The sequence below is a fragment of the Lactobacillus taiwanensis genome (genome assembly GCF_017894345.1).
Taxonomy (GTDB): Bacteria; Bacillota; Bacilli; order Lactobacillales; family Lactobacillaceae; genus Lactobacillus; species Lactobacillus taiwanensis.
This window is the reverse complement of sequence record NZ_CP059276.1, coordinates 749,728-807,398: the sequence shown is the minus strand read 5'-3', so window position 1 is coordinate 807,398 and position 57,671 is coordinate 749,728. Positions and strand designations below refer to the sequence as shown.

Annotated in this window: 50 protein-coding genes and 2 pseudogenes (1 of these 52 running past the window's edge); 6 read left to right on the top strand and 46 right to left on the bottom strand. The window is 34.3% G+C overall.

Translation table 11 applies throughout. The features are described 5' to 3' along the window. Positions 1-1,993 carry the 3' portion of an HAD-IC family P-type ATPase gene (locus H1A07_RS03840; protein WP_210145396.1) on the top strand. The gene continues 275 nt to the left of window position 1, outside the view, so only the last 1,993 of its 2,268 coding nucleotides appear in the window; its start codon lies beyond the left edge, outside the window; the stop codon is at positions 1,991-1,993. Positions 1,994-2,129: 136 nt separating this feature from the next. Here the strand turns inward: H1A07_RS03840 and H1A07_RS03835 are convergent. From H1A07_RS03835 to H1A07_RS03805, 7 genes and pseudogenes are all read right to left on the bottom strand, one after another. Further along, a pseudogene (locus H1A07_RS03835) lies at positions 2,130-2,228 on the bottom strand (dihydroorotate dehydrogenase catalytic subunit); the annotation flags it as partial. Positions 2,229-2,483: 255 nt separating this feature from the next. Further along, on the bottom strand, positions 2,484-4,076 hold the full coding sequence (locus H1A07_RS03830; protein ID WP_210145395.1) for an ATP-binding cassette domain-containing protein: 1,593 nt from the start codon (positions 4,074-4,076) through the stop codon (positions 2,484-2,486). Between the two features lie 130 nt (positions 4,077-4,206). Then, on the bottom strand, positions 4,207-4,917 hold the full coding sequence (locus tag H1A07_RS03825) for a ThiF family adenylyltransferase (protein WP_210145394.1): 711 nt from the start codon (positions 4,915-4,917) through the stop codon (positions 4,207-4,209). A gap of 573 nt (positions 4,918-5,490) precedes the next feature. Then, positions 5,491-6,881, bottom strand: a pseudogene (locus H1A07_RS03820) (IS3 family transposase). Between the two features lie 97 nt (positions 6,882-6,978). Then, a complete protein-coding gene (locus tag H1A07_RS03815; protein ID WP_210145393.1) occupies positions 6,979-8,322 on the bottom strand; it encodes an SLC45 family MFS transporter in 1,344 nt (447 codons plus the stop codon). 163 nt (positions 8,323-8,485) lie between these two features. Next, a complete protein-coding gene (locus H1A07_RS03810; RefSeq protein WP_210145392.1) occupies positions 8,486-8,995 on the bottom strand; it encodes a dihydrofolate reductase in 510 nt (169 codons plus the stop codon). 16 nt (positions 8,996-9,011) lie between these two features. Continuing rightward, complete coding sequence (locus tag H1A07_RS03805) at positions 9,012-9,968, bottom strand: thymidylate synthase (protein ID WP_210145391.1); 957 nt, start codon at positions 9,966-9,968, stop codon at positions 9,012-9,014. Positions 9,969-10,103: 135 nt separating this feature from the next. On the opposite strand from H1A07_RS03805, the gene cls reads away from it, so the two are divergent. Further along, positions 10,104-11,591, top strand: coding sequence for a cardiolipin synthase (cls, locus tag H1A07_RS03800; RefSeq protein ID WP_094503195.1), 1,488 nt, complete (start codon positions 10,104-10,106; stop codon positions 11,589-11,591). 53 nt (positions 11,592-11,644) lie between these two features. Here the strand turns inward: cls and yjeM are convergent, their stop codons facing one another. The 29 genes from yjeM to H1A07_RS03655 all read right to left on the bottom strand — a co-directional run bounded on the left by yjeM (position 11,645) and on the right by H1A07_RS03655 (position 46,697). After that, positions 11,645-13,153 (bottom strand): glutamate/gamma-aminobutyrate family transporter YjeM, encoded by a 1,509-nt coding sequence (gene yjeM / locus H1A07_RS03795; RefSeq protein ID WP_210145390.1) that lies wholly within the window; start codon positions 13,151-13,153, stop codon positions 11,645-11,647. Between the two features lie 120 nt (positions 13,154-13,273). Then, positions 13,274-13,801 carry an adenine phosphoribosyltransferase gene (locus H1A07_RS03790; protein WP_210145389.1) on the bottom strand — a complete coding sequence of 176 codons (528 nt, stop codon included), beginning with the start codon at positions 13,799-13,801 and terminating at the stop codon, positions 13,274-13,276. Between the two features lie 134 nt (positions 13,802-13,935). Next, on the bottom strand, positions 13,936-16,206 hold the full coding sequence (gene recJ / locus H1A07_RS03785; protein ID WP_210145388.1) for a single-stranded-DNA-specific exonuclease RecJ: 2,271 nt from the start codon (positions 16,204-16,206) through the stop codon (positions 13,936-13,938). A gap of 98 nt (positions 16,207-16,304) precedes the next feature. Beyond that, entirely contained in the window at positions 16,305-16,994 is a 690-nt protein-coding gene (locus H1A07_RS03780; protein ID WP_094503198.1) for a class A sortase, read from the bottom strand. A gap of 147 nt (positions 16,995-17,141) precedes the next feature. Next, the gene (gene lepA, locus H1A07_RS03775; RefSeq protein WP_210145387.1) at positions 17,142-18,980 is read right to left on the bottom strand and encodes a translation elongation factor 4; all 1,839 of its coding nucleotides are present in this window, start codon (positions 18,978-18,980) and stop codon (positions 17,142-17,144) included. Between the two features lie 139 nt (positions 18,981-19,119). Further along, positions 19,120-20,286: a molecular chaperone DnaJ gene (gene dnaJ, locus H1A07_RS03770; protein WP_210145386.1), complete on the bottom strand. Its 1,167-nt coding sequence runs from the start codon at positions 20,284-20,286 to the stop codon at positions 19,120-19,122. A 79-nt stretch (positions 20,287-20,365) separates the two neighbouring features. Continuing rightward, positions 20,366-22,237, bottom strand: a complete 1,872-nt coding sequence (dnaK, locus tag H1A07_RS03765) for a molecular chaperone DnaK (RefSeq protein WP_210145385.1) — start codon at positions 22,235-22,237, stop codon at positions 20,366-20,368. Between the two features lie 17 nt (positions 22,238-22,254). Beyond that, the gene (gene grpE / locus H1A07_RS03760; RefSeq protein WP_210145384.1) at positions 22,255-22,833 is read right to left on the bottom strand and encodes a nucleotide exchange factor GrpE; all 579 of its coding nucleotides are present in this window, start codon (positions 22,831-22,833) and stop codon (positions 22,255-22,257) included. Between the two features lie 11 nt (positions 22,834-22,844). Next, positions 22,845-23,903 carry a heat-inducible transcriptional repressor HrcA gene (gene hrcA, locus H1A07_RS03755; RefSeq protein WP_210145383.1) on the bottom strand — a complete coding sequence of 353 codons (1,059 nt, stop codon included), beginning with the start codon at positions 23,901-23,903 and terminating at the stop codon, positions 22,845-22,847. Positions 23,904-24,045: 142 nt separating this feature from the next. After that, positions 24,046-24,186 carry a hypothetical protein gene (locus H1A07_RS10130; protein WP_179223417.1) on the bottom strand — a complete coding sequence of 47 codons (141 nt, stop codon included), beginning with the start codon at positions 24,184-24,186 and terminating at the stop codon, positions 24,046-24,048. Between the two features lie 101 nt (positions 24,187-24,287). Continuing rightward, entirely contained in the window at positions 24,288-25,799 is a 1,512-nt protein-coding gene (abc-f, locus tag H1A07_RS03745) for a ribosomal protection-like ABC-F family protein (RefSeq protein ID WP_210145382.1), read from the bottom strand. A 258-nt stretch (positions 25,800-26,057) separates the two neighbouring features. Beyond that, on the bottom strand, positions 26,058-26,996 hold the full coding sequence (gene ribF / locus H1A07_RS03740; protein ID WP_210145381.1) for a riboflavin biosynthesis protein RibF: 939 nt from the start codon (positions 26,994-26,996) through the stop codon (positions 26,058-26,060). A gap of 12 nt (positions 26,997-27,008) precedes the next feature. Next, positions 27,009-27,902, bottom strand: coding sequence for a tRNA pseudouridine(55) synthase TruB (truB, locus tag H1A07_RS03735; protein ID WP_094523440.1), 894 nt, complete (start codon positions 27,900-27,902; stop codon positions 27,009-27,011). A 41-nt stretch (positions 27,903-27,943) separates the two neighbouring features. After that, on the bottom strand, positions 27,944-28,315 hold the full coding sequence (locus H1A07_RS03730) for a ribosome-binding factor A (RefSeq protein WP_057718421.1): 372 nt from the start codon (positions 28,313-28,315) through the stop codon (positions 27,944-27,946). A 30-nt stretch (positions 28,316-28,345) separates the two neighbouring features. Then, entirely contained in the window at positions 28,346-30,991 is a 2,646-nt protein-coding gene (gene infB / locus H1A07_RS03725; RefSeq protein WP_210145380.1) for a translation initiation factor IF-2, read from the bottom strand. 4 nt (positions 30,992-30,995) lie between these two features. Beyond that, entirely contained in the window at positions 30,996-31,307 is a 312-nt protein-coding gene (locus H1A07_RS03720; protein ID WP_057718419.1) for a L7Ae/L30e/S12e/Gadd45 family ribosomal protein, read from the bottom strand. Between the two features lie 2 nt (positions 31,308-31,309). After that, positions 31,310-31,606: an RNase P modulator RnpM gene (gene rnpM / locus H1A07_RS03715; RefSeq protein ID WP_057718418.1), complete on the bottom strand. Its 297-nt coding sequence runs from the start codon at positions 31,604-31,606 to the stop codon at positions 31,310-31,312. A 10-nt stretch (positions 31,607-31,616) separates the two neighbouring features. After that, a complete protein-coding gene (gene nusA, locus H1A07_RS03710; RefSeq protein WP_210145379.1) occupies positions 31,617-32,837 on the bottom strand; it encodes a transcription termination factor NusA in 1,221 nt (406 codons plus the stop codon). A gap of 19 nt (positions 32,838-32,856) precedes the next feature. Then, the gene (gene rimP, locus H1A07_RS03705; protein ID WP_057718417.1) at positions 32,857-33,333 is read right to left on the bottom strand and encodes a ribosome maturation factor RimP; all 477 of its coding nucleotides are present in this window, start codon (positions 33,331-33,333) and stop codon (positions 32,857-32,859) included. Between the two features lie 107 nt (positions 33,334-33,440). Beyond that, positions 33,441-37,739 carry a PolC-type DNA polymerase III gene (locus H1A07_RS03700; RefSeq protein ID WP_210145378.1) on the bottom strand — a complete coding sequence of 1,433 codons (4,299 nt, stop codon included), beginning with the start codon at positions 37,737-37,739 and terminating at the stop codon, positions 33,441-33,443. 5 nt (positions 37,740-37,744) lie between these two features. After that, entirely contained in the window at positions 37,745-39,442 is a 1,698-nt protein-coding gene (locus H1A07_RS03695; protein WP_210145377.1) for a proline--tRNA ligase, read from the bottom strand. A gap of 15 nt (positions 39,443-39,457) precedes the next feature. After that, the gene (gene rseP, locus H1A07_RS03690; protein WP_210145376.1) at positions 39,458-40,714 is read right to left on the bottom strand and encodes an RIP metalloprotease RseP; all 1,257 of its coding nucleotides are present in this window, start codon (positions 40,712-40,714) and stop codon (positions 39,458-39,460) included. A 12-nt stretch (positions 40,715-40,726) separates the two neighbouring features. Further along, on the bottom strand, positions 40,727-41,518 hold the full coding sequence (locus H1A07_RS03685; protein WP_094497178.1) for a phosphatidate cytidylyltransferase: 792 nt from the start codon (positions 41,516-41,518) through the stop codon (positions 40,727-40,729). Positions 41,519-41,544: 26 nt separating this feature from the next. Next, on the bottom strand, positions 41,545-42,264 hold the full coding sequence (locus H1A07_RS03680; protein ID WP_094499040.1) for an isoprenyl transferase: 720 nt from the start codon (positions 42,262-42,264) through the stop codon (positions 41,545-41,547). 19 nt (positions 42,265-42,283) lie between these two features. Further along, positions 42,284-42,841, bottom strand: a complete 558-nt coding sequence (gene frr, locus H1A07_RS03675; RefSeq protein ID WP_094497180.1) for a ribosome recycling factor — start codon at positions 42,839-42,841, stop codon at positions 42,284-42,286. Continuing rightward, positions 42,841-43,566 carry a UMP kinase gene (pyrH, locus tag H1A07_RS03670; protein WP_094497182.1) on the bottom strand — a complete coding sequence of 242 codons (726 nt, stop codon included), beginning with the start codon at positions 43,564-43,566 and terminating at the stop codon, positions 42,841-42,843. Before pyrH ends, frr begins: the two co-directional genes overlap by 1 nt. 109 nt (positions 43,567-43,675) lie before the next feature. Continuing rightward, a complete protein-coding gene (gene tsf, locus H1A07_RS03665) occupies positions 43,676-44,701 on the bottom strand; it encodes a translation elongation factor Ts (protein ID WP_057718409.1) in 1,026 nt (341 codons plus the stop codon). A 37-nt stretch (positions 44,702-44,738) separates the two neighbouring features. Beyond that, positions 44,739-45,521 (bottom strand): 30S ribosomal protein S2, encoded by a 783-nt coding sequence (rpsB, locus tag H1A07_RS03660; RefSeq protein ID WP_057718408.1) that lies wholly within the window; start codon positions 45,519-45,521, stop codon positions 44,739-44,741. 153 nt (positions 45,522-45,674) lie between these two features. After that, positions 45,675-46,697 carry a GIY-YIG nuclease family protein gene (locus H1A07_RS03655; protein ID WP_094497192.1) on the bottom strand — a complete coding sequence of 341 codons (1,023 nt, stop codon included), beginning with the start codon at positions 46,695-46,697 and terminating at the stop codon, positions 45,675-45,677. 68 nt (positions 46,698-46,765) lie between these two features. Between H1A07_RS03655 and H1A07_RS03650 the strand changes: the two genes are divergently transcribed. Both H1A07_RS03650 and H1A07_RS03645 read left to right on the top strand, forming a co-directional pair. Further along, complete coding sequence (locus tag H1A07_RS03650; RefSeq protein WP_094497195.1) at positions 46,766-47,380, top strand: lysophospholipid acyltransferase family protein; 615 nt, start codon at positions 46,766-46,768, stop codon at positions 47,378-47,380. Positions 47,381-47,447: 67 nt separating this feature from the next. Continuing rightward, positions 47,448-48,629 (top strand): SAM-dependent methyltransferase, encoded by a 1,182-nt coding sequence (locus tag H1A07_RS03645; RefSeq protein ID WP_057718405.1) that lies wholly within the window; start codon positions 47,448-47,450, stop codon positions 48,627-48,629. Between the two features lie 54 nt (positions 48,630-48,683). On the opposite strand, the gene H1A07_RS03640 is transcribed toward H1A07_RS03645, so the two are convergent. The 4 genes from H1A07_RS03640 to H1A07_RS03625 all read right to left on the bottom strand — a co-directional run bounded on the left by H1A07_RS03640 (position 48,684) and on the right by H1A07_RS03625 (position 52,851). After that, a complete protein-coding gene (locus H1A07_RS03640; RefSeq protein ID WP_210145375.1) occupies positions 48,684-50,477 on the bottom strand; it encodes an ABC transporter ATP-binding protein in 1,794 nt (597 codons plus the stop codon). Next, positions 50,470-52,233: an ABC transporter ATP-binding protein gene (locus H1A07_RS03635; protein ID WP_210145374.1), complete on the bottom strand. Its 1,764-nt coding sequence runs from the start codon at positions 52,231-52,233 to the stop codon at positions 50,470-50,472. The genes H1A07_RS03640 and H1A07_RS03635 overlap by 8 nt, the downstream gene beginning before the upstream one ends. Positions 52,234-52,308: 75 nt before the next feature. After that, positions 52,309-52,530: a YneF family protein gene (locus tag H1A07_RS03630; protein WP_057718402.1), complete on the bottom strand. Its 222-nt coding sequence runs from the start codon at positions 52,528-52,530 to the stop codon at positions 52,309-52,311. 72 nt (positions 52,531-52,602) lie between these two features. Next, the gene (locus H1A07_RS03625) at positions 52,603-52,851 is read right to left on the bottom strand and encodes a DUF896 domain-containing protein (protein WP_004895283.1); all 249 of its coding nucleotides are present in this window, start codon (positions 52,849-52,851) and stop codon (positions 52,603-52,605) included. A gap of 137 nt (positions 52,852-52,988) precedes the next feature. On the opposite strand from H1A07_RS03625, the gene lexA reads away from it, so the two are divergent. Beyond that, positions 52,989-53,612 carry a transcriptional repressor LexA gene (gene lexA, locus H1A07_RS03620; protein WP_210145373.1) on the top strand — a complete coding sequence of 208 codons (624 nt, stop codon included), beginning with the start codon at positions 52,989-52,991 and terminating at the stop codon, positions 53,610-53,612. A 33-nt stretch (positions 53,613-53,645) separates the two neighbouring features. Here the strand turns inward: lexA and H1A07_RS03615 are convergent, their stop codons facing one another. After that, positions 53,646-54,293, bottom strand: coding sequence for a uracil-DNA glycosylase (locus H1A07_RS03615; protein ID WP_210145372.1), 648 nt, complete (start codon positions 54,291-54,293; stop codon positions 53,646-53,648). After that, positions 54,277-54,708, bottom strand: coding sequence for a bis(5'-nucleosyl)-tetraphosphatase (locus H1A07_RS03610; RefSeq protein WP_057718459.1), 432 nt, complete (start codon positions 54,706-54,708; stop codon positions 54,277-54,279). Before H1A07_RS03610 ends, H1A07_RS03615 begins: the two co-directional genes overlap by 17 nt. A 179-nt stretch (positions 54,709-54,887) precedes the next feature. Between H1A07_RS03610 and lepB the strand changes: the two genes are divergently transcribed. Continuing rightward, the gene (gene lepB / locus H1A07_RS03605; protein ID WP_094499047.1) at positions 54,888-55,529 is read left to right on the top strand and encodes a signal peptidase I; all 642 of its coding nucleotides are present in this window, start codon (positions 54,888-54,890) and stop codon (positions 55,527-55,529) included. A gap of 95 nt (positions 55,530-55,624) precedes the next feature. On the opposite strand, the gene rplS is transcribed toward lepB, so the two are convergent. From rplS to rpsP, 4 genes are all read right to left on the bottom strand, one after another. Further along, positions 55,625-55,975 carry a 50S ribosomal protein L19 gene (gene rplS / locus H1A07_RS03600; RefSeq protein WP_057718399.1) on the bottom strand — a complete coding sequence of 117 codons (351 nt, stop codon included), beginning with the start codon at positions 55,973-55,975 and terminating at the stop codon, positions 55,625-55,627. 113 nt (positions 55,976-56,088) lie between these two features. Further along, positions 56,089-56,811 (bottom strand): tRNA (guanosine(37)-N1)-methyltransferase TrmD, encoded by a 723-nt coding sequence (gene trmD, locus H1A07_RS03595; RefSeq protein WP_210145371.1) that lies wholly within the window; start codon positions 56,809-56,811, stop codon positions 56,089-56,091. Next, positions 56,801-57,322, bottom strand: a complete 522-nt coding sequence (gene rimM, locus H1A07_RS03590; RefSeq protein WP_094499049.1) for a ribosome maturation factor RimM — start codon at positions 57,320-57,322, stop codon at positions 56,801-56,803. The genes trmD and rimM overlap by 11 nt, the downstream gene beginning before the upstream one ends. 68 nt (positions 57,323-57,390) lie before the next feature. After that, positions 57,391-57,663 carry a 30S ribosomal protein S16 gene (gene rpsP / locus H1A07_RS03585; protein WP_003647505.1) on the bottom strand — a complete coding sequence of 91 codons (273 nt, stop codon included), beginning with the start codon at positions 57,661-57,663 and terminating at the stop codon, positions 57,391-57,393. Between the last annotated feature and the right edge of the window lie 8 nt (positions 57,664-57,671).

The window sequence follows — 57,671 nt, the reverse complement described above, 5'->3', positions numbered from 1 at the left end:
CATTTCGCATGAATTAACTCCTTCTGTTTCAGTAAAAAGAGATGGAAAATGGCAACAAATAAATTCAAAATTTCTGGCTGTTGGTGATCTAATAAGCTTAAAGCGTGGAGATGTTTTAGCAGCAGATGTAAAAATTGCTCAAGGTCAAATTACAGTTGATGAAAGTTCCATCACTGGTGAATCAAAAGCAATAAAAAAATCGGTTGGTGATACTGCTTATGCTGGAACTACTGTAGTTGATGGAGATGCCTTAGCCACAGTTGTAGCTACAGGAAGCAATTCACGATCCGGGAAAACAATTAACCTGATCAACAATTCAGCTGCTCCTGGTCACTTACAACAATTATTGACCAGAATTATCTATTATCTTTGCTTACTAGATGGTGTCTTAACCTTAATTCTAGTAATTGCTGCATTAATCCGTGGTCAAAATGTTATTGAAATGTTGCCATTCTTAGCAATGATGTTTATTGCTTCGATTCCTGTCGCAATGCCATCAACTTTTGCTCTATCTAACTCTTTTGAAGCTACCCGTCTAAGTAAGGAAGGAGTGTTAACGTCTGACCTAACCGGGATTCAAGATGCAGCCAATTTGAACTTACTATTGCTTGACAAGACTGGTACTATTACAGAAAATAAAACTTCCGTTTCCCACTGGGATAATTTAAGTAAGTTACCAAACCAAGAAGTTCTTGCGCTAGCTGGAGCAGCAACTGATAAACGTAGTCCCAGCATCATTGATAACGCTATTGATGATTATTTAAAAGAAAAAGGTGTTGCACCTGACACTCCTAAAAAATTTATTCCTTTTACTTCAGATACTGGTTACTCAATGGCTGAAGTTGGAGACTACAATATCAAGTTAGGTTCATTTAAACAATTATCTCTAATCGATAAAAATGCGGAAAAGGAAGCTAAAGGAATTGACTTTACCGCTGGACGATCAGTGGCAGTTTTAATTAATGATAGATTAGCTGGAGTATTCATTCTACGCGATAAAGTAAGATCGGATTCCAAAAAAGCTCTAGAGGAGCTTAAAAGACGTGGCATTAAGCCAATTATGCTTACTGGAGACAACCGCAGAACTGCAGAAGCTGTTGCTAAAGAAGTTGGCTTAACTGGTAAAGTTATCTCAATTCATGATTTTAATAAAAATACAGATGTTAATGATTTAGCAGGAATTGCAGATGTTTTACCAGAAGATAAATTAAATATGGTTAAACTTTTCCAACAAGATGGATATATCGTAGGAATGACTGGAGATGGTGTTAACGACGCGCCTGCTCTAAAACAAGCCGAAGTTGGAATCGCTGTTTCAAATGCAGCTGACGTCGCAAAACGAAGCGGCAAGATGGTACTTTTAGAAGATGGACTAAGTCCAATCGTTAAAATCCTCGATGCTGGTCACCGTGTTTATCAAAGAATGACTACGTGGTCACTTACCAAACTATCTCGTACTGCTGAATTAACTATGTTATTAACTTTTGGTTACCTTTGCTTTAACTATATTCCAATGGCTTTAAACGCAATGGTTATCTATACTATTATGAATAATATGGTAACAATGATGATTGGGACTGATAATACACACATTACCTATAAACCTGAAAGTTGGAATATGCTTAAATTGGCTAAGATTGCCTTTTCACTTGCTGCTGGCTGGACTGCAATTGGTTTTGGCTTTGTTTGGTATTTAGTGTCACGCAATTATGCTCAAGGTACAGTTTCAACAATGGTTTACGTATATCTTGTTTTAAGTGCTATGCTAATTGTACTAATTACTAGAACAAGAAAATTCTTCTGGCAATCAGCTCCATCAAAATCGGTTGCTATTGTACAAGTTATAGATGTCTTGCTTACTTTTGCTTTAGCATTATTAGGTTTAGCAATGACTCAAATTAGTTTTGCAAATCTCGGATTAACTATTATTGTTGCCCTACTTGCAGCAGTTGTAATTGACCTATTCTATCAACCAATTATGAAAAACAAATAATTGAAAAAAGCAGATTACTTAAAAATGAAGTGCCATATAAAAGTTAGACATTTTATAAATTTTTAAATATTTGATAATACACGATTTCTGTATTTGACAGGGGTCGTGTATTTTAGTTTATTAGAACGTCTGATGTATTAGCTAAGCCAACTGAATTTAATATTCCATCTGGTAAAATTGAAATTTGTGGTTGCGGATTTCCTGTTGTTGCATTAGGTGTGGTTGTTTTTAAAATCTTGCTTCTAACGCATTTACATCAAAACTGCTAGTGAAATGCGCAAAGAGGCAATGAATGGCAATATTAAAAATTGTACCATTACTCCAAATCATCGAATTAAGAAATACTGGCAAAAGATAAAGGAAAAGAAGATTGAAGATTAAGAAAGCAAAAAATTCCTCAGCCGAAATTAATCAACTGAGGAGTAAAAGCTTTACGTATTTCTACTGTCTACTTGGCGAGAAATGTATCAAATGGTACAAATCTTGACTTTTATTTTTTAATTTCAATAATTTTATCAGCTTTTTCTCTAAGCTCATCATCCAAATTATGGGTAATGTACAAAATTGTACTTTCTAAATTAAATAGTTTACTTTCAATTTTATGACGAGTAACTTCGTCTAAGCCAGAGGAAAACTCATCTAGAATCAAAATATTCTTTTTATCTAATAATAAGCGTGCTAGTTCTATTCTCTTAGCTTCTCCTCCAGATATTTTTTGAGGATCAATCTTTCTATACAATTCTTCTTCATTAGCCCATTTCCTAAGCTCTACAAATCTTAAAACTTTGAATAAGTCTTCTTTTGGGTATTTCTCTGTGTTAAACAAAGTGAGATTATTGATTAATGTCGTTGAAAATATGTGACCTGATTGAGGTAAGTAACTAACTTGTGAAAAGATACTATTATCTTTAATCTTTTTAATATTGATATTATTGAATAGAATACTTCCCTGATAATCTAATATTTGTTTAGTTAAAAGTTTAAATAGTGTAGTTTTTCCACTTCCACTTGGACCATGGATCACATATTTCTTATCATTGGATATTTCAAGATTTCCGATTTTAACTACACGTTCAGAATTATAAACTACGCTTACATTATCAAATTTAATATTTTTGAAATCAGAAATAGTTTGTATTTCTGGATTATTTTTCTTAACGTTAACAAAACCTGACTCAATTTCCTTGAATAATTTTTTCCCACTAACTATCTGAGAAAACATATCAGAAAAGCTATAAATTGGAAATGAAATATTTGTAACCAATTGTGAAAATGCAACAATTGCTCCTACAGTCATACTTTTATTTAAAATCAAAAAAGATCCTATCAGCCATGTTCCTAAGTACAAGATATTGGAAAAAGTATTATTAAAAACAGTAGATAGATTCATAGCTCTAACTTCATTCTTTTGGTTAGCAAGCAAAGTCTTATTAGCTGACTTTTCTTGCTTTTTCACAAAACTACTTCCACCATTTATTTTCCAGTCTACGAATCCTTTCAAATAATCTGAAATTTTAGAAATATAGGTGTCGGTAGCCTTAACAGTTTTAATAGTTGTTTTTTCAAGAACTTTTCTAAATAACAACGGTAAGAACATATTTGGAATACTTAATATAATAGCTACAAGAGCCATTACAGGATTAATAAAGAACGCAACAATACATGCCGTAATAAACTGAATTAATAAGTAACTTCCCCAAAAAATAGCAGTAAAGTAATTTTGTTCTAACGTATCCATTTGAGAAGTCATTAAAGAAATATACTCTCCACTATCTTTTTTAGTAAAAGAAGAAATTCTCTGAGCAGAGATTCTTTCAAAAATAATATTTCGATATAAGCTAATTGATTTTTTAGCTAAATATTCTGAATTATATTGTTGAAAATAATAAAAAATTGCATTTATGATGATATAACTGATGACAATAAGGACTAAAAAGGAGTAGCTTAAACTTGATTTTTTGGTAGCTACATTCATCATTAATTGTAGAACTAAAGCATTGGATACATTTAAGATAGCTAAAATGACCGATAAAACACTAAACAGTAATATTTGTTTGGGATAGGTTCGAATTACATACTTCATTTAACTACTCCTAAAGTATATTGTTGGCTATCCTCATTTTTTCTAAATCCTTGAAACCAGAGACCATTACTAAAGTTTAGATTTAAATTTTTATTCAATTTTTTCTGTCCTCCATTCTAAAGCTCTAATATCAAAAAACTCGTTCCCGATACTTAAAAGTTTTTTTACCAGCACAATAGTCACTTATTTGTCGTGCTACTATAGATGACTGTGCCTTATTATTTGCATTAGTAAATACTAGTTTCTCTTTATAAATTTCATGTTTATATAAAAAATCATATACATTGTTGGGATAATAGAATTCTGGTAACGAAACAACATTGCTTATGTATCCCACATTAATAATATAGGGGATATTTAATTCGTTCGCGGCAATTTCTGTTAATTTAGCCAATTCTCTTGTAGATGGATAATCTCCAGCTTGAATCACTATATCTATCTTATATTCCTTGCATAAATCAACAATTTTGGCTGAATTATTACACATAATATCGATTGGAATAATCGAAGGGCGCTCACCTCTTTCAAAAAGAACTTCTACTTTCTTTTTATTCAAATCACTTTTCACATAATTCTGTCTATATAAATTATCTTCACTAACAATGTCTGGATCGACCACTACTAAACTTTTTATATTACTTAAATTTTTTAAATCATTAGCAATATGACTCCCTGTAGTTCCTACTCCAATTAAGCATACATTTATTTTTTTATGAGCTTCCACTGTAGAGATTACATCATACTTTTTCAGCATTTGAATTGTAGATAATAAATTATCCTTTTTTATATCAGAAAATTTTGTGATAATTTCTTCTTTACTTCGTGGTTTTTTAAATAGCATGATAAATCTTTTAAAGAATCTTGATAATTTATTTTTATAACTAAACCATTTACATAATTTCTAATTATTAGTTTCTTATCATCAAGTGACTTAAATAAAAAAATACCATCTTGTAATATAAACATCTTTCACCTTAAAAATATTAAAAATACTTCTAAATTAATTAGAATTTTTATTAAAATAAAAATCCTATTAAATCAAGGCGTATTATTACCACGATTTAGTAGGATTTTTTGATTCATGTGCCTTTTTGATAATCCTCAGACTAATTCCAAAGTTGCCAGCTGTTTCCCTTTTGAGGGTAACTTAAAGTTACATCTAAAGTAGTCAAATCAATAACTTCTTCTGTTGATACTTCTTTCATTTAAATCAACACCTAACTTTAAAACGCTAAAAGCATTCTTATTTGAAACTAATAATAATATGCTTTTTTAATCATGTCAACATTTTTAATCTTATATTTTAATATAACTCGCTAAATAATTTGTTTACATGCATTACTTCATAAAAATATTATTAAAAAACCAATATTTATGTGAAGTGCCATACAAAAGTTAGACATTTTATAAATTTTTAAATATTTGATAATACACGATTTCTGTATTTAACAGGGGGCGTGTATTTTAGTTTATTGGAACGTCTGATGTTATTGAACCAGTAGATATATTCTTGAAGTACTTTTTCCATTTCTTCCAATGAACCAATCTTCAAGCGATTTAGTTTTTCTCTTTTCATTAGATTAAATATTGTTTCTCCAGGTGCATTATCATGACAGTTACCTTTGCGTGACATGCTTTGAATAATATTTATCTCTTTTAATCTAGCTTGATAGCCAGGATTTTGATACTGAAATTCTTGATCTGAATGCAGGATAGGATTAGCCTCTTTAGGCAAATGTTTCTCTAACTCATCAAGCATTTTATAAATAGTTTTCATCTCAGGAGAGGGGCTAACTGAACAAGCTAAGATTTCTAAAGATGCTTCATCCACTACTGGAGATATAAACTTTTCTGCCATTAGTTAGCTTATATTCTGTCACATCAGTATGTAGAACATGATAAGGCCTGGTTTCATCAAAGGTTTGGTTAAGAATATTTGGTGCCTTCTTGCCAACATTCCCCTTATAAGAGCTATATTTAGCTGTATTCTTATGATACAGTGTGGTTTTAATGCCAATACCTCGCATTATTTTTCGCACTGTTTCCATCGCAAGCTTAATACCTTCATCTCTTAAAGCAGCCCACATGGACGATAACCATATGTTTCATCAGCTTCACCATAATATATTTCTTTGATCTTTTCCTTAACTTTAGCGTATTTATCAGTCTTGTCAAGACGATTTTTGATATTATCGTAGTAAGTTTTGCGATTTAAATTAAGCAGCTTAAATAAGGTCTTAAGCTTAACTTGAGGTTCTTCAGCCCGAATATCCAGGATTATTTGTGATTTTCGTCTATTGGATAACGTGGATATCGGGCAGCCACTTTTTTAAGATTAAGTTCTCTATACGTAATTTTTCTAATTTAGCTTCTTGTTGTAAGATTTTCTCTTCGTACTTTTCCTTCTCGCTGAGCTCTTTTTTTGATATGCTTCGTCTTTTTAGGTATTTTACGTGGGCATCCTTTCTGATTAAGTTTCAGCCCAGCAATGCCTTCTTCATTAAATTTATGTGTCCAAGAATATACTTGAGAAGAGTTGATATTAAACCTAGCTGCTGCCTCTGTTCGTTCTTGATTATTAGTTAGATAGTAGCGTACCACATCGAGTTTAAATTCAAAAGAATATTCTTTCTTAGTATGCTTAACTCTAAGAGCCTCTAATCCTTGTTTTTGTGCAAATTTAACCCATCTAAAAATTTGATAATTAGGAATATCATATTCTTTTTCTAATCCTAATAATGAATTAACATGATTTAAATATTTAGAAACAACTTCTATTTTTAATTCAGTTGAATATCTGGTCATAAAAAAGTGCCTCACAATCATTAGATTTATGTCTAACAATTATGAGACACTTCAAAAATAGTAATCTGCTTTTTTAGATATAACACAATAAAATGAATTAATTTTGATAAGTTTCCTTGATAAACAAAACGCAAATTGCTGCTAATATTCCTGAAACACCTGCTGTTAACATCATTGCGGGCATTGAATATTTCATCAGTGGGAATAATGCAAAGCTTAGTAATGACGCGATTATTTGCGGTAAACAAATTGAACAGTTAAATAATCCTAAATAAGTCCCCATGTGTTTGCCAGATAAGGCGTTAGAAACCATAGTTAAAGGATAAGTATTCATCGCAGCCCAAGACATTCCGATTAAAACAAATGATAAAATAAGTAAATTCTGTGAGTGAACAAAAAAGATTGATCCATATCCTACAGCTCCTAATAATAAACTAATTCCATAACCTAACTTATGATGATCATTTGGTACTTTTGCTAAAACATATGACCAAATTACTGCTGCAATAGATTGTACAGCCGTTAAAACACCAAACCAGTTACCTGCTAATTGGTAACCTGAAGAAGCGGGATCAACTGCTCTCCATACATTTTTGGCAATAGCCCCTGTAGCGTAAGTAGACAAATATTGAAATGAAAACCAACAAAATAATTGTACTAATGAAACTTCCCAAAAAACTTTAGGTGCATGTTTTAGTAATACAAACCAGTTACCATCCTTTTTATTATCTTCTTCTTTAATACCATGATAACGTGCATAAGTTTTAGGATCATATTCATGGACCTTTGTTACGGTTAACAAGCTAGTAATAACAAGGATTACAGCACCTACATAAAATGAAATTACAACCGATTGAGGCACTACACCCTTTTTAGCAGTATTGGCCACACCTAAAACTGTTAATAAGAATGGGAAAAATGCTGCAATTACTGCACCAGAGTTTGAAAGCATACTCTGAATACCGTAAGCATATGATTTTTGTTCATCATTAACCATATCCCCAATCATCATTTTAAATGGTTGCATCGCCATATTGGCCGCCACATCTAAAATGGCAATTGCAATAGCACCAAATACTAAAGCTTCAATAGATCCATATCCCAAACCAAAATTACCAATATTTGGCAAAAGTAACATCATAACTACCGCAAAGATCATCCCAATTAATAAATACGGTAATCTTCTTCCGCCAAGTTTTGGAGCCCATGTTTTATCAGATAGTGATCCAATAGCTGGTTGGACCACTAGACCAGCTAAAGGAGGCAAAATGAAGAACCAACCTAATTTCGTTGGGTCAGCACCTAAAGTTTGAAAAATACGACTCATTTGTGATGTTTCAAGTGTAAAGGCAATTTGGATACCTAAATATCCAAAGTTAATCATCCAAATTATACTTTTAGCAAGTTTTGGCAAACCAGATACTTCATTATTTTTATTCATAATTTTCTCCCTCACTATTACGCCTAAGCGCTTTCATAATTTTATATTAAGCAAGGATGAAAATGCTTTCAATATTAAATAAACTGTTACCGGTAACTAAAATTATAAAAAAGGACTGCCAATCTTTCTTTATAAACGAAGGATTAACAGTCTAAGGGAGATTTTATTTTTTAATTCTCTTATATTCTAAAAAATCATAATCAAATTCATTTTTGTTATCTGCTGAATGTTTTTCAACATTAAACAACTTAAAATCGTCATAATTCATATCCGGCATTTTCGTATCACCAACAAATATATGATGGATCTTGGTTTTTTGAAGAATATCAACATCATTTTTAAATTCTTCAAAAAGTCTCGCTCCACCAATAATATCAATTATTTCATTAGAATGATTTCCTAGCCAATTTCTTAATTGTTCAATCTGTGAAAAGATCTTAACGCGTGGATTATCTTGATATTCACGCTGCAAGATTGGGTTAGTCGAAAGAATAACATGCTCTCTTTTAGGAAGGAGCCCAGGAAAACTTTCAAAAGTTTTTCTTCCCATAACAATTACATGATCAGAAGTTAATTCTTTAAAATGTTTCATATCAGCTGGTAAATGCCAGGGTAACCTACCTTGGTAACCAATATAACTGGCTTCATCTTCTGCCCAAATAAATCTTAGCATTGATATCTCCTTATTCTTAAACGGCTACTGGTGCCTTAATTGTGCCATGATGTCGATAATCAATTAACTTGATATCTGACATTTCAAAATCTTGAACCATTTTTTTATCAGGATTTAACCAAAGTTGAGGAGAATTATAGGGCTTTTTACTCAATAAATCCTTCACTTGATTAAAAGGATTTTTATAAATATGAGCATCTCCCAAAGTATGAATAAATTCACCTGGTTTTAAACCTGTTTCTCGTGCAATTAGATTAACGAGCAAAGAGTAACTTGCAATATTAAACGGCACTCCTAAAAACATATCCCCTGATCTTTGATACAGCTGTAAACCTAATTTTCCATCATTAACATAAAACTGAAATAAAACATGACATGGTGGCAACGCAGAAGTTGGAACATCTTCTGGATTCCAAGCACTGACAATTAAACGCCTAGAATATGGTGTCTTCTTTATTTGATCAATTACATTTTGAATTTGATCAATAAAGCCACCTTCACGTTTTTTCCAGTGTCGCCATTGGGCGCCATATACGTCTCCTAAATTTCCATATTTTTCTGCAAAAGCTTGATCTTTTAATATTTTTTGATCAAACTTTTGCATTTCTTCTTGATAAATCTTCTTAAATTCAGGATCTTTTTGACTTCTAAGTCCGAAATCCGTCATATCAGGGCCATTATAATCAGAACTTTCTATCCAATTTTTAAAAGCCCACTCATCCCAAATATGATTATTATGTTCCAATAAAAATCGAATATTAGTATCTCCCCGTAGAAACCATAATAATTCGCTTTTAATAAGCCCAAACGGAATTCTTTTAGTAGTTAGAATAGGAAAGCCCTGGCTTAGATCAAATCTCATTTGCGCACCAAATAAACTTCTGGTACCTGTTCCTGTTCTATCTTCCTTATCATGTCCCTCAGACATAATTTTGTTTAATAAGTCTAAATATGGTTGCTCTAAAGTTGCCATTTTCTTTCTTCTTTCTATTGCGCATATTCCTCATTAAAATACCATATATTTAGTGTCTTGGTAAATACATATACTATATTTTGTATGTGCTTAGATGTGGTAGAATTAGATATTATATATTTTGGAGGAATTTTAATGATTTTAACGTGGGATATAATTCGACGAACTATTGAAGTTCTTTGGTTAATTAATGTAGGTTTAGCTATTTGGACTGTTTTTCGTAGTCATCGTGACATATCTTCTACATGGGCATGGCTTTTAATTTTATCGATCTTGCCATATGTTGGTTTTATATTATATTTATTTACCGGACGTCAATTATCTCATGACGATATTTTTTCAATTAAAACTGAACAAAAGAAATTTCGCGATCGCTTTCTTAATGAGCAAAATAAACTACTAAGAATTCATGATTTACTTCCAAGTAAAGACCAAAGTCCACGTAGTAGGCGATTAGTAGAATTAAACTTAAATAATGATGATGCCCTTTTAACCTTCAATAATAAAGTAGAAACTTTCGTAGATGGGCAAGTTCTATTTAAAAACATTCTAAAAAATATTGATCAAGCAAAAAATAGCATTAATATTGAATTCTATACTTTTTATGACGATCAATTGGGAAATCAAGTCTTACATGCTTTAGAAGAGGCTGCTAGTCGTGGAGTTAAAATTAGAATCCTATACGATGCAAGTGGTTCACGCGGTACACATCCTTCATTTTTTAAGAAATTGCGTCAATTAGGTGGACAGGCTCAACCCTTTATTTCAACAGCTGGAAATCGTTTCTTTACTACTCCACGTGCCAATTATCATTTACATCGCAAGTTAGTAATAATTGATAATGAAGTTGGCTATATCGGTGGCTTTAACATTGGTGACCAATATGTAGATCGAAGTCCAAAGTTTGGACACTGGCGAGATACTCATTTACGTGTTGTTGGGCAATCAGCTTTACTGATGGAAATTCGTTTTGCTATGGATTGGAATACAAGTTGTCGCAAATCTCATCTACCTAAATATAATGTTGATAGTTTGATTGAAAATTTTAAATTAAAAGTTGTTCAATCCGATAACTTAGTTCCAATGCAAATTGTTTCTTCAGGACCTGATAATAGTGATTTTGGTATTCGTCGCGCATATGAAGAAATAATTGCCCAGGCGCAAAATTACGTCTACATCCAAACTCCCTATCTAATTCCTGGAGACTCAATTTTAGAAGCTTTAATAATCGCAGCAAAAAGTGGTGTTGATGTAAGAATTATGATTCCTTCAATGCCAGATCATCCTTTTGTCTATCGCGCAACTGAATATTATGCAAAATATCTAGTTAATAATGGTGTCAAAGTTTATAAATATGATAATGGGTTCATTCATGCAAAAACTATTGTCAGCGGATCTAATATTGCTTCTGTTGGATCAGCTAATCAAGACTTCCGCAGTTATCAATTAAATTTTGAAGTAAATGCATTTACTTATAGTTCTAAGCTGACTAAAGAACTCAAAGAGATTTTTGAAGAAGATTTAAAAGACTCTACTTTACTAACAAAAGAATATTTTGACAATCAATCTAATTGGCGTAAATTTAAACAATACTTCTCACGATTATTATCACCAATTTTATAAAAAAACGAGGAAAACTCAGATTATTTATCTAAGTATTCCTCGTTTTTTCTTACTTACTCTTCTTCATCAACTACAGCAACACTTTTTCTTTCTTGATAAGAATAATATACCCAAGCAATAATTCCAAATGCTACAGGACCGATTGCTGTCCAGAAGGATGTTGCATAATCACCCGTAAATAATGGTTCAATACAAGTAAAGACAATTCCGATTGCTACTACTAGCCAAACAACGATTGTTACTGCCCAAACACGTTTTTTACCTTCAATAAATACAAATGGACGATCAATACCCTTCTTCATCTTAAAGAAAGGATATGCACCTATTAAGAATAAATATGGCGCAGATGATGAAACATTCATCATATCCATTAAAATGGTGTAGAATTGACCAGCTGCATTACCACCAAATGAAATAAACAAGATAATGACACTAACGATCGCAGCTTGAACCCACATTGAACGCTCTGGCATTCCATGCTTATTTAATTTAACTAAACTCTTAGGTAAAAGCTTTGGATCACAACCTTCAATAAATGATTTAACTGGTGAATAAACCATCAAGAATGCTGCTGAAATTCCAGCTAATACATCAGCTAATCCAGCAAAACGTGAAAATGCTGCTCCCAGAGTCAAAGAAGCCGAATGAGAAAGGCCGAAGGCTTTCCCAGTTTCAACTCCTAAGTTATTGATCAGAACATATTCAACATTAGCCAAGTCAACATTTTTTCCGCTTAATTCACTACTCCAATTTGCAGCGACACCACACATTAAAATGTTCAAAACATATAAAGCAGTCATCCAAATCATTGCAGTAATTAAGGCCTTAGGAAAAGTCTTTTCAGGCTTATCAACTGAATCGATGACTCCCGCAGATGTTTCCAAACCACCATAAGCAAATAAAGCATAAACAATAAATGAAACCACAGCAATTGGTGATTGAAAAGCCGGATTAGGCGAATGAACTAATGACTGAGCAGTTAACGGTTCTGCTAAGTGTCCATGATTCAAAAAGAATACCAAAATTGATACCAAAGTAAAGCCAATAGTAATAGCTAAAGTAAAAAAACCACCAACATTACTTACGGCTGCAATCTTATCAACACCTTTAGCAGCGAAGAAAGTTACTACTACTAAAAAGATAACTTCTAAAACTCCTAGGAGCTGCGTCGACGATAGATTTAAAAAATGCCAACTTTGAGTAGTATCATGCCCTGAAATTGCAGTTGATACTGACACTAAGAAAAATTGGGTGGATGATACCAACCACACTACCCAAGCTGCTAGCCAAATAAAAGTACCAATAAATGCCATTTTTTCACTAACTGAGCCTTTAAGCCAAGAAAAAATACCACCTTTAACACCTTTAAAAGCTGCTCCATATTCCGCAAAAATCAAAGCAGATGGTAAAAAGAATAAAACCGCAGTAATTATATACCATACGATACTAGCGTAACCCATTTGGTAATAAGCAGTTAATGAATTGCTAAAACCAAAAATGGCTGAAAAGATCATCAAAACAAGACTTTTTAGCCCAATCTTGACGGATTTGTCTTTTTTCATAAAAAACTAAAACACTCCCTCTTTCATACAAACATTATTATTATGCGCTTTTTATCAAATTAATACAAAATAGATTAAAATTGAGCAAAATAAAAAGACCCTATTGGGTCTTTTTTATGATTAAGCACTGTGGTACTTAACAAGACTATAGATGTCTAGATCTGGGAATTGTTCTCTTCCCTTTAAATCTGTCAATTCAATATAAAATGCTGCTCCAACTACGTCTCCACCCAAGTTTTCAATTAATTCTTTAGTTGCGTGAAGAGTACCTGCAGTAGCCATTAAGTCATCGCAAATTACTACTTTTTGACCTGGCTTAATTGCATCTTTATGCATTTCTAAGACATTAGAACCATATTCTAAATCATAAGAAGCACTTTCTACTTCGCGTGGCAACTTATGAGGTTTACGAGCTGGTATGAAACCAACTCCCAACTCTGTTGCAACAGGACAGCCAACAATAAATCCACGTGCTTCTGGTCCAACAATCACTTCTGCTCCACGACTCTTAGCATATTCAGCCAATTCATGGGTAGCAGCGCGATATAACTTGCCATCTTGCAAGATTGGGGTAATATCACGAAAAACAATCCCCTTATTTGGAAAATCCTGTACACTTGCAATATGTTCTTTAAAATCAATTGCCATTTAAAGAGAAACCTCCATTTTAGACTCTCATTGAAAAATTAGACTCAGCGGTCTTTGACTTGTATATTTTACCAAATTTTCCCTTCAAAATCAGGCTTAAGACGAACTTTTTAACAATTTATAACTAGTAATGATCACTTCAAATATTGCATGACATAATTAATTAATTGATCAGTCGGTATATTTTTTAATTGATTAGTGAATTTTATCTGGGATGCAATACTATTAAAATATCTAGAGGCGGATAATTTTTTACTTTCAGGATTTTTATTTCCAATGATTTTTCCATCAGTAAATGATACAAATTTTAATTCAAAGAAAACTCTTAAGATAAACAGAACTGTCTGATAATCTAACCCTAAATATGGCGATACAGTCCGATAATCATCAATAGTCAAATCAGGATGGGCATAAACATATTTTAAAGTTTTTCCGAAAGCATCCCTACTTGGCAAATCATTAATAGGTAATTTATCAAATAAAAAACGCAAATATAGTTGCTGATAGTTATTTTCTAAAGCTTTATTTAATTCAATTTGATTACGTGGTGTATCTAATAACGCCACTACTTCAGAACTACCATGATAGTCTTTAGCTAAACTTATCTTTTCTTCTGGAATTCCTAATCCGTTTCTAGCCCAAGAAACAGTATCTTTATCAAAAATTAGATACTTATCGGCAAATCCCATCACATAATCCTCTTTACGCATATCAATTACTTGATCAAAAACTGCTAATTTAGGTGCGCCATATTCAATCCCAGCAAGCATTCCTTGAACTGTAGATACATTCTTCCAAGTATTAATTGATAAAGTTACATAAAGTTCCTTAACAAACGGAAGTAAATTCTGATTTAAAAATCCTTTATTAAAACCAACTACTGTTAGTTTTCCTTTATTCTTTTCAGCAGTGAATTTAATATGATTTTTTTCCTTCCCCATTTTAAACAAACTCTTAATATGAGGCTCAGTAATGCTGAAAATAGGCTCTGGATTACCAGTACCAAACGGACCAACCAAATCAATTTCGTTTAGAGTTTCTGGTGAGACCTCTCTTAAATTTAATTCAAAATCAAAATCTTTAACTTCAAGACTAGTAGTTGGCTTAAAACTTTTTTCAAAACGTTCTCGTAATTCCTCTAACTTATCTGATCTCAAAGATAATCCGCAGGCAAAATCATGACCACCAAATTTATCTAATAAATCTTCTTTCATTGGCTCTAAAGCATCAAATAAATTAAAGCCCTCACTTGAGCGACCTGATCCCTTTAACTCTCCTTCTTCATCTTTTGTAAGAACAAGAGTTGGCTTATGTAATTTCTCTACAATTTTATTTGCTACTAACCCTAACACTCCTTCATGAAAGTTTGGATTATATAAAACTAGAGTATCTCGATGTTGCCAACCATTATCCTTTACTTGAGCTAAACAATTCTCATAAACTTCAGTTGTAAGTTCTTTTCGCTCGTTGTTTAATTCTTCAATTTTAGCAGCTATTTCTTCTGCTTGCTCTTCATCATCACTTAAAAGTAACTCAACAGCCAAACTAGCATCCGCAAGACGACCTACGGCATTTAATCGTGGAGCAATATTAAAACCAACGTCAGTTGCATTAATTTGCCCCATTGTTAAGCCAGCTTGCTTAATTAGAGCTCGTAGACCCGGTCTTTCTGTTTGGTTTAAAATATCTAAACCACGTTTAACAATGATATGACCTTCTCCTGTCACTTTGACCATATCACCGATAGTCCCAATCATCGCTAAATCAAGTAGTTCTGGCATCGTATCTTGCATTAAAGCTCGGCAAATTGTATATGCAACTCCTGCCCCGCAATAATCATCAAAAGGATATTTTTGACCCGGATAATTACAATGAACAGTACTAAAAGCAGCTGGCTTTTCATCTTGGAAAGTATGGTGGTCAGTTAAAATTACATCTACACCATGTTCTTGAGCATATTTAATCTCTTCAACACCCGTTACACCATTATCGACTGTAATAATAAGCTTTGTACCATCGTTTACAATATCTTGATAACGATCCATACTTGGTCCATAGCCATCTTTAAAGCGATCTGGAATGAAAAAATGAACATCAGCTCCTAAAATTTCCAAAGTATCCATCATAATACTCGTCGCAGTAATTCCGTCAGCATCATAATCGCCATAAATAGTGATTTTCTCACCATTATCAATTGCCTGATTAATTCGATTAATAGTTTTTTCCATATCATGCATTAAAAATGGATCTGCTAGATCTTCTTCAGTTGCATTTAACCAGAAATCCAACTTTTCTGTAGTATTGATACCTCTAAGTGCAAAAAGCTTTGCCTGGATATCTGTTAAGCCATAATCTTCTATCAATTGTTGATCTAAATTAGTTGCTTGTCTTTGTTGCCATTTCATTATTTTCTAGTTCACCTAAATCATTTATAAACATCTAATTTTCTATTATAGCAAAAATTAAAAAGGATTTACTTCCCTCATCCCAGAAGTAAACCCTCTTATTTAAGTTTAAAGACTTGTAAATTTTTATCAGTCGCGGGCTTCTCAGTAATTAACTTTCCTCTGATTGCCCAACGATTAACTCCACCATCAGCACAGGTAATTAAAGTAACAATATTTTGTTTCGTGTTATCTACTAACCATACCGCTGTTGGATCAACAATTTTTTTCATATATATGCGATAAACATAAATTTTATCAAGATTTGTTAAATATACCTTTTCACCTATTTTAGTATTTTCAAGTGGTGAAAACAGAACACCCTTAGCAGTCATATAGTGACCTGCTAAAGGATAGTTTCCCTTTCCCATTACCTGGTCAGGACGCATAGTGCCTCCTCCAGTTGACATGGCATCATTACTTAGACCTTTCATAATTGGTAAATACATATTCACACTTGGAACAGCAATTGCACCAATTGCATCAGCAGTATTTTTCACCCGAGATTTTGTTACCTGTCCAAAATCAATTTCTTCTACTTTAGAAAAATCAAACATTCCCTCTTTCTTCTGATTTTTCTTAACAGTTTCTTTATTCAACTTTTTTAGAGCAGTTGTTTGATTCTGCCTAACCATTATATCCCGAATTTGACTATTAAAAATCATCCCTAATCCAACAATTAGCAGAATAATTGCAACAATTCGAATTATCCATGTTTTTTTAGTAGTATTTTTTGTATGTTTTGTCATTTGTTTTTATCCTTAATTTATTAATGCTGTTATAAATTCTAACACAATTTACAAAAAATAATACTGATCTAAATATACGTAAATTTCTAAAAGAAACGGAAAAAGGCATACCAAGTATTCTTGATACACCTATAAAGTTAGCAATTATTATTTACCTTTGATATCATCATCATTCATTTTTAAAACAGCCATGAATGCATCTTGAGGTACTTCCACTTTTCCAACTGCCTTCATTCTCTTCTTACCACGACGCTGCTTCTCAAGCAACTTAGCACGTCTATCAGGATCCCCAGTATGGATCTTCCAAGTAACGTCCTTACGATATGGCTTAATTGTCGCACGAGAAATGATTTTAGCACCAATTGCACCTTGAATATCAACTTCAAAGTTTTGACGTGGAATTAATTTCTTAAGCATTGTAGTCATTTGACGAGCACGGTTTTGCGCTTCTTCACGGTGTGCAATAAAACTAAGAGCATCGATTGGCTCTTTATTAAGTAACATATCAATCTTAACTAAGTCCGTTGCACGATAACCAGTTATTTCATAATCAAGAGAAGCATATCCTTTAGTTGAAGACTTCAACTCATCAAAAAAGTCATAAATAATTTCAGCCAGTGGCATATTGTAAATAACATTTACTCGATACTTGTCAAGATAGTCCATTGTTACAAATTCGCCACGTTTTCGTTGACATAGCTCCATAACTGGACCAACAAAATCATTTGGTACCATAACTTCTGCCTTAACATAAGGTTCTTGAACTTCTTTATATTCACCAGCATCCGGTAAATCTGCTGGGTTATCGATTAATTTAGTTGAGACATCATTCATAATCGCATGATAATCTACACTTGGCGCAGTCATAATCAAATCCATGCCAAACTCTTGCTCAAGACGTTCTTGAACAACATCCATATGAAGTAATCCTAAAAAGCCGCAACGAAATCCAAAACCAAGTGCTTGAGAAGTTTCAGGCTCAAATTCTAAAGCTGCATCATTTAATTGTAGTTTTTGTAAAGCTTCTTTTAAATCATCATATTTTTGATTATCAACTGGATACATACCAGAATAAACCATCGGTGGAATTTGACGATAACCAGGAAGTGGTTTTTCAGTAGGATTTTCAGCACTTGTAATCGTATCACCGACACGAGTTTCACGAACTGATTTAATATTTGCAGTTAAATATCCAACATCCCCGGCAATAAGCATATCTTTTTTAACAGGATGAGGACTGGAAACACCAACTTCTGTTACTTCAAATTCTTTACCAGTATTCATAATTCGAATTTTATCTCCAGGTTTAACAGTACCTTCTTCAATTCGAACTGATAAAACTACTCCGCGATAATCGTCATACTTCGAATCAAAAATCAAAGCTTTCAACGGAGCATTTAAGTCACCACTTGGAGCAGGAACTTTTTGGACAATTTCTTCAAGCAATTCTGGAATACCTTGTCCAGTTTTACCAGAAACTTCAACTGCATCTGACGCATCAAGCCCAATCATTTCTTCAATTTCATTTTTACACATGTCAGGATCCGCTGATGGTAAATCGATCTTGTTAATGACTGGTAAAATTTCTAGGTCATCATCAATTGCTAAATAAGTATTAGCTAAAGTTTGTGCTTGAACACCCTGAGTAGCATCTACTACTAATAAAGCTCCTTCACAAGCAGCCAGTGATCTTGATACTTCATAAGAAAAGTCCACGTGTCCTGGTGTATCAATTAAGTGAAAAATATAAGTTTCTCCATCTTCAGCATGATATTTTACTTCAACAGAGTTCAACTTAATAGTAATACCACGTTGACGTTCTAGCGGCATATCGTCAAGCAATTGATTTTTCATTTGACGTTCAGAAACAGTATCTGTTAACTCTAAAATACGATCTGCAATCGTTGATTTACCATGATCAATATGAGCAACGATTGAAAAATTTCGAATATGTTTTTGATAATCTTGTAATTTCTTTATATCCATGTTCTCACCTTTTTCGCTTTATTAATTATATCAAAGGCTGGGTACTAGATAAAATTCTTAATGCAATATTTTGATAAATGATTGTCTAATATAAAAATAGAACGTATATCTCAGTCTTTTAGAGATATACGTTCTTTATTTATTCTCCGTTTAATTTGTCTTTTAAACGTTCAAAAAAGTTCTTTTCTTGAGGAGAAATATTACCGCCACCAGCTTTAACATAATCAACTAAAGCTTCTTTTTGCTTATCATTAATCTTCTTTGGAATGACAACCTTCACCGTTACTTCTTGGTCTCCGTTACCAGTACCATTAATCTTAGGAACACCTTGACCGCGTAATTTGAAGGTAGTGTTAGGTTGAGTACCGGCTGGAATAGTCAAATCAACTGGTCCGTGAACAGTATTTACGCGAATTTTATCTCCTAAAGCTGCTTGAGCAAAAGAAATCGGTGCTTCACTATAAATAGTTGTGCCATTTCTTCTAAATTCTTTACTTGGTTTAACTCTAAAGACAATATATAAGTCCCCGTAAGGACCACCATTTTTACCGGCTTCACCTTGACCGCTCAAGCGAATTTGTTGACCATTATCAATACCAGCTGGCACCTTAACTTCAAGAGTTTGCTTCTTATCAATAGTACCTTGTCCATGGCAAGTTTGGCACGGATGTTTAATGATAGTACCACGTCCGCCACACTTGTCACAGGTAGTTTGTTGTTGAATAACACCAAGCGGAGTCTGACGAGTTACAGTCATTACACCAGTTCCATGACATTTATCACAAGTAATTGGATGTGTGCCCTTTTCAGCACCAGAGCCATCACAAGTTGGACATACTTCACTCCTTGTATAAGTGATGTCAGTTTTCTTGCCTTTAATTGCATCCATAAAGTCAATAGTCATAGTATAATCTAAATCTTGACCTTTTTGAGGAGCAGTTGGATCTACTCGACTTCTACCTCCACCAAATGCTGAGCCAAAGATATCACCAAAAATATCACCAAAATCACTAAAGCCTTGAGAAGAATATCCTCCTTGGTTACCAAAACCGCCGAAGCCTTGGCCGCCAAAGCCGCCCTGACCATTTACACCGGCTTGACCAAATTGATCATATTGAGCTCTTTTTTGCTTATCATGCAGAACCTCATATGCTTCATTGACTTCTTTATATTTCTCTTCAGCGCCAGGTTCATGGTTCAAGTCTGGGTGATACTTCTTTGCTAGTTTACGGTAAGCTTTATTAATGTCACTTTCACTAGCATTTTTATCAATACCCAGCACATCATAATAATCACGTTGTGCCATCTGAAAACTCCTTTATTCATAAAAGAAAAGAACTACAATCACGCAGTTCTTTTCTTGTTTGATTCAATTATAAATCTTTTTACTTATCAGGGTCTACCTTGTGAAAGTCTCCATCAACAGTTGAACCACCTTGACCGTTGTCAGAGCCATTATCATTGTTTGGTTGACCGCCTTGCGTACCTTGTGGGCCTGCTTGACCAGCTGCGCCTTGAGCACCACCATTTTGTTGGTAAAGCTTGACAGCTAAATCTTGAGCAGCCTTTGACAAAGCTTCTTTCTTTTCCTTCATTTCATCCAAGTTGTTATCCTTTTGTGCCTTCTTCAAAGCATCTAAAGCATCTTGAACGTTCTTAGTTTCAGTTTCTGGAACTTTGCCTTTAGTTTCCTTCAAAGTCTTTTCAGTAGTGAAGATTAATTGATCTACTTCGTTACGTAAATCGACTTCTTCCTTACGCTTCTTGTCTTCTTCTGCATGCTCTTCAGCATCTTTTTGCATCTTCTTGATTTCTTCATCGGACAAACCAGAGGAACTCTTAATGGTAATCTTTTGTTCCTTACCAGTACCCATATCTTTAGCAGATACATTTACGATACCATTCTTATCGATATCGAAAGTAACTTGAATCTGTGGAACACCACGTGGTGCTGGTGGAATATCAGTCAATTCAAAGCGTCCTAAGGTTTTATCGTCAGCTGCCATTGGACGTTCACCTTGTAATACGTGAACATCTACGGCTGGTTGATTATCAGCTGCAGTTGAGAAGATTTGACTCTTTGAAGTAGGAATAGTGGTATTTCTATCAATTAACTTAGTAAATACACCACCCATAGTTTCGATACCAAGTGATAATGGAGTAACATCAAGTAAAACGATATCCTTAACATCACCGGAAATAACACCGCCTTGAATTGCGGCACCAAGAGCAACAGCTTCATCAGGGTTAATTGAGTGGTCAGGTTCTTTACCAGCCCATTCTTTAACTGCCTTTTGAACTGCAGGAATACGAGTTGAACCACCGTTTAAAATAACTTTATCAATATCGTTAACAGTTAAACCAGCATCGCTTAATGCATTATCAAAAGCAATCTTAGTCTTTTGAACTAAGTCATCAGTTAATTCATCAAACTTGGCACGAGTCAAATCTGCTTCAAGGTGAAGAGGACCAGCTTCCCCTGCAGAAATAAATGGAAGTGAAATATGAGTTGATGAAACGCCAGATAAGTCTTTCTTAGCTTTCTCAGCAGCATCCTTCAAACGTTGTAAAGCCATCTTATCGTTAGATAAGTCAACACCATTTTCTTCCTTAAAGTTTTGGATTAACCAATCCATAATTCTTTTATCAAAGTCATCACCACCAAGGTGAGTATCACCATTAGTTGATAATACTTGGAAAACTCCATCACCTAATTGCAAGATAGAAACATCGAAAGTACCACCACCAAGGTCGTATACTAAAACTTTTTCATCATTTTCATCTTTATCAAGACCATATGCTAAAGCTGAAGCAGTTGGTTCATTGATAATTCTTTGAACATTTAAGCCAGCAATTTTACCAGCATCTTTAGTGGCTTGGCGTTGCGCATCATTAAAGTAAGCAGGAACAGTAATAACTGCATCAGTTACCTTTTCACCTAAGTAGTCTTCAGAAAACTTCTTGATGTATTGCAAAATGAAAGCTGAAATTTCTTGTGGTGTATATTGCTTATCGCCAACTTTAACCTTGTAGCCTTCTTCACCCATATGACTCTTAATTGAAACAATAGTGTTAGGATTAGTTATAGCTTGACGCTTTGCAACTTCACCAACTTGAATTTCACCATTCTTAAATGCAACTACAGAAGGAGTAGTACGGTTACCTTCTGGGTTAGTAATAATCTTAGGTTCTTTTCCTTCAAGCACGGCAACTGCTGAGTTAGTCGTACCTAAGTCAATACCAATAACTTTTGACATAAATATAACTTCCTTTCTTATTGAGCCACTACAACAATTGCTGGTCTTAATGTTCTATCTTTATATTGATATCCTTTTTGTAAAACTTTAATTACGTGATCCTTTTGATCATCATTTTCCGCTGCGACAGTTTGTACAGCTTGATGAAGGGATGGATCGAAAGGTTCGCCTTCAGCTTTAATTTCAGTAATTCCTTGATCTTTCATTGATTTAACTAATGAATCAAGAGTCATCTGAACACCTTTTTGAAGTTGTTTAGCAGCTTCATCATCAGCTTCAACAGCTAATGCACGCTCTAAATTATCCATTGCAGGCAAAACTTCTTTAGCTAAGCTTTGAGATTCATACTTAATTAATTGAGCACGTTCTTTTGCATAACGGGCTTGCATATTTTGAATCTCCGCTTCGCTACGTAAGTATTTATCTTCAAGATCCTTATTTTTAGCAGTTAGTTCAGCAATTTCCTTTTCATAATTTTTTGCTGGATTTTCCTTAACTTCCTCTTTCGGAGCTGATTTGGGATCTTTTTTTGGTGCCTTATCTGGGGTCACCTCGTCTTTTAAATCCTTTTCATGTGGAAACTCTTCTTTACTCACAGCTAACCTCCTTACTTAAATCTACCATAATAATCCAACAATTTCTTTGCTAGTTCATTTCTAAAATACTCGAGTAGTCCGATCATCTGCGAGTATGGCATGTTAGTTGGCCCTAGCAGTGCAATTGTTCCTTTACCATATTTACCAACACTATATTGTGCAGTAAGCAAGCTATAATCTTCTAACAAATCTGATGGTAATTCTGAGCCCAACTTAACTTGAACTTTCGAATTAGTACCATCTTTAATTTCATCTTCTGGATTAAAGCCAATCAAACTTGAAATAGCATCGTTTTGATCAATTAACTTATATAATGACTTAACTTTCGTTAAATCATCGTTTTCGTAATTACTTAAAAGATTAATTTGACCATCAACATACATTTGTTCACTCGCAGCGTCCTTAATAACATCTTGGAGCAAATCTAAAATTTCAGGTGCCGATCCGCCAGCTACCAAATGATCTGCAATTCTTTTAAGCAGCACTTCATTAATTGAACTAAGAGGCTTACCAACTAGGTGGTCATTGATCAATCTTACCGCTTTTTCAATCTCTTCTCCACTAGTATGATGAGGTAAAGTATAGATTTGATTCTTAACATTACCATCATCAGTAACTAAGATAGCCATCACTTGATGACTAGAAAGAGGAACAATCCTAAAACTAGTAACTTTAACAGAATGAGTTTCAGGACCTGCCGCAAAAGCAGTATAGTTAGTTAAATCGGACAATATCTTTGCAGCTTCTTGCACGATTTCATTAACTTGCTGAAAAGGTTGGTCTAATTGATAAACAATCTGATTATAAACAGATGCTGGTATCTTTACTGGATTAATTAAATGATCCAAATAATATCTATAACCAGCACTAGATGGAATCCTTCCACTAGAAGAGTGAGTTTTTTCAATTAAACCTTGCTCTTCTAAGGCAGCCATCTCGTTTCGAATAGTTGCACTTGAGACCTTGACAGGCAGTTGATTCGTCACGGTCTTAGAACCTACCGGCTCATGCGTCTGAGTAAAGTCCATAATAATAGTCTTCAAAATAAGTTCTTGCCGTTCAGTCAACATTTTCTCGCCCCCATCATTAGCACTCTTCTTTCCTTTGTGCTAACAATTTATATAATACCATATATTAGCAATTGTGCAAGCAGAGTGCTAAATCAATTTAATTTTTCACAAAAAAAAGCAAGTACTGAGTACTTGCGTAAGTTTATTTAATTGGTAGTTTAATTACAGTCTTTAATCTCTCCACTCTAGTTCCTCGCGGATCACTTAAATATATTTCATGATGATAGCGTGGATTTTTTATATCAATTGGATCACCACTTCCTGAAACTGCGAGATAGTTCATTTCAGGAACAGTTATTAATTCAGGTTTCTTTTTTTAGAAAATATAAATCTTTATATTCTTTTTTATAATCAAATACCAACTTTTTCTCTACCCCCCTTTAATTATTTAGCTTCTCCACCCCCTAATTTTATTCGTTTATCTGTAATCTGACTAATAAAATATTTATCATGTTCAATTAAGAGCATTGCCGGTTGTTCTTTTCTTAACATGTTAATTAACTGATCCTGATTAAATACGTCTAAATAATTAGCTGGCTCATCCCATAAATATATATCTGCTTCTTCTACCAATGATTTGGCAATCGCCACCCTTTTTTGCTGTCCCATACTCATTTCTTCAATTTTTGTGGCAAAGCTTTCTCTCGGAAAACCCATTTTTCTAAGAATATTTAATAGATTTTCATAAGATATTTTTTCTTTTTCTGCAAACTGAAATAAACTACCAGAATATTCAATAAAATTTTGTGGTAAATATGATATTTTCAAGCCATTAACAATACCAAGCTTTCCTTGAGAAATCATATTTTTGTCTGGTTTTAAAATATTTTTCAAAAATGTAGACTTTCCAGATCCATTTTTTCCTTCTAGCGCTATGATCCCATGATTTTTAATCGTTACATTTAAATCTTCAAACAGTTTCTTATTCTCAACTGTAAGATCTAAATGCTGCGCCTCTAATAGAGTTCCATGATAGTTGGGATGAAAGTTCATTTCTAATTCAGGAATAGACTCAATATTTGTCATTAAGCCTTTTTTATCTTGAATGCTTTTATCCATTCTTCTTTCAAGATTCTTCGATCTTTTCATTATTTTAGCCGCTTTATGTCCAAAGAATCCTTTATTAATATCTGCATGGATTTCATTTTTATGAGCGCTTGCTTTTTTATTGTTTTCTGATTGAAGAGAATATCCTTTTACTCGCTTTCTACTTTCGTTCAAACTTCTAATTTGACCTTGAAGTTTTTCATTCTTATCTTGATTAAACTTATCTCGCTTTGTCTTTGTATCTTCATAACTGGCAAAATTGCCCTGATACAAATGAATTTCGGTATTTTCAATGGCTAAGATATGATTTGTTACTTGATTTAAGAAAGCACGATCGTGGCTCACCACAATGTAGCCATTAGAATGTTGTTGTAAATAAGCTATAACCTGTATTCTGGAATCTTCATCTAAATGATTAGTTGGCTCATCGATTAAAGGAAAACCATTTTTATTAATGAAGGATAGTGCCAACAAAATCTTAGTCTGTTCTCCACCACTTAAAGAATTAAAAGGCTGCCAAATAAGTTCAGGATCAACTTTCATTAAATTTAATTCGCGTTCAAGTTCCCACTGTTCAAATGAAACATGTTCTTGCAGCGCATATAAAGTTAATTGTTCCTGATTCTTAACAGTAAGCGGAAAATAGTTAAATTCAAGTTTAGCTTGTATCTTTCCTATTCCCCTTAAATTACCTCGTAAAAGATTCAAGAAGGTTGTCTTTCCCCTCCCGTTTCTTCCTACTAAACCTAATTTCCAACTACTATCTAAATCTAAATTTAAATTATTAAATATATTATCTGAGTTATCTGGATATCTAAAAGAAAGATTTGAAATATTAATATTACTCATATTAATCACCTCACGAAAAAAGCCTACACTTCTGACAAGTGTAGACTTTCTCCTAAGATAAATAAAAAGAAGATTCCCATCTACGTTAAATCTTGTCAAAAGTGCACAGTTGTTCCTATAAAAGAAAAATTAATTATTAAAATTCAACTATGCTATTTTGCAAGATTAAAAACGCAATGGCGTACTCTTCTTTCAAGTATTAGATTTCAATTGATAAAACTATTTTACCACATTTTAAATAAATAGATAGCTCATATTTTATTTTTCTAATTCATAAAAATATTGCTTAATATTTTGCTTATCCTGATCTAATTGACGAGATAAATCCTCTATCCCAGAAAATTTTTCATTCTTGCGCATAAACTTATACCAAGCTAAAGTTAATTGCTTACCATATGCTTCCTCATCAAAATCAAAAATATTAGTCTCAATAGTTAATCCATGATTCGTTTTAAAGGTTTCATTATAACCAACGCTAGTCATCGCATCATGCCACTTTCCATTTATTTTAGCTCGCGTTGCATATACCCCTTCAGCTGGTAGAACCTTTGACCCTTCAATTTCAAGATTTGCAGTTGGAAAACCGATTTTATGACCTCTTCTAAATCCATGCACAATAATTCCGGAAGTTTCATATGGCTGTCCTAACAAAGCGGCTGCTAATTCCACGTTTCCACGTTGAATAACCTTTCTAATAAAAGTTGACCCAACTTTTATCTTATCTATTGCTTGTTTTGGCTCCACTACAATTTTAAATCTATCTTTAGCAAACTTAGGAAAATTTTCTACATTAGCAATATCTTTGGGGCCATAAGTATAATCAAAACCCACTACTACTGTATCAGCCTTGAGTTTCATTACCACCTGATCAACAAAATCTTGAGGTGAAAGCTGGCTAAATTCTTTAGTAAATTTAATAATGACTAAATAATCCACTCCCAACTTCTCCATTTTATGCTCTTTTTCTCGCTCAGTTTCTAAATAGACAAACTTATGATCATTTTTATATATTTCTTTAGGATGTTTATCAAAAGTCATTACCATTAATGGTAAATTTTTCTTTTCTGCTATTAATTTAGCATCTTTAATTAATTTCTGATGTCCAATATGCACCCCATCAAAAAAACCTAAAGTTAAAACTACCTTTTCATTCGTAATAGGTGCTGTAATAGGATAATCCAAGGTTATTATTTTCATGTTCTACTCTCGCTATTCATTTTTTAAAAGCATCATCTCAGGACGATAAATTTTCCCTTTCCGTTGATAAATAGCTTTTATACATCCATTATAAACCAACGCGACCTTGGCATAATTAGTATTTAAATCAATACCGGCTCCATTTGAAACACGTTTAAATTGATCTGGAGAAAGTTTTATTTTAGGTAAGTCGACAAAAAAGCTATCAATCGGTTGTAACCACTTTTCTGGAGTATCTATTTCTGCCTCAATTGTTTCTAAATCTACAGCCTGGCTAATATCAAAACCAGAGCTACTAGTTCGGGTAAGGCTAGTCATTACGGCTGGCACACCCAGCTTTTCTCCCAAATCATTAACTAAAGATCTCACATAAGTACCTTTAGAACAACGAATTGCAAAGTTAAAACTTTCTGTTTTTTCTAAAGGATCATATTCTGGATCTTGAGTTAATTCATAACTATAAACATTTACTTTTCTTTTCGGTCGTTCAACTGGAATATGTTCTCTTGCATATTCATAGAGTCTCTTTCCATTAACTCTTACTGCTGAATAAATTGGTGGTACCTGCTCAAGTTTTCCTGTTAATTCTTTCATACCAACAATAATTTCATTACTAGTAAAAGGTGTAACTATTTCCTCTTCTGCAGTTGTTTTCCCATCCAAATCATAACTATCAGTTGCTCGGCCAAACATTCCGCTACCAATATATGACTTCGGCTTTTCATGCATTAATTCAATTAATTTTGTCGCCTGTCCAACGGCAATAGGCAATACACCATTTACTTCCGGGTCAAGAGTACCAGCGTGACCAATTTTTCTAATATGTAAAATTTTTCTCAACTTATAAACACAATCACTACTTGTTACTCCACGTGGTTTATTTACAACTACAATTCCATTTAACATATCATTATCTCCAAAATAAAAGACGCCTTACGGCGTCCTTTTTATTTATTCTTATTTTCACGTTCTTGATCTTGCTTTTTAACTTGGTTGATTAAACTGTCAATTTTAGAACCATAAGCAACAGAAGTATCACGTTTAAAAATCAGTTCAGGAACTTTATAAACTGTTAGAGTTTGACCAAGCAAGTGACGCATCATTCCTTTTGCTTTATCAAGTCCTTCAGCTACCTCCTTTTCCTTTGCTGAATCATCTGTCAACAAGCTGTAATAAATAGTTGCATATGACAAATCATTTGTACATTCTACAGCTGTAATAGTAACATCACTCAAACGTGGATCACGAATATCCTTACGTAAAATCTTAGTTAACTCACGTAAAATTTCGCCTTCTACACGACCAATTCTATGTTTCATGATTAAGCTCCTTTTTGTGAAAAAAGATGCCTATTTAACAGGTACCTCTTGCATTTCGTAAGCTTCAAGTTGATCGTCAACCTTAATATCGTTGAAGTTTTCAATTGTGATACCACAATCAAATCCTTGCTTAACTTCCTTGACATCATCCTTGAAACGCTTAAGAGATGCAACTTTTCCATCATATTTAACAATACCGTCACGAATAACTCTAATACCGGAGTCTCTAGTAACATATCCGTTATCTACAAAGGCACCAGCAATTGTACCAATCTTAGATACTTTCCAAGTTTCACGAACAGTTAAGTTTCCAGTAACCTTTTCTTCGTATGTAGGCTCAAGCATACCCTTCATAGCAGCTTCAACATCATCCATAACTTTATAAATAATATTATAGAGACGGATATCTACACCTTCAGTATCAGCTTGACTCTTGGCAGTATTAGTCGGTCTAACGTTAAATCCAACAATAAATGCATTTGATGCGCCAGCTAAAGTAACATCAGATTCATTGATGGCACCAACACCAGAGTGAATGATATTAACTCGTACGCCTTCAACTTCAATCTTTTCAAGAGATTGTTGTAATGCTTCTGCTGAACCTTGAACGTCAGCCTTAAGAACAATGTCAACTTCCTTCATGTTCTCTTTCTTCATTGTATCAAACAAGTTGTCCAAAGTAACATGTTGTACATTTTCCCGTTGTTTCTCTAGAGCGTTCTTTGCACGTTGCTCACCGACACTTCTAGCAGTCTTTTCATCTTCAAAGACAACTAACTTGTCAGCTGCTTCAGGCACATCGTTCAAACCAGTAATTTCAACTGGTGTAGATGGTGTAGCTTTCTTAACGCGACGGCCCTTATCGTTAGTCATAACACGTACGCGTCCAAAAGTATCACCTACAACAATTGGATCTCCAACTTTCAGGGTACCTTGTTGAACCAAAATATCGGCTACTGAACCGCGTCCTTTATCAAGACGAGCTTCAATTACAGTACCAATAGCTTTTTGATCAGGATCTGCCTTAAGCTCCATAACATCAGCTTGAAGTAGAATCATTTGTAAGAGTTCTTCAACATTCTTACCAGTCTTAGCGGAAATCTTAACAAAGATTGTGTCTCCACCCCAATCTTCAGGAACTAAACCATATTTCATAAGTTGTTCCATTACATGATCAGGGTTTGCACCTGGTTTATCAATCTTATTGACAGCAACAATAATTGGTACTCCAGCACTTTTAGCATGGTCAATAGCTTCAATAGTTTGTGGCATTACACCATCATCTGCTGCAACTACCAAGATAACAATATCAGTAATTTCAGCACCACGAGCACGCATGTTAGAAAAAGCAGCATGTCCTGGAGTATCTAAAAATGTAATTAAACGGTCATCAATTCTTACTTGATAAGCACCAATTTCTTGAGTAATACCACCAGCTTCATGTTCAGATACGTTAGTATGACGTAATCTGTCAAGCAAAGTAGTCTTACCATGGTCAACGTGTCCCATAATTGTAACAACTGGTGGGCGTTTTTCTTGATGCTTAGAAGCCTTAGATTCTTCCATTTCCTTAGTGTATAAAGTATCAATGTCAGAAATATCTTCATGCACTTTTTCTTTAGCTTCAATACCATACTCAGCTGCTAAGAGTTCAATAGTATCTTTATCTAAAGATTGGTTTTGGTTTGTCATGACACCAAGCATAAATAGTTTTTTAACGATTTCTGCAGGTTCTCTATGGAGAAGTTTTCCTAAATCTTGAGCATTCATGCCTTCTTCATAAACTAATGTTTCTGGCAATGGACGTTCCTTTCTTTGGGTTGGTTGCTTCTTTACTTCTTTACTTTGATTGATGCGTTTATTCTTTTTATTTCTACGACGACGTGCCTTATCAGAATGTTCGCTTCTTTCGCGTTCATAATCCGGCACTTCACGCTTTTTACGAGTAAAGTCTTTCTTACGAGTCGGTTTAGCTTCTTCCTTTTGAGGAGCAGGTACAACTGGAGCAATCGGTTCTACTTTCTTTACAGTAGGTCTTTTAGCCTTGTTTCTTGCCGGCGATGGTTTGATAATCTTAGGACCAACTGGTTTTTGTGAAGCTTGTACACGAGCTTTAACAGCTGCAGCTCCTTCGAGTTTTTCTTCTTTTGGCTTACGGGTATTTTCCACTTTTTTAACCTTTGATCTTTGAGGATTTTGTTCTTGATGCCACTTACGGCGGGAAGCTTCAGTCTGAGCATTTAATTCACTTGCTTCAGCCCTTTGCTTCTTTTTGAACTTGCTTAACAAGTCACGTGCTGCTGGCTTAGATGAATTTTGTTTTCTATCTTCACCAGCATGATGATTGTTTTGTTGTTTCTTAAATTTATTGTTTCTGCGTTTATTATTTCCATGATGATTTTCATGGTCATTTTTATTATCACGGCGACGAATTGCACCAACAGAAACTTTTATTTTTGTCTTTTCATTACGATTGGGTTTTTTAGAATCCTTTTCAGTAGATGGCTTAGTCTCATTAGCAGACTTAAAACTATCTACTAACTTAGAAACTTGCTTATCATCTAGGGAGGACATGTGGCTCTTTACATCAAAACCCAAATCTTGTGCCTTTTTTACAACAATTTTGTTTTCAATGCCTAATTCTTTCGCTACTTCATAAATACGCTTTTTAGCCATCAAATCACACTCCTTCGTTTAAGTTCTTTTTTATTGCTTTACTGAATCCAGAATCTGTCACAGCAACTAATTTTCTCTCTTTTCCAAGAGCTTGCGTTATTTCTTGACTAGAAAAAATTTCAATAGTTTCTATTTTCTTTTTTCTAAGAAGAAATGCAAGTTTATCTTTAGTATTCTGACTAACATCGCTACCGATAAAAATCAGCTTTACTTGATTTTTATTCAAAGCTAATTTCACTGCATCAAAACCAGTTGCCAACTTTCCGGCTCTTTGAGCCAATCCAAGTAAATTTAAAGTTTTTTGTTTGTTTTGCAAAACTATTTATCACCAAACAATTCTTTTCTTGCTTTTTGATGATCAACATATGCATAAAGATCATCATAGAAATCAGCTGAAACTTTAACACCTAAACTCTTTTCTAAAACTTGATTTTTTTGCGCTTGAGCAATTTTATCAGGCTCTAAAGATACATAAGCTCCCCGACCAGACTTCTTGCCTGTGGGATCAACTGAAATATTTTTATCCTTATCAACTACAACACGCACCAATTCTTTTTTCGGCTGCATAGTATTAGTTAATAAATCTTTACGCATTGGAATTTTTCTTTTTTTCAAAGAAGGTCACCTATTCCTCATCTTTATCTGCATCATCATCTAGTGCTGAATCAACATCTTCTCCATTTGGGAAATCTTGACTTGGATCATCTTCAATTTGTTCAGCAATAGATTCTGGCGTTTCTTCGTTTGACGCTTCACTAGAAGTATCATCTTGACTAGATTCAGTTTCGTCATTATCAGACTCAACAAATTCAACTTGAGACTCAGGCTTAATGTCAATCTTATAACCAGTTAAACGAGCTGCAAGTCGAACATTTTGACCACGTTTTCCAATAGCTAGAGATAATTGATAATCAGGAACAATTACCAAAGCATTTTTGTCATCTTCATCTCCGCTAAATTGAACAGCAATTACTTCTGCTGGGTTTAAAGCATTAGCAATGAAATCGGATGGATTGTCTTCATATTTTACAACATCAATGTTTTCTCCACCCAATTCATTAACAATATTTTGAACCCGAGAACCTTTAGGGCCAACTAAAGTACCAACTGGGTCAATATCTGGATCATTGCTCTTAACAGCAATCTTAGTCCTATCACCTGCTTCACGAGCAATTGAAACAATTTCAACAGTTCCATCATAAACTTCAGGTACTTCTTGTTCAAAAAGGCGTTTTACTAAATCAGGTGCAGTTCTTGAAACAGTAATTTGTGCACCCTTTGAATCAGAACCAACTCTAGTTACTAATACACGCACTTTGTCTTGAGGATTATAATTTTCACCTGGTAATTGATCATTGTGAGACATTACAGCTTCAACATTACCAATCTTTACGTAAACAAAACGATTGTCTCTTCTTTCAACTGTACCCGTTACGATTTCATCCTTATATTGAGAATATTCACTAATAATGTGTTCTCTTTCAGCTTCGCGTAAACGCTGCATAATAACTTGCTTAGCAGTTTGTGCAGCCAAGCGTCCAAAGTCCTTTGGAGTTACTTCGAAACGAATTTCGTCGCCAACTTCATAAGCACGATTGATTTCAAGAGCATCTTTAAGACTTACTTCAAGACGACTATCTTGAACTTCATCAACAACTGTCTTAATTGCATTAACTTTGAAATTGCCTTTTTTTTCATCAAAAACAACTTCTACATTTTGAGCTTGATTATAATTCTTTTTATATGCAGCTACTAAAGCAGCCTTAATTGCATCAACAATGACTTCTTGCTTAATGCCTTTTTCTTTTTCTAAGGTTGCAAAGGCTTCGACCATTTCTTTAGACATAAGTTTTTGATCATCCTTTCTAAAATTCAACCGCAAAGCGACTAGAAGCAATTACTTTTCTAGGGATTGTTATTTCTTTGCGTCGTGTTTTGATCTTTACTTCTAAGACGATCCGATCTTGATTGAGATCTTTTAAAGTACCTTCAAAAGTCTTTTCTCCATCAATTTTTTGATAAAGACTAACATGAATGTATGATCCTTTGGCACGCTCCCAATCTTTTTCATTTTTAATTGGACGCTCTAGGCCAGGAGATGAAAGCTCTAAAATATACGGCTCAGGAAAAGGATCAGGATCTAATTCATCTAGTTTTTCTGATACCAATTCACTTAAATTTGCGATCTCTTCAATATCAATTCCGCCTGGGCGACGATCAACATAAATGCGAAGATAATATTGCTTCTTTTCCTTTACATATTCAACATCGACCAGTTCATCGCCTCGTGTCTCAGCTAAAGGCGTAACTACGTCTGCCACCAATTCGGTAACTTTTGTCAAATCTCTTCCTCCGTAATAAAAAGAGTGAGCATTACTGCTCACTCGAATTTGCTATTCGAACTTCGTTTTTAGAATAGCATATTTACTGCTATTTGTAAATTCTAACACTAAAATAGCGATAATTGATTTTGATCTGGCATCCCTTCAAGAACACCATTGTTTTCAAAATACTCCATGATTGTTTGAGATACTTTCCCACGTGTAGAAAGATCCTCTTTTGAAAGAAACTTTTGTTCTGCGCGTGCAGCAACAATTTGCTTAGCAGCATTGTCACCTAATCCTGGAACAGCATTAAATGGAGCCAAAATAGTATGATCATCAATAATTTTAAAATCAGTTGCTTCTGATTCATTTACATCAACCATCTTAATTTTTATTCCACGTTCCAAACATTCATTAGCAATTTCAAGAACAGTAAGTAATGATTTATCCTTAGCGGAAACATCCATTCCCTTATCCTGAATTTCTTTCATTGCTGCTTTAACCGTATTCTTACCATGACTCATGGCAACTAAATCAAATAGATCAGCACGTACAGAGAAATAGGAAGCATAGTAAATAACTGGATAATATACCTTAAACCAAGCAATTCTAAGTGCCATTAAAATATAAGCTGTCGCGTGGGCTTTAGGAAACATGTATTTAATCTTTAAACAAGATGGAATATACCAATCTGGAATCTTATCGTTCTTCTTCAAGATTTCCATGTTTTCATCGCTAATACCTTTACCATGACGAACTGATTCCATTGTAAAGAAAGCTACCTCTGGTTTCACGCCCCAGTGAATCAAGTCCATCATAATGTTGTCACGACAACCAATTACATTCTTTAACTTACAAGTTCCGTTATTGATAAGATCTTCCGCATTTCCTAACCATACGTCAGTTCCGTGAGACAATCCTGAAATCTGTAATAATTCTGAAAAAGTTGTTGGCTTAGTCTCTTCGAGCATCCCTCTAACAAACTTAGTACCAAATTCTGGAACTCCCAAAGTCCCCGTCTTTGATTGAATCTGTTCGGGCGTTACACCTAAAATCTCTGGACTTGAAAATAGTGACATTACTCCTGGATCGTCCGGTGGAATAGTCAAAGGATCAATTCCTGATAAATCTTGTAACATTCTGATCATCGTTGGATCATCATGTCCCAAAATATCAAACTTCAAAATATTATCGTGAATAGAGTGGAAATCAAAGTGTGTTGTAAGCCAAGCTGCACTTAAATCATCCGCCGGATATTGTACTGGTGTGAAATCATAGATATCCATATCATCAGGAACAACAACAATACCAGCAGGGTGCTGACCAGTTGTTCTTTTTACTCCAGATGCACCTGCTGCCAAACGATCAAGTTCCGCATTTCTTAAATGTAATTCATTTTCATCTTCATAATGTTTAACATAACCATAAGCTGTCTTATCAGCAACTGTCGCAATTGTTCCAGCTCTAAATGAATTATCAGGACCAAACATAACCCTAATATAATTATGAGCTACTGGTTGATAGTCCCCAGAAAAGTTCAAATCAATATCAGGAACTTTATCCCCGTGAAATCCTAAGAAAGTCGCAAATGGAATATCCTGTCCATCCTTTACTAATGGAGCTCCACATTTAGGGCAATCTTTATCTGGAAGGTCATAACCAGAACCATATTCTCCATTTTCAAAAAACTTAGAATATTTACATTTAGGACAACGATAATGAGGAGCTAGCGGATTTACTTCTGTAATTCCTGACATTGTAGCTACTAAACTAGATCCCACAGACCCACGAGAACCAACTAAGTATCCATCTTTATTCGATTTAGCAACCAAACGTTGAGATATTAAATAAATTACGGCATATCCATTAGAAATGATTGAGTTTAATTCAAGCTCAATTCTATCTTTAACTATTTTAGGTAAAGGTTTTCCATATAACTCATACGCCTTGTTATAAGTCAGGTCCTTCATTTCTTGATCCGCATTTTCAATATGAGGAGGATACAATCCACTCTTAATTGGGGCAATTTCTTCAATCTGATCTGCTAACTTATTAGTATTTTCAATAACAATTTCTTTTGCTACATCTTCTCCTAAAAAACTAAATGCATCTAACATCTCTTGAGTTGAATAGAAATGTAAATCAGGTAAATTTTTATTGCGATTAGGATTTCCTTTTTGAGCTGCCAATAAAATCTTACGATAAATTGCTTCATGAGGCTCAACATAATGTGAATCTCCGGTTGCTACCACTGGCTTATTTAATTCTTTACCCAGTTTATAAATATTCTGAATAATTTCATGCAACTCATATTCATCTTTAATTAAATCATCTTCGATTAAAGTTTGATAAGCAGCTGGTGGCTGAACTTCAAGATAGTCATAAAACTTAGCTTTTTCACGTGCTTCATCGTATCCTTTTTGCATCATCGAAATAAATACATCGCCTTGCCAGCAACCACTACCAAATAATAAACCTTTATGATATTTTCTTAACTCAGACTTAGGTGTACGAGGAATACGATAAAAGTATTTAGTGCTTGCTAAGGATACAAGCTTGTACATATTCTTTAGTCCTTCTTGATTTAAAGCAAGGACGCTCATATGACTTGGTTTAGCACGTTTATATACCTGACCATATTTAGCATAATCGTTCATTTTGCCCAAATCAGCTTCATGAAAGCGTGCATTAAACGCATCAAGTAATTTAAACATTAAATATCCAGTAGCTTCGGCATCCTGGTTTGCCCGGTGATGATGTTCCAAAACTACATTATATTTTTTAGCCAAAGAATCTAGTGTATGACGAGTTTGTTCAGGATGAAGGAGTCTTGAGACTTCAAGTGTATCTACAACAGGTTGAGAAATTTCCTCTAGACCCGCACGACGTAATGCAGCATTTACGAAACCAACATCGAATTGTACATTATGTCCACACAAAGGTCGGTCGCCATAAAAATCTTTAAATTTCTTAATTACGTCCTTTTCATCATCAGCTGCTCCAACCATTTCATCAGTAATAGAAGTCAAATTAATGGTAGTATCACTCAAAGGATGATGAGGATTAATAAATTCATCAAATCGCTCAAGTACTTCGCCATTTTTCATTTTTACTGCACCAATTTCAATAATGGTGTCATAAACAGAGGAAAGACCTGTTGTTTCAACGTCAAAGATGACATATTCGCGATCACGATAATCCATTTCAGTAGGGTTGAGAACTAATAGAGCATGATCATCAATCATATTAGCCTCATAACCATACAAAACTTTCATCTTTTCACTTGCCCCAGTGTGATAAGCTTCAGGAAAGGCTTGCACATCAGCATGGTCCGTGATTGCAATTGCATTCTGTCCAAACTTTTTAGCAGTTTTAATGAAATCACTAGCTGTACTTGTAGCATCAAGTTGACTCATGTTGGTATGAAGATGCAATTCGACTCTCTTTTTTTCACCTTCATACTTTTCTTCTCGGCCTTTATGTTCAATTAATTCTAAATTTCGAATATTAAATACAACATCATGTTGATATTGATCATCAGCTGCATACCCCTGCATGCGTGCCCAAACTCCAGGCTTAATTCCTTTAAGATAATCAATTTGATCTTGATCAGAAACAAATTTCTTAAAGCTGATTGAATCAGTATAGTCAGTAATTTCACCCGTAAAGATTACACTTCCGGACTTTAATTCTCGAATATCTGTATTAAAAATATGTCCTTCAATGACAACATTTCCACTACCATCTTCCAAGTCTTGAATCTGAATAAATTGAGCTTTTCTATCAATTTTTTTGGTACCCATTCTTGTACTTTTAACAGGCATTTTCTTTTTGGGTTCAGCAGGTTTTTTCTCATAAAATTCCTGCATTGCAGATTCATGTTGAGCTTGTTGCTCTTCTAGACTTCTTAGATTTTCATCAATATTTCTTTCATCAACTTTCGTTGTAAATTTAATATTAAAAAATCCATATCGTCTAAATTCGCTATTTAGTTCTGCTAAGACTTGTTCTGAAAGCAAACCATTAACTACTTCATTTTGAGTCGGAATAAGCCATTTTTCTTTTTCTAAATGAGGTGCCTGTCCCTGCAAAAATTCTCGAACAGCAGGCTTTAAATTATTTGAATTTTGAATAGCATAAGTCCAATAATCTGGTAATTTTTGACTGTTACCATCCTTTGTTTGGACTAACAATTCCACATCAACAAAAGGCTCAAAAGTTTGATGAATAAGTTCATTAAGGGAACGATATGTTTCAAAATCTAAGGGTGTATCAAAAAAAACGTGGATTTTCCACTTTCTTTCATTAGCGTATACATCCACGTTTTCAATTTCACCATTTTGGACAATATCATTATCTTCAAACTTATCAGGAAACTCAATTTGATCTAATAGTTTTTTGAAAAGTTCGTTCTTTTTTGTCACAAAAATTATCCTAACTCTTTTGTAATCACTGCATCCAAATCAGAAATATTAACTTCAACAGCTTTTTCGTCAGTTGGACGCTTAATTTCTATAATACCATCTTTTGCTTTACGGCCAATTGTAATTCTTAATGGCGCACCAACTAAATCTGCATCATTAAATTTAACGCCTGGACGCTCATTTCGATCATCGTATAAAACATCATACTTAGCTGAGAGCTCTTTTTCAAGTTTTTCAGCTAATTCAGTTTGAGTTTCATCTTTCATCTTCATCTGAATTAGATGAATAGCGAATGGAGCAATTTCCTTTGGCCAAGCAATTCCGTTTTCTGTTAAGTGTTGTTCTACAGCTGCTGAAAGCATTCTAGTTACACCAATTCCATAAGAACCCATAATAACAGGCTTAGCTTTACCATTATTATCTAAGAAATCAGCTCCCATAGTTTTGGTATAGTAAGTACCAAGTTTGAAGATATGCCCCACTTCAATACTGGTCGTAAACTTCAATGGTAAATGATCTACAGGATCTGGTTCTCCTTCATTTGCAACACGTAGATCAGCAAATTCATCGACTTTGAAATCACGATCTAAATTAGCATTTTGATATTGATAATCAGTTTCGTTTGCACCAACCACTACATTGTACAAACCTTTAACTGTTTCATCTGCGACAATCTTATCAGCCCAATCAGCGTTAACGGGACCAACCCCACCCTTAGCACTGCCAGTGATATCTTCAAGCTCAACCTTATCTGCTACATGAACATCATCAGCATCTAAAACATGACCTAATTTAACTTCGTTGATTTCTTTATCACCACGAATTAAAACTAATACCTTTTGATCATCAGCAATATACAAAATGCTCTTCACAATTCTAGTTGCTGGAACATTCAAAAATTTAGCCAATTTTTCAATTGTATCGCAATCCGGTGTAGCAACTTTAGTTAATTCTTTTGCTTCTTCTGGATCTTGCTTGAAGGTATCAATACTCTTTGCCATTTCAAGGTTTGCAGCATAAGTACCTTTTTCATTAGTAGCAATTGTATCTTCACCAATTGCTGCAGGTGCTTGAAATTCAGTTGAATTCTTACCACCCATTGTTCCTGAGTCAGCAATAACTGGGTGTACCGTAACGCCTGCACGATTAAAGATCTTTAAGTAAGCACTCTTTTGATCATCAAATTGCTCATCTAATTGTTCGCGAGTTGCAGCAAAGCTGTAGCCATCAAGCATTACAAACTCTCTTCCACGAAGCAAACCAAAACGTGGACGATTTTCATCGCGGAATTTAGTTTGGATTTGGTATAAAGCAAGTGGCATTTGCTTATAACTCTTCAAATTTTTAGCAACAATTTCTGTAAAAGTTTCTTCATGAGTTGGACCTAATAAACTTTCACGTCCATGACGATCTTGTAGCTTAAACATTTCTGCGCCATATTTTTTATAACGACCAGATTCTTGCCATAAAGTAGCTGGCAAAAGATGAGGCATAATCATTTCTGGGACATTAATATTGTCCATTTCTTCCTCAATAATATTTTCTGCCTTGCGCAATACTCGATAACCTAAAGGCAAATAAGCATAAACACCTGCAGTTACCTGACGAATATAACCACCTCTAAGCATTAGTTGGTGACTTTTTGCTACAGCATCAGAAGGTGCCTCTTTTAATGTTGGCATAAAAAATTTTGATTGACGCATTTATTCCTCCAAAAATTATTTAATAAAATATCGATAAATATCATTGCCAGTTACTGCAATAATCAATGCGAGTAGAATGACAACACCAATTACATCTACAATAGCTTCCTTATCTTCCGGAATTGGTCTTCCTATAATTAATTGAACCAAATTAAGCAAAAGCTTTCCGCCGTCTAGTCCAGGAATCGGAATCAAATTCACAATACCTAAATTAATAGAGATCATTGCTAAAAATGCTAATAAGTATGTGAATCCCATATTTGACACTTGAACTGTTTGAGAATAAATTCCAACAGGTCCAGAAAGTTTATTCAAACTAAAGTGTTTAAACAAGTTTCCCACAGCATTAAATATTAAGCCAGTTGTATTAACGCTTGTAGTCCACCCACGTTGCAGTTTAGCCCCTAAACTATTATCCGGTTTACCATAAAAACCTAACTGGTAGATTTTCTGACCATCTATTTTCTTTGCTTTTGGTTTTACAGAGAAATCTTTTGTTTTATTATTTCTCTTTACAATTACTTCAACTTTCTTACCGTTGCTTTTAGCAAGTTCAACTGCAATCTGATTGAAATTATTAATTTTTTTATTATTAATTGCAATGATTTGATCATTAGCTTTAATACCAGCCACTTGTGCAGGTTGATTAGCAATTGTGCTTCCTACTGTAGTAGTTGGAGCTCCTGGTGCCACTAAAGACCAAATAATGAAGACAACAAAGCCAAGAACAATATTCATAAAAGGACCAGCAAAGTTTGTTGCTAATTTTTTACCAACACTTGCTTCTTGAAATTGCGTGTCTCTTGGTGCAATTAACAATTCAGTACCATTTTGTTCAATAATTGTAGCGTCATGGTCAACATGGTACGTCTTCAGTTGATCTTCATCACCATTTTCATAGCCTTGAATGACTAGATCATCAACTAAATCAGCTGAATTTACTTGCACTGGAACACCTTCAATTGGCATTTGAGACCCAGAAGCATCAATTCGTTTTACCTTATTGTGTTTATCTAACTGTAAAACTACGGTAGTACCAGGATCAATTTTAGCTGCATCGTCTGGACCAGCTAAGCGAACATATCCCCCTAATGGCAACCAACGAATAGTATATGTTGTTTTAGCTCGTATTTTTTGAAATAGCTTTGGCCCCATACCAATTGAAAATTCTCGAACTAAAATCCCACATTTTTTTGCAACAATAAAATGTCCAAATTCATGGACAAAGACAAGTATCCCAAAAACAACTAGAAAGATTAAAATACCTTTCATTAAGCAGTTCTCCTATAAAATACCCATAAATGCAACAACAGGTAAAACGAAAAGCATACTATCAAACCGATCCAATATTCCACCATGACCTGGTAACATCTTTCCTGAATCTTTCACACCATAAAAGCGTTTATAGGCTGATTCGACTAAATCTCCTATTTGACCAACAATTGATAGGAAGAAAGCTAAAATGATCATTAAAGCATTATTCCTGCCAGTAGGTACTAAGGTAACATAAATTGCTGCAATAATCACAGCACAAATTACCGCTCCAATAGAACCTTCCCAAGTTTTATTAGGACTAATTACAGGCCACAATTTGTGCTTACCTATTTTGCGCCCTACCATATATGCGGCAATGTCAGTTGACCATACTACTGCAAATACATAACCTAAAATAGCTAAACCGAGATGTGCATTTCTAATTGCTGCCATAAAGTGAAAACCTGTTCCAATATATAAAGCAGCCAGCGTATAAACTCCCGCATCATCAAATGTCACTTTGTTTTTTGACAGAACTGTTCTAACTAGCATTAACATTACAAAAATATAAAAAATATCATATTTGTTTAAAAATGCCGGCAAGAACTTAAAGAATGAATCAGGTACTGCCATAGTTAAAGTGGCTAATAAGGCTAAAATAAAGTCCCAAGAAACAATAATTTGTTTCTTCATAATAAAGATTTCGCTAATTCCAACTGCTGCAAATGCGCAGACCAAGACATCAATCCAAATGCCACCCATTAAAACAATCGGAATAAATAAAATTAAAGCTACAATAGCTGTTATTACACGTTGTTTCATTTAAAATTCTACAGTTCTAATAAATTTTACAATTTTCCAAATCGACGATTACGTCCTTGATAATCTTTAACTAATTCTTCTAAATCATCCTTATTAAAATCTGGCCATAATTTATCCGAAAAACTAAATTCAGTATAGGCCATTTGCCATAATAAGAAATTGGATAACCGCTCTTCACCTGATGTTCTAATCAACAAATCAGGGTCTTCATATGGAGCCAAAGAATGAGTTAATAAATGATCTGAAACCATCTTTTCATCAATATCATTGGGATCAATTATTCCCTCTTTTACTTTGCGCGCAATTTTTTGAACTCCAGCAGTTATTTCACGCTGTGATCCATAATTAAAAGCAAAATTTAATATCATGCCTGTATTATGAGCAGTTTCTTTCATTGCCTTCTGCGTTACCAAATATGTCTTTTCAGGTAATTCATCAACAAAACCCATAATATTCACACGAACATTATTATCCATTAACTCAGGCATAAATTTATCAAAAAAATCAATTGGTAAACGCATTAAATAATTTACTTCATCAGTAGGACGAGCCCAGTTTTCAGTTGAAAAGGCATAAAGCGTTAAAACCTTTATGCCTAAATCATTGGCGGCAAGAGCAATATTACGGATATTATCCATTCCATGGCGATGACCTACAAAACGAGGCATATGTCTTTTTTTAGCCCAGCGGCCATTTCCATCCATAATTATGGCTAAATGATTAAGTGGTTTTTTCGATTCTGACATAAGTTTATCAAATCCTAGACTAACCTTGAGTAATTTCTTGACTCTTTTGGTCGGCTAATTTATCAATCTCTTTAGTCGCATCATCAGTTACTTTCTGAACTTGCTTTTCTAAACTACGTTGTTCATCTTCAGTGATGTCACCATCTTTTTCTTGACGTTTTAAAGTATCCATAGCATCACGACGAACATTACGAACTGCAATTTTTCCTTTTTCAGCAAGTTTGCCCACTTGCTTAGCGATTTCTTGACGACGTTCACCAGTCAATTGAGGAATCACAATTCTAATTACAGTACCATCATTAGCTGGCGTAATACCAAGATCAGAAGCTAAAATTGCATGTTCAATATCATCTAAACTTGACTTGTCATATGGAGTTACCATTAAAACACGAGCTTCAGGAATGCTTACACTAGACATTTGCGTAAGAGGAGTAGGAACGCCATAATAATCAACTTTAATACCATCTAATAAGCTTGCATTCGCAACACCTGCACGAATACCGCCTAATTCCTTTTGGAATACCGCAATAGACTTATTCATATTTTCTTTTGCTTTTTCGATTACTTCGTTAGACATTATTTATCACCCTTAATTACAGTACCAATATTATCGCCCATAACAACTTTCTTAATGTTACCTGGCTTGTTTACGTTAAAGACAACTAGAGGAATATTATTATCCATCGATAGTGAACTTGCAGTACTATCCATTACCTTTAAGTTTTTTGAAATTAAATCAAGTTGAGTTAATTCAGAATATTTCTTAGCATTTGGATCAACCTTAGGATCAGCTGAGTAAACTCCATCAACACCATTTTTAGCCATCAAAATTACATCAGCATTAATTTCAGCAGCTCTTAATGCAGCAGTAGTATCAGTTGAGAAGTAAGGATTACCAGTACCACCACCAAAGATAACTACACGGCCCTTTTCTAAGTGACGAACAGCCTTACGACGAATATAAGGTTCTGCAATTTGACGCATCTCAATTGATGTTTGAACACGTGTAGGAACACCTAAGTTTTCGAGCCCATCTTGTAATGCTAAACCATTCATAATTGTAGCTAGCATTCCCATGTAATCTGCTTGTGCTCTTTCCATACCTAGGTTAGCACCGGTTTCACCACGCCACATATTTCCGCCACCACAGACAATACCAATTTCAACGCCCATGTCGTGAACAGATTTAATTTCTTCAGCTAAATGCTTAATAACTTCAGGATTAATACCTGTACCTTTTTCACCAGCAAGTGCTTCACCTGAAACTTTTAAAATGATACGTTTGTACTTAACTTGACTCATAAATTTACCTCCTCATTTGCTTTTACCATTTTACCATAAAATCACTGCAATATATTATACCGAAAAAAAGGAGTAGCGCCTAAGCGTTACTCCTTTCTTAAGTAAATAATTACTTCATTTGTTCACGTACTTCAGCAGCAAAGTCTTCTTGCTTCTTTTCAATACCTTCGCCAACTTCGTAACGTTGGAAAGCAACTAACTTAGCTCCCTTTTCCTTTAAGAATTCGCCAACAGTCTTGCTGTCGTCCATAATGTAGTTTTGTGACAAAACTGCAAATTGCTTATCAACTTGAGTATTATCATCAATAAAACGTTGCATCTTACCAGGAATGATTTTATCCCAAATCTTCTCTGGCTTACCTTCTTCTTTAAGCTCAGCCTTGATATCTTCTTTAGCCTTAGCCAAGATATCATCAGTTAATTGCTTTTCTGAACCATAAACAAGGTGTGGTAATGGTTTCTTGTTAACCAATGCACGACTTTCGTTATCTTGATCAATCTTGTGGTTCATTACAGCCAATTGATCAGTAATAAATTCATCATCTAATTCATCAGGTGAGATAACCTTAGGACTCATAGCTGCAATGTGCATTGCCAAGTGCTTAGCAGTAGCTGCATCAGCACCTTCTAAAACGGTGATAACACCAATTTGACCACCATTGTGTTGGTAAGCACCGAATTCTTGATCGTCCGTCTTTTCTTCTAAAGCAAAACGACGTAAAACAATCTTTTCACCAATAGTTGCAGTTGCATCAACAAATGATTGAGCTAAAGTAGTTCCATCATCCATCTTTAATTCTTCAGCAGCTGCCATATCAGCAGGCTTACCTTCAGCAATAGTCTTAGTAGCTGCATTTACTAATTTAACAAACTTATCGTTTGATGAAACGAAGTCAGTTTCTGAGTTAACTTCAGTAATAGCTGCAACATTACCATCAACGTAAACGCCAGTTAAACCTTCAGCTGCAACACGGTCAGCCTTTTTAGCAGCCTTAGCCATACCCTTATCACGAAGGTATTGAACTGCCTTATCCATGTCACCGTCAACTTCTACTAATGCTTTCTTGGCATCCATAACACCAGCACCAGTACGTTCACGTAATTCCTTAACTAATTGAGCAGTAATTTTTGCCATTAATATGTCCTCCTACAGAACTAACAGTAAAAACAAATTAGTCTTCTGACTTTTCAACAACTTCTTCGATTGATTCTTCCTCACCGTTTTCAGCTGCTGCATCTGCCATTTCCTTTTCAACGTCTTCACTATCATCTTGGCCTTGCTTACCTTCGATAATTGCATCAGCCATAGCACCAGAAATTAAACGAATTGCGCGAATTGCATCATCATTTGCTGGGATAACAACGTCAATTGGATCTGGATCAGTGTTGGTATCAACCATAGCTACTACAGGGATACCTAAAATGTTTGCTTCGTGAACAGCGATCTTTTCTTTCTTAGGATCAACAACGAACATAACATCTGGAATTCTAGGCATATCTTCGATACCACCTAAGAATCTTTCAAGTTTTTCCATTTCTTTAGTCAAAAGTGCAACTTCCTTCTTTGGTAATACATCGAAAGTGCCATCTTCTGACATTTGTTTTAATTCTTTTAATCTCTTAACACGGCTTTGGATAGTAGTCCAGTTAGTCAAAGTACCACCTAACCAACGTTGGTTAACGTAGTATTGACCTGCACGTGTAGCTTCTTCTTTAACAGCTTCTTGTGCTTGTTTCTTAGTACCAACAAACAAAAATACGCCGCCATCTTGAGCAACTGCCTTAACGTAGTTGTAAGCATCATCTAACATCTTAATAGTCTTTTGTAAGTCAATGATGTAGATTCCGTTTCTTTGAGTGAAAATGTAAGGAGCCATCTTTGGATCCCATCTTCTAGTTTGGTGACCAAAGTGGACACCTGCTTCAAGCAATTGCTTCATAGTAACAACTGTCATAAAAAATTCCTCCTGGTTAATTCCTCTCAAGAGGTCGTATTAAATTCTGACCAAAATCGGCACCTAGGAATTTAATCGCTCTTGATGTGATATAAATTCAAATATGCAAAATGCATACTTGAACATTGTAACTAATTAAGCTTACAAATGCAATTAAAATTTTACATTATGTTCGCGCAAAAAATTCTCTTTCCATTTTCTTGAATGATGCTTGAACCAGTATTCTCTTTTTAAAGCCAATTTTTTATCATCAAATTCTTCATGATAAATCATTTTAACTGGTCGACGCGCCTTAGTATATTTTGCACCTTTTCCCTCATTGTGCATTTTTAAACGATGCTCCAAATCATTAGTAAAGCCACCATAAAAACTTTCATCATTACACAATAAACAATAAAAGTAATATTTTTCTTTTTTAGGCTTTTTATTTTTGTTTTCAGAGATTATTTCTCTAACTTTTGGAGTAAACGAACCATCTTCATTGTGAACTACAATTGCATCTTTTAAGACTAATCCATCACTAGCGGTATTTCTAATTGCTTCAACAACTACTAAATTTGCATCCACATTTCTTTTTGAAACAAAAGGCTGTACCCATTTCACACTCAACTGATTTTCTAAGCAATAGTGCATAATTTCACCTAATCTTTCAGGCCGGTGCACCATAAACATTTTTCCTTTCATCTTTAACATATTGCTTGCAACTTTTATGATTTGTTCAAGATTAATTGCTAATTCATGTCTAGCTAATGCCTTTTTCTCATCAGGATTAATAACATGTCCCTTAGGCACTTTAAAGTAAGGCGGATTAACCACAATCATATCGTATTTATCCTTCCCTAACTTTTTTGGGGCATCCAGAGCATTCAAACAATGTACTTCAATGCGGTTTTCTAATTTATTTAGTTGTACACTACGTCTTGCTTGATCAGCCATCTCTTTTTGAATCTCAACGGCATCATAATGAGCGCGATTAAAATATGACATATAAATACTAGCAGCCGCATTCCCGCTACATAAATCTACTACTTTGTAATTATCATGTATTTTCTCTTGTGCAAAATATCCTAGTAATAAAGTATCTAAAGAAAAAGAAAAAGCATCTTTTTCTTGAATTATGCGTAAATCATCATTGTACATATAATCAATTCGTTCATTAGGTTTTAATAGATCCATTTTCTATACCCTTCTAAAAATTCTTAGCTGTATTGTATAATACTATAGATAAAATTGGAGGAAACATTATGTTTTATAAAATTATTCGACCTATTGCTCGCTTTATTGTGTGGGTCTTAAATGGCCATTTACATGTTCATCATAAAGATCGTCTCCCTAAAGGAAACTACATTTTAGTTGCTCCCCACAGAACTTGGTGGGAACCAATTCTTTTTGCACTTGCTGCTAGTCCAATGGAATTCATGTTCATGGCAAAAAAAGAGTTATTTAAAAATCCTATTCTACGATTTATTTTAATACATGCTCATGCATTCTCAGTTAATCGTGATAATCCAGGCCCCTCTGCAATTAAAATTCCAGTAAAAGGCCTACGCAAAGGTGAGTTGTCACTAATCATTTTTCCATCTGGAACTCGACACTCGGAGAAACTCAAAAGTGGAGCATTTGTAATTGCTAAAATGGCTAATAAACCATTGGTCCCAGTTGTTTACCAAGGACCTCTTTCTTTTAAAGATCTGCTTAAAAGAAAGCCATTAGATATCTGTTTTGGTGACCCTATTTATATTCCTCGTAGAGAAAAGGTCAACCAAGATACTACGCCCGCTCTCTACAAACAATTAGAAGACGCGTGGGATAAACTAGATAAAGAACAGAATCCTGATTTTCATTATGTTGCAAAATAAATTTTTTATTATTTAACCTTTTTAGTGTTAAAATAACATAGTCTAATGTAGAAAAGGAGAATCAGTAATGTTAGAAAAACCTTTATATAAAATGATGCTTAGTCATTCATTTAATATTCCAGTAAAAGTCACCTACTGGGATGGAAAATCAGAAGTTTATGGAAATGGTACACCGGAAGTGGAGGTTATTTTTAACAAAAAGATTCCTTTTAAAGATATAACAAGTAATGCTTCCTTAGCTTTAGGGGAAGCTTACATGAACAAGGATCTTGAAATTAAAGGAAGCATTCAACAATTAATAGAAGCAGCTTATGGAAGTAGTGAATCTTTCATGCGTGCTTCAAAATTCAGAAAATTCTTACCAAAGCAAAAGCATACTGAAAAGCAAAGCCAAGAAGATATTCAAAGTCACTATGATATTGGAAATGACTTCTATAAGCTATGGCTTGACCCTACTATGACTTATTCATGTGCTTACTTCACTAATGACAACACTGACGATCTGGAGGCAGCTCAAATTGCAAAAGTTCATCACATTCTTCAAAAATTAGATCCTAAACCTGGCAAGACCTTGTTAGATATTGGTTGTGGTTGGGGAACCTTAATGTTAACTGCAGCTAAAGAATATGGACTTAAAGTTACTGGTGTTACTTTGAGTCAAGAACAATTCGATCTTGTAAACAAAAAAATTAAGGATATGGGCCTTGAAGATCAAGCAGAAGTTTTACTTAAAGACTATCGTGAATTAGGTAACCGTGATTTTGACTATGTAACTTCTGTAGGGATGTTTGAACACGTTGGTTCGGAAAACTTGGGGGAATACTTTAAAGATGTCGCTAAGTACTTAAAACCACACGGTGTTGCATTAATTCATGGAATCACTCGTCAACAAGGTGGAGCAACCAACGCTTGGATTAATAAATACATCTTCCCAGGCGGTTACATCCCAGGCTTAGTTGAAATCGTTTCAAGAATTGAAGAATCAAACTTGCAAATTGCTGATATGGAAATGCTTCGTCGCCATTACCAAAGAACTCTTGAAATTTGGGACAAAAACTTTAACGATCACCGTTCTGAAGTTGAAGGTATGATGGGTGAACGTTTTGCAAGAATGTGGGATATGTATTTACAAGCTTGTGCCGCTTCATTTGAATCAGGAAACATTGATGTTATCCAATACTTATTAACTAAAGGTCCATCCGGTAAGAACTTACCAATGACCCGTCAATATATGTTAAATGATAAGTAGCAACAAATAGTAGAATATCTATTAAAAAAGGTTTGGTCATGAGACCAAACCTTTTTACTTATCACTGGTTTGTTGTAGTTTATAAAGATTATAGTAATATCCTTTTTTATCTAATAATTCTTGATGCGTACCACGTTCAACAATTCTCCCTTTGTCTAAAACAATAATTTGATCAGCATCCGCAATCGTTGAAAGTCGGTGGGCAATTGCTAATGTCGTTCTACCCTGCCGAAGCTTTTTAAGTCCTTCTTGAATCAAATTTTCAGTTTCAGTGTCCACATTAGCCGTTGCTTCATCTAAGACTAGTATTTTCGGATCAGTTACCAGAGTCCTTGCAAAAGAAATCAGTTGTCTTTGTCCCTGACTAAGTTCTGTGCCACCCTCAATTACTTTTGCATGATATTTACCTGGCATTTTTTCAATAAAGGAATCCGCTTGAACTGCTTGTGCAGCTTTTTTAATTTGTTGATCAGTAATTTGATCATTATACAAGCGAATATTTGAAGAAATATCACCATAAAACATAAATGGTTCTTGTAAAACTAACCCCAATTTTTTACGTAATTCCCTTTTAGAAAATTTTCTAATATCAATATCATCAATCAGAACTTGACCGCTACCGAATTCATAAAATCTCATCATAACATTAATGATTGAACTCTTTCCTGATCCAGTGTGACCAACAATTCCCAAAGTTTCCCCTGGCTTAACTACAAATGAAACATTATGCAAAATCTCATTTTTACCATCATAAGAAAAACTCACATTTTTAAATTCAATTTTTCCTTTAGAAATTACAGCATTCTGATCGTTTTCTTGTTCTGGTTCATATTCTTGCTCATCCATAATTTTAAAAATACGTTTACCCGCAACTATTCCATCCTGAAAGAACGTCATTCGATCCATCATCGTAGAGATTGGATTAAAAAATTGTTGCACATATTGAGAAAATGCATATACAATTCCAGCAGGTACAAATGTTTTTTGTAATGGAAAGCCAAAATACATTAAAACTAACGCCAAAGCTAATGAATAAAGCAAACTAGTCATTGGAGATAAAAGAAGTGAATTAACTCTAATCATGTTAAAACGAGTTTTCATTAAAGTCCCATTTTCATTTTCGAAATTGTGAGTCATTCTCTTTTCTTGTTTAAATTGTTGAATTAAAGAAACACCTTCAATAGATTCATTCAAATTGGTATTAATTCTACTTAACCGCTCACGAAATCCACGATATAGTTTCGAGCTTTTTTGAGTATAAATCCAAAAAACAAATCCTAAAATTGGTAAAAATAATAAAACAATTAATGCTGCTACTTTATTAGTGACATACATCGCTACAAAAGCAGTTACTAGTGAAAATACTCCAATTACCACCTGACAGAGCACGCCTAAGAAATCGCTTAATGTCATTGTATCGTTAGTAACTCTTGAAACAATTGACCCCGCAGGCGTTTGATCAAAATATCTCATCCCCAAACTATGAAGTTTTTGATACAAATCCTTTCTAACATTCTCAAGTGTCTTTTCGGCTCCCAAGGCATACAAATATTGATAAATAAACTGCAAAATCGCCTTAATAATCGTTCCAATTCCGTATAATAGACCAGCCCAAACAATAATTTGAATAGTAGCCTTTTGCTTAATCAAATAGTTATCTAAAAAGAATTGTAGTCCCCTAGGCAAAAGCATATTAATTACGCTTACTAAGAAAGCACCAAAAATTGCAACTCCCATTTCTACTTTAAAAGGCTTTACATATTTTAAGACACGTTTAAAAATCTGAACTTGTTCTTTAAAAGGAATCGCCTTTGACCAAACAGATTTTGATTCTTCCTTGTTATCCATCTAGTTCACCCACCTTTGCCTGTAATTCTTGTTTACGCCACATTTCAGCATACCAACCATCTTGGTCAAGAAGATCTTGATGCGTACCTCTTTCAACAATTTTTCCATTTTTTAATACTAAAATTAAGTCTGCATCCATTACCGAAGTTAATCGGTGAGCTGCAATCAAAGTCTTTTTATCTTTTCTTTCAGACCTAAGTGAATCTAAAATCGCCGTCTCAGTTTTTGCATCTACTGCAGAAAGAGCATCATCTAAAATCAAAATTGGACTTTCTTTTAATAGTGCACGAGCAATAGATAAACGTTGCTTTTGACCACCAGATAAAGACACTCCGTTCTCACCAACTAGAGTCTTATAGCCAGCCGGCATCTGCATAATGTCATCATGCAAATCACTCTTTTGCGCAGCAGATTGAATTTTTTCTTCACCTGCAGCTTGATCAGAAAAAGCGATATTATTCTCAATTGATGTAGAAAATAAAAAGTTATTTTGAGGCACATAGGAGATTTCATTTAAAAGTAATTCTAGTGGAATATTTCTAATATCATGACCACCTAAAGTTATCTTTCCTTGGTACTTATCAAATTCCCTTAATAAAGGTTCGATAATTGTTGTTTTCCCGGCACCAACTTTTCCAACCAAACCTAAAGTTTGTCCCGGTTTTAGATTAAAATTAATGTTTTGTAAGACTGGAATCTCTTTTTCATCGGGATAAGCAAAAGACTTTACATCATAATTTAAGTCGCCTTGAATGTCCCTAGCAGTTAAATTACGATTAGCATTCTCATCGGTAATTTGTGGTCTTTCATATAATAGCCGCTCAACACGATCATAAGATGCAGATCCACGCTCTAAGATATTAAATAAGTAACCAATTGCAAACATTGGCCAAACCATATTTGAAATATAAGCAATAAAAGATACTAGTTGGCCAACGGATAAAGTATGATTGGTTACTAAAAGACCACCATAAATAATAGTAATTACATATGTTGCTCCAATAATTACGGTTCCAAGTGGATCAAACATTGAGTCCCACTTAAAAACTTTCTTATTGATTTGAATTGTTTCATCTACCATCTTATTGAAAGCAGCAGAATCTTGTTTACTTTCACCAAATGCCTTTAATACTTTAATTCCAGAAACTGATTCTTGCGTCTTATTATTAAGCCGAGAAAAGGCCGCTTGGGACTTATCAAAACTATAGTGAAGCTTATCGCCTAATTTCCAGGCACCTAAAGCTAAAAATGGAAGTGGCAAGAGAGCGACAATTGTCAAACGAAAATCAGTAAAAATAATCATAGCAATCATTGTTGTCCCACCAGTTACTAAAGAATCAACTAAAGTTAAGACACCGTCCCCCGCAACATTTTGAATTGAATTAATATCATTAGTAGCATGTGCCATTAAGTCACCAGTTCGGTGTCTTTGATAAAAAGTTCGATCCATTATCATAAAATGGCTAAATAAACGCGATCGCATCTGTCTTTCTAGTTCAGCTGCTCCGCCCCAAATTTGCTTACGCCAGAAATAACGCAAAAGATACAAAACAATTGCTGCAGCAATCACAGCTAAAATTAGTGCGCCATATTCAGCCCAACTAATTGATCCCTTATCAAGTTGATCTGCCATTAACCCTAGAATCCTAGGTGGTACTAAATTAGCAATTGAAGTTAATGCTAAAAAAGTTATTCCAATAATATAGCGCTTTTTTTCTTGCTTAAAAAACCATCCTAATTTACTAAAAATGTTCATATTTCACCTCACATATATACAAAAAGACAGAGGAGTAATTCCTCTGTCTAAACCAAATATTAGTAAAGTAAGCTACTATTTTTTTTGTTGATGCTTCATCATGTTCATAACTTGATTGAGCTTCTTAGCGGATGGTTTTTGACCCATTTGCGCCATCATAGCTGCGATCATATCTTCACTAATAGGAGGATTGTCTTGGAAATACTTCTTCATATATGCACGAGCACCATAAAATCCGCCAACAAGACCGATCAATAATGCGATAATAATAAGAAAAATTGCTAATCCTAAATTCATTTCCCAAAAACCTCCGAAAATTAATGTACTTTTTCAGCATACCAAAAAAATAGTCTTTTTTAAAGTGGAAAATTAATCTTTTCTTAATCCTTTGCGACGTTGAGCTTCTTTTGCTTTTTCTGATGTAACTTCTTTACCATCTTTATCAATCACAACCGTATCTTCAAGTTGTTGTCTAAATCCTGCACGGAAGTTTTCAAGAAAAGCAGATCTTAACTTCTTACGTTCCTCTAATTCGTCAGGAGTTAGTTCACGTTCTCTACTAATCTTAGTTAATTCATTAATCCGCTTAATTAATTTTTCTTCTTCTTTTTTATCCATAATAAACACCTCACTAAACAATGTTAGTTTACCTTAATTATACCAATAAAAAAAGACTCAACTGTCAAGAACGCCTGTTTGCCGAACAAATCTTTTTTTGTTAAAATATTAGTAAGTAACTAAATGGAGAAAAAATTATGACTGAACCACATGCAAATAAACAATTAGAAATTTTACGTTTTATTTACGACACTGTTGAAGAGCGTGCTTTTCCACCTACAGTTAGAGAAATTTGTAGTGCTGTTGATCTTTCTTCTACTTCAACAGTACATGGCCATTTAGCCCGCCTAGAAAAGAAAGGCTATATCTTAAAAGACGCCACTAAACCTAGAGCAATCGAAGTTACAGAAAAGGGCCGTGAAGTTCTAGGAATTAAGCCCAAGGATATCCCAATAGTTGGTGTAGTGACTGCTGGTCAACCAATTTTAGCGGTTCAAGATATTGATGAGTACTTCCCTCTCCCACCTGATCTTGAAAACGATGCTGGAGAACTCTTCATGTTACGTGTTCATGGAGAATCTATGATTAATGCTGGTATTCTTAATGGTGACCACGTTATTGTTCGTAAACAATCTAGTGCAAATAATGGTGAAATCGTTGTTGCAATGACAGAAGATAATGAGGCAACTGTCAAGAGATTTTTCAAAGAAGACGGCTATTATCGATTACAACCGGAAAATGATACAATGGATCCAATTATTTTACCTGTGGTTCAAATTTTGGGTAAGGTTGTAGGCTTATATCGTAATAATATCGACTAAAAAACTGGTATGGATTTTTTCCTACCAGTTTTTTTAATTCTCTGTTTTTAATAATGGCTTTATATTTAACCAATCCTGAGTAATAGTTTCAGCCAGTTTTCGATTATAAAATACTGCAGCTGGATGATATTGTGGAATAATAGTATATTTTTCTTTTGACCAAACATAACCATCTTTTGCATCATTTAACTTTAAAATTGGGGTATTTTTTATAATCTTTCCATGCACCTTGCTAATTTCATATTTATTTCCTAACAACCTATTTAAAGCCGTCGTCCCAACTGTAATAATTATCTTTGGCTGAGCATAATTAATTTCATAATCTAACAGGGGTGCATGAGCTAGAATTTCTTTCTTCGTTGGTTTCCGATTTGGATACTTTGCTACTTCTTTATTTTCTTTTTTACTGAAAACTTTCTTAACACTATATGGACGACTTCTTACTGCACTTGTAATATAAACGTCTTCTCGTTTAAGTCCAATCGAAGCCAGAGACTTCATTAGTTCTTTCCCAGAAGCACCATGAAAAGGAATCAAAGACTCTATTTCTTCTCTTCCTGGGGCTTCTCCTACAATCATCAATTTTGGATGAACAGGGCCAGCTCCAAAATTAATTCCTTCCAGTTTCATTCCTTTTGCTCGATCTTTAACTTCTTCTAATAACTTATCTGGATATCTCATTTTTTTCAATATATTCCTGTGCCTTTTTCAAGAGTTCATTTAATTCCTCATAATGTAAACAAGTACTGGCTTCCTCCAAACTTGACCACTTAGAAGCACCAATTTCGCTCTCTTGTAATTTAATCTTTTGATTCGAATTAAATTTACTCAAAAAAAACGTAACCGTCTTTACGCGATCTTTTGCAATTTTATAAGTAATACTTTCTTTGAAATTAAAATCAAAGTCTGGTTTTAAACCTACTTCTTCATATACTTCTCTTTGAGCAGCCTGTATTTCATTCTCACCTTCTTCAAGATGTCCTTTAGGAAATCCCCAAGTTTTATTAAGCTTACTCTGAGCTAGCAAAAATTCTATTTTTCCATTATTAAGTCTGTATATAATGCTTCCAGCTGAATATTCATGGATGTCTTTCATAACCCTTCACACTCCTACTTTTTTATTATAAGCTAAATTTGATTTTATAGCTCTTTTTACATCTACTTTCTAACTTGAAAAATAAGGTAGAAATTATTACTTCTATTTTTGTTTAATCGACAAAATCTCTATTTAAGGTTAAACTTTATGTTGAAATAGAAAAAATTAAGGTGGAAAAATTGAAAAAACAAGAACAAGCTGAAAGTTGGGGTCAATGGATTCTCCAGGTACTAATTTTAGTAGCTATCTTTTTTGGTATTTTCTTTGTACTAAATAGATTTGTATTTGCTAACTTAACCGTATCTGGGATTTCAATGCAGCCAACTTTTGAAAATAACGATCGTGTAATTGCTCTTCGTCATGCTAAAATTAAGCAAGGCGATATTGTAATTGTTGACGCACCAGATGAACCAGGTGCCCTATATATTAAACGAGTTATTGGATTACCTGGTGATAAGATTGTAAGTAAAAATAATCAAATTTATATCAATGGTAAAAAGTTAAATCAGCCTTGGTTAAAAGCAGGTCAAAAACTAATTGATAATGGTGAAGATGGTGTTTCTGGAACCAAATATACTAATACTCAGAACTTCACTCTGAGCTCACTTGCAAAAACACAAAATTATCGCCAATTCTACACTTCTAAACAATTAAAAGAAATGCAAAAAACTAATAAGGTTCCTGCTAATACATACTTTGTAATGGGAGATCATCGAAGTGTTTCAAAAGACAGTCGATACATTGGAACAATTCCTCGAAGTAAAATAGTTGGTGTAGTAAAATTACGCTATTGGCCACTAAATCACATTACATTTTATTAATTAAAAAGAGTTTCATTTTCGAAACTCTTTTTTGGTATGAAAAAAAGCTATCTCGTTTGAGATAGCCTTTAATCCTGTCTTGCTTAATTATTGAATTAACCGCGACGCTTTTCAGCAATTCTAGCTGCCTTACCATGACGTTCACGTAAGTAGTAAAGCTTAGCACGACGTACACGACCGTGACGAAGAACTTCAACCTTAGCAACACGTGGATCGTTTACTGGGAAAGTACGTTCAACACCAATACCAGATGACATCTTACGTACAGTGTAAGTTGCGCTGATGCCTGCACCTTTACGCTTAATTACAACACCTTCGAACATCTGAATACGTTCGTGAGTACCTTCTACAACACGTACGTGAACACGAACAGTATCACCTGCACGGAAGTCAGGCATATCATCACGTAATTGGTCTTTAGTTAATTCTTGAATTAATGGATCCATTATTGTCTCTCCTTCTACGGCATTCATCAACACTCAGTGCCAGCGGAATACCCATAAATCAGTGGCTTATGCCACAACGATTAGTTTATCAAATAGAAAAAAGCTTGTAAATACTAATTATCTTTTTCAAGTTTAATTTCTTCTAGCATTTTCTTTTCCTCATTAGTTAAATTGCGTTCTGATAACATATCTGGACGATGAAGATATGTTGCACGTAAAGCTTCCCTATGACGCCATTCAGCAATTTTTTGATGATTACCAGATGTCAGTACTTCTGGTACTTTTTGTCCCTCAAAATCTGCAGGACGGGTATATTGTGGATACTCTAAAAGTCCATGAGAAAAACTTTCTTCAACTGGAGAAGCTGCATTTCCTAAAATTCCCGGTAATAGTCTTACAGTAGCATCAATCATACTCATTGTCGGCAATTCACCGCCAGTTAAAACGTAATCGCCAATTGAGACTGTCTCATCCGCTAAGTCATACACTCTTTGATCAAAACCTTCGTAATGACCACAAATAAAAGTCAGATTTTCTTCCTTTGACCAATTTTGAGCCATTTTTTCATTAAAGGTCTTTCCCTGAGGAGCAGTAATAATAACTTTACCTTTGTTAGTTAAAGAATCAAGTGCTTTTTTTATCGGCATAATTTGTAAAACCATGCCGGCGCCTCCTCCATAAGGAGTATCGTCAACATGATGGTGAACATCAGTTGTAAAATCACGGAAGTTAACTAAATTTAACTCCCACTTTTTACCTTCTAGTCCTCTTCCCAGCATGGATACCTGCAAAGGAGTAAACATATCTGGAAAAAGGGTTAAAACATTAATTTTCATCTCGCAATCCCTCAAGTAAAGTTACTTCTATTCGTTTATTAGGTAAATCAACTTTCTTAACAACTGATTTAATATTTGGAATCCAAAAACTCTTCCCCTGTTCTGGCTTTATCTCCCAAATATCATTTGCTCCAGGAGTTTCAATATTCTCTAAAATACCTAATTTTTCACCAGTTTCAGCATCATATACAGGACAATTCAAAATATCTTTAAAGTAATAACTACCTTCAGGTAATTCTTGTTGATCAGTTTCTGCAACATATAGCTCTTTGCCACAAATTTTTTCTGCTTGATCAATATCATCAACTTTTTCAAACTTAACCAAATAAAATTGCTTATGGCGTCGAGCAACTTCAACAATCATTGCTTGATACTCGTCATTGTTTTTAATAAACAATCTACTCTCTGCAGCTAATCTTTCCTCTGGAAAATCAGTTGTGGCATTTACCTTAACCTCTCCCTTTAAACCATGAGGAGATAATATTTTTCCAACTTCAAAATACTCAGTCATAGAATTTATTCTTTCTAAATAAAAAAGTTTGGGAAGAGCCTTCCCAAACTTCTAATTGCCATAGTAAATTACTTACCGTACTTTGCGTCGTGGTATCTAGTCATCAAACCAGCTTTTGAAAGTAAGCTTCTTACAGTATCTGATGGTTGAGCACCCTTTTCAAGCCATTCAAAAATCTTGTCTTCTTCAAGCTTAACTTCATCAGGGTTAGTAAGTGGGTTGTAGTAACCAACTTCTTCGATAAAACGACCGTCACGTGGCATACGTGAATCAGCAACTACGATACGGTAAAAAGGTTTTCTCTTTGAGCCCATACGGCGCATACGAATCTTTACAGACATTAATAATT

What these genes read in the sequence shown, in the direction of transcription:
- H1A07_RS03830 (WP_210145395.1), bottom strand. Translation starts at nt 4,076, where the DNA reads ATGAAGTATGTAATTCGAACCTATCCCAAACAAATATTACTGTTTAGT.
- H1A07_RS03825 (WP_210145394.1), bottom strand. Translation starts at nt 4,917, where the DNA reads ATGCTATTTAAAAAACCACGAAGTAAAGAAGAAATTATCACAAAATTT.
- H1A07_RS03815 (WP_210145393.1), bottom strand. Translation starts at nt 8,322, where the DNA reads ATGAATAAAAATAATGAAGTATCTGGTTTGCCAAAACTTGCTAAAAGT.
- H1A07_RS03810 (WP_210145392.1), bottom strand. Translation starts at nt 8,995, where the DNA reads ATGCTAAGATTTATTTGGGCAGAAGATGAAGCCAGTTATATTGGTTAC.
- H1A07_RS03805 (WP_210145391.1), bottom strand. Translation starts at nt 9,968, where the DNA reads ATGGCAACTTTAGAGCAACCATATTTAGACTTATTAAACAAAATTATG.
- cls (WP_094503195.1), top strand. Translation starts at nt 10,104, where the DNA reads ATGATTTTAACGTGGGATATAATTCGACGAACTATTGAAGTTCTTTGG.
- yjeM (WP_210145390.1), bottom strand. Translation starts at nt 13,153, where the DNA reads ATGAAAAAAGACAAATCCGTCAAGATTGGGCTAAAAAGTCTTGTTTTG.
- H1A07_RS03790 (WP_210145389.1), bottom strand. Translation starts at nt 13,801, where the DNA reads ATGGCAATTGATTTTAAAGAACATATTGCAAGTGTACAGGATTTTCCA.
- recJ (WP_210145388.1), bottom strand. Translation starts at nt 16,206, where the DNA reads ATGAAATGGCAACAAAGACAAGCAACTAATTTAGATCAACAATTGATA.
- H1A07_RS03780 (WP_094503198.1), bottom strand. Translation starts at nt 16,994, where the DNA reads ATGACAAAACATACAAAAAATACTACTAAAAAAACATGGATAATTCGA.
- lepA (WP_210145387.1), bottom strand. Translation starts at nt 18,980, where the DNA reads ATGGATATAAAGAAATTACAAGATTATCAAAAACATATTCGAAATTTT.
- dnaJ (WP_210145386.1), bottom strand. Translation starts at nt 20,286, where the DNA reads ATGGCACAACGTGATTATTATGATGTGCTGGGTATTGATAAAAATGCT.
- dnaK (WP_210145385.1), bottom strand. Translation starts at nt 22,237, where the DNA reads ATGTCAAAAGTTATTGGTATTGACTTAGGTACGACTAACTCAGCAGTT.
- hrcA (WP_210145383.1), bottom strand. Translation starts at nt 23,903, where the DNA reads ATGTTGACTGAACGGCAAGAACTTATTTTGAAGACTATTATTATGGAC.
- H1A07_RS10130 (WP_179223417.1), bottom strand. Translation starts at nt 24,186, where the DNA reads ATGAACTATCTCGCAGTTTCAGGAAGTGGTGATCCAATTGATATAAAA.
- abc-f (WP_210145382.1), bottom strand. Translation starts at nt 25,799, where the DNA reads ATGAGTAATATTAATATTTCAAATCTTTCTTTTAGATATCCAGATAAC.
- ribF (WP_210145381.1), bottom strand. Translation starts at nt 26,996, where the DNA reads ATGAAAATAATAACCTTGGATTATCCTATTACAGCACCTATTACGAAT.
- truB (WP_094523440.1), bottom strand. Translation starts at nt 27,902, where the DNA reads ATGTTAAATGGAATTGTAGTTGTAAATAAACCACGTGGAGTAACAAGT.
- H1A07_RS03730 (WP_057718421.1), bottom strand. Translation starts at nt 28,315, where the DNA reads ATGAAACATAGAATTGGTCGTGTAGAAGGCGAAATTTTACGTGAGTTA.
- infB (WP_210145380.1), bottom strand. Translation starts at nt 30,991, where the DNA reads ATGGCTAAAAAGCGTATTTATGAAGTAGCGAAAGAATTAGGCATTGAA.
- nusA (WP_210145379.1), bottom strand. Translation starts at nt 32,837, where the DNA reads ATGTCTAAAGAAATGGTCGAAGCCTTTGCAACCTTAGAAAAAGAAAAA.
- H1A07_RS03695 (WP_210145377.1), bottom strand. Translation starts at nt 39,442, where the DNA reads ATGCGTCAATCAAAATTTTTTATGCCAACATTAAAAGAGGCACCTTCT.
- rseP (WP_210145376.1), bottom strand. Translation starts at nt 40,714, where the DNA reads ATGAAAGGTATTTTAATCTTTCTAGTTGTTTTTGGGATACTTGTCTTT.
- H1A07_RS03685 (WP_094497178.1), bottom strand. Translation starts at nt 41,518, where the DNA reads ATGAAACAACGTGTAATAACAGCTATTGTAGCTTTAATTTTATTTATT.
- H1A07_RS03680 (WP_094499040.1), bottom strand. Translation starts at nt 42,264, where the DNA reads ATGTCAGAATCGAAAAAACCACTTAATCATTTAGCCATAATTATGGAT.
- frr (WP_094497180.1), bottom strand. Translation starts at nt 42,841, where the DNA reads ATGTCTAACGAAGTAATCGAAAAAGCAAAAGAAAATATGAATAAGTCT.
- pyrH (WP_094497182.1), bottom strand. Translation starts at nt 43,566, where the DNA reads ATGAGTCAAGTTAAGTACAAACGTATCATTTTAAAAGTTTCAGGTGAA.
- tsf (WP_057718409.1), bottom strand. Translation starts at nt 44,701, where the DNA reads ATGGCAAAAATTACTGCTCAATTAGTTAAGGAATTACGTGAACGTACT.
- rpsB (WP_057718408.1), bottom strand. Translation starts at nt 45,521, where the DNA reads ATGACAGTTGTTACTATGAAGCAATTGCTTGAAGCAGGTGTCCACTTT.
- H1A07_RS03655 (WP_094497192.1), bottom strand. Translation starts at nt 46,697, where the DNA reads ATGGATCTATTAAAACCTAATGAACGAATTGATTATATGTACAATGAT.
- H1A07_RS03650 (WP_094497195.1), top strand. Translation starts at nt 46,766, where the DNA reads ATGTTTTATAAAATTATTCGACCTATTGCTCGCTTTATTGTGTGGGTC.
- H1A07_RS03645 (WP_057718405.1), top strand. Translation starts at nt 47,448, where the DNA reads ATGTTAGAAAAACCTTTATATAAAATGATGCTTAGTCATTCATTTAAT.
- H1A07_RS03640 (WP_210145375.1), bottom strand. Translation starts at nt 50,477, where the DNA reads ATGGATAACAAGGAAGAATCAAAATCTGTTTGGTCAAAGGCGATTCCT.
- H1A07_RS03635 (WP_210145374.1), bottom strand. Translation starts at nt 52,233, where the DNA reads ATGAACATTTTTAGTAAATTAGGATGGTTTTTTAAGCAAGAAAAAAAG.
- H1A07_RS03630 (WP_057718402.1), bottom strand. Translation starts at nt 52,530, where the DNA reads ATGAATTTAGGATTAGCAATTTTTCTTATTATTATCGCATTATTGATC.
- H1A07_RS03625 (WP_004895283.1), bottom strand. Translation starts at nt 52,851, where the DNA reads ATGGATAAAAAAGAAGAAGAAAAATTAATTAAGCGGATTAATGAATTA.
- lexA (WP_210145373.1), top strand. Translation starts at nt 52,989, where the DNA reads ATGACTGAACCACATGCAAATAAACAATTAGAAATTTTACGTTTTATT.
- H1A07_RS03615 (WP_210145372.1), bottom strand. Translation starts at nt 54,293, where the DNA reads ATGAGATATCCAGATAAGTTATTAGAAGAAGTTAAAGATCGAGCAAAA.
- H1A07_RS03610 (WP_057718459.1), bottom strand. Translation starts at nt 54,708, where the DNA reads ATGAAAGACATCCATGAATATTCAGCTGGAAGCATTATATACAGACTT.
- rplS (WP_057718399.1), bottom strand. Translation starts at nt 55,975, where the DNA reads ATGGATCCATTAATTCAAGAATTAACTAAAGACCAATTACGTGATGAT.
- trmD (WP_210145371.1), bottom strand. Translation starts at nt 56,811, where the DNA reads ATGAAAATTAATGTTTTAACCCTTTTTCCAGATATGTTTACTCCTTTG.
- rimM (WP_094499049.1), bottom strand. Translation starts at nt 57,322, where the DNA reads ATGACTGAGTATTTTGAAGTTGGAAAAATATTATCTCCTCATGGTTTA.
- rpsP (WP_003647505.1), bottom strand. Translation starts at nt 57,663, where the DNA reads ATGTCTGTAAAGATTCGTATGCGCCGTATGGGCTCAAAGAGAAAACCT.